This window comes from Cupriavidus sp. OTU4054 (genome assembly GCF_038440175.1).
Lineage (GTDB): Bacteria > Pseudomonadota > Gammaproteobacteria > Burkholderiales > Burkholderiaceae > Cupriavidus > Cupriavidus pauculus_D.
Genome location: NZ_JASATF010000029.1, coordinates 1 through 56,372 on the forward strand (window position 1 = coordinate 1; position 56,372 = coordinate 56,372).

The following is a 56,372-nucleotide window of genomic DNA, read 5'->3' on the forward strand; positions in this document are numbered from 1 at the left end:
CATTTTCTATTTATATTTTTGTCATGGGGGGGGGGGGGGCGCCCCCGGGGGCCGCGCCGTTCGCATGACTGGATGACCAAGACGATACCATGCGGATCAGGGCAGGTCGAACACCAGCACTTCCGCGCCATCGCCCTGCTCGATCTTTACCTCGGCCACGTCCTGCAGCTTGGCGGCGTCACCGGCCTCGAGCTTCTGGCCGTTGACCGTCACCCGGCCACGCGCCACATGCACGTATGCACGGCGGCCCGGGGCAAGCGACAGCGCGGCGGCCTCGTCACCGTCGAACAGGCCCGCATACAGCCGCGTGTCCTGATGCACGACCACCGAACCCTCGGCGCCGTCCGGGCTGGCGACCAGACGCAGGCGTCCGCGCTTTTCCGTCGTATCGAAATGGCGCTCCTCGTAGCCCGGTTCGATCCCCTGCTGGTTCGGCATGATCCAGATTTGCAGGAAATGCGTCGTGTCATGGGCGGCATGGTTGTACTCGGAATGGCGCACCCCCGTGCCCGCGCTCATGCGCTGCACATCGCCCGGACGGATCACGCTGCCGTTGCCCATGCTGTCCTTGTGGGCAAGTTCGCCTTCGAGCACATAGCTGATGATCTCCATGTCGCGGTGACCATGCGTGCCAAAGCCCATGCCCGGCGCCACGCGATCTTCGTTGATCACGCGCAGCGGCCCGAACTGGATATGGTCCGCGTCGAAGTAATCGGCGAAGGAGAAGCTATGGAACGACTTCAGCCAGCCGTGGTCTGCATAACCGCGCTCGTTCGACTTACGGATTTCAATCATTTTGATGGCCCTCCTTGTGGCCCTTCAATTTGCCTGAACGCCCGAATCATGAACCCGGGCTTGGCGTAATGCGTTGCGATGCTTTGCAGTTTAGGCCCGCCGGAGTATATTGACGGGCACCGTCTTAGAAGCACTTGTTCAGAATTTCTGAATATACCGATATGGCTCTCTCTCTCGAATCGCTTGAAGTCCTCGATGCCATCGAACGCAAGGGCAGCTTTGCCGCCGCCGCGCACGAAATGGGCAAGGTGCCGTCAGCGCTCACTTACGTGGTCCGCAAGCTCGAGGACGACCTCGACGTGTTGCTGTTCGACCGCCGGCGCCACCGCGCGGAACTCACGCCGGCCGGCCGGGCGCTGCTCGACGAGGGCCGCCACCTGCTGCACGCGGCCGACGACCTCGCCCGCCGCGTCAAGCGGCTGGCCACGGGCTGGGAAGCCACGCTGTCGATCGTCACCGACGACCTCATCAACTTTCGGGCGCTGCTGCCCGTGATCCAGGACTTCTATGCCGAGAACACCGCGACGCGGCTGCGCTTCGGCAAGGAGGTGCTGGGCGGCGCATGGGATGCGCTGGTCAGCAACCGGGCCGACCTGATCATCGGCGGCGCGTACGAGGCGCCCAGCACGCAGGGGTTCCAGATCCGCCCGCTAGGCACGATGCCGTTCGTGTTCGTGGTGGCCGCGCACCATCCGCTGGCCTCGGTCGAAGGACCGCTGACCACGATGGAAATCGCCAAGCACCGGATCGTCGCCGTGGGCGATACCTCGCGCAACCTGCCCGCGCGCACCTTCGGCGTGCTGGCCGGGCAGGACGTGCTCGTGGTGCCGAGCATGCGCGACAAGCTCGAGGCGCAGATCCGCGGCCTGGGCTGCGGCTGGCTGCCCGCGCCGATGGCGCAGCCGTTTATCGAGAGCGGCGTGCTGCAGGCGCGCGAGACGGTCGAGATTCGCGCGCCCGGCAACTTCAAGGTGGCCTGGCGCACGAGCACGCGCGGCAAGGCGCTGCAATGGTGGTCCGCGAAGCTCGAAGACCCGCGGCTTGCGCAGGCACTGATCCAGCAATCGCCGATGCCCGTGACGGAATGAACGCGCCAGCGTCTGGCGGACCCGCGGCCTATCGCGGCCGGTTCGCCCCCTCCCCGACCGGACCGCTGCATATCGGCTCGCTCGTCACCGCGCTCGCGAGCTGGCTCGATGCCCGCGCGCATGGCGGCCAGTGGCTCGTGCGCATCGAGGACATCGACTATCCGCGCTGCGTGCCCGGCGCCGACGAGGACATCCTGCGCACGCTCGAGGCGCTTGGCCTCGTCGCCGATGAACCGCCGCAATGGCAGAGCCGGCGCGAAGCGCGCTATGGCGAGGCGCTGCGCGCGCTCGACGCCGCGGGCCAGCTGTATCCGTGCGGCTGCTCGCGCAAGGAGATTGCCGACTCGCTGATCCACGTGCGCGAGCGCCATCAGACGCTCGGTTATCCGGGCACGTGCCGCAACGGCCTGCACGGCAAGCTGCCGCGCGCATGGCGCGTGCGCGTACCCGACGGCCCTGCCGCGACCGTCTGTTTCGACGATCGGTGGCAAGGCAGGCAGTGCCAGGATCTGGAGACGGAACTCGGAGATTTCGTGCTGCGGCGCGCCGACGGCCTATGGGCATATCAGCTGGCCGTGGTGGTCGATGATGCCGCGCAGGGCATCACGCATATCGTGCGCGGCGCCGATCTGCTGGACTCCACGCCGCGGCAGATCCATCTGCAGCATCTGCTCGGCGTGCCGACGCCCAGCTACCTGCATGTGCCCGTGGTGGTGAACGCGCAGGGTGAAAAGCTCAGCAAGCAGAGCGGCGCGCGCGCGATCGACCTGCGCGATCCGCTCGCGGCGCTGCGCGAAGCGGGCGCCCATCTGGGCATCGTCAACGGCGAAAACGACATCGCCCGCTGGCTGGAGCGGGCGACGGAGGACTGGAAGACAGTGGATCGGTGCGCGCGCGCGGCGCGCTGATCAGGACTTGCGCGGCACGCCGCCGAGCAGCGCCGCGACGGGACGCTTCGGGGCCTGGCGGCCACGCGTCAGCGCGGCGGCGAGTTCATCGGCCGGCGATTGCGCCGACCCGTTGTGGTTCGCGCTCGGCTCGTACGGACGCGAGAAGAACGGATCGTCGGACGGACGGAACGCGGTACGCGACGACGAACCCTGCTCGCCACGGCGGCGGCGCTCTTCGCCACCACCCGCCTCGCCCGCATCGCGCGCGCGGCGCACGTCGGCACGCTGGCGGCGGCGGTCGGCATCCTCGGTACGCGCGCGTTCGCCGGTCGGATCGAAGCCCTCGAGCTGGCCGCGCGGCACGCTGCGCTTGATCAGCTTCTCGATATCGGCCAGCAGACGGTCGTCGTTGCCCGGCACGTAGATCGAGAGCGCATCGCCGCTGGCCCCGGCACGGCCCGTACGGCCGATGCGGTGCACGTAGTCTTCCGCGCTGAACGGCAGGTCGAAGTTGATCACGCAGGGCATGGCCTGGATATCGAGGCCACGGGCCGCGACGTCGGTGGCCACGAGCGCATCGATCGTGCCGGTCTTGAAACCTTCGAGCGTCTGCATGCGCTCGGTCTGCGTCTTGTCGCCGTGGATCGCCGCGGCATTGATGCCCTCGCGTTCCAGATGGCGCGCCAGGCGCGAGCAGCCGATCTTGCTGTTCACGAACACGATGCACTGCTTCGACTGGCCCTGCGCCGCGCGCTGCTTGAGCAGATGCACGACCGCGGCCTGCTTGTGGCCGTCCTCGACCTGATAGACCATCTGGCGCACGTTCTCGTTGGTCGAGTTGCTGCGCGCCACTTCGATCGTCACCGGCTGCTTGAGGTAGCTCGCGGCCAGTCGCTTGATCTCGGGCGAGAACGTCGCCGAGAACAGCAGCGTCTGGCGCTGCGCGGGCAGCAGGTTGATGATGCGCTGGAGATCCGGCAGGAAGCCCATGTCGAGCATGCGGTCCGCTTCGTCGAGAACGAGCATCTGCACCTGCGACAGGTTCACCGATTTCTGCTGCACGTGGTCGAGCAGACGGCCCGGCGTGGCAACGAGGATTTCCACGCCACGGCGCAGCGCATCGGTCTGCGGATTCATATCGACGCCGCCGAACACGACCGTGCTGCGCAGGTCCGTGTGCTTGGCGTAGCGGGCGACGTTGTCGTAGACCTGATCGGCCAGCTCGCGCGTGGGCGTCAGCATCAGCGCGCGGACCGGATGGCGCGCGGGCGAGGCGCTCGCGTTGGACATCGGCAGCAGGCGCTGGATGATCGGCAGCGCGAAGCCCGCGGTCTTGCCCGTGCCGGTCTGCGCGGCACCCATGACATCCTTGCCCAGCAGCACGACCGGAATGGCCTGCGCCTGGATCGGCGTCGGCTTCGAGTAGCCTTGTTCGGTGAGGGCGCGCACGATGCGCGCATCCAGTCCGAAGCTGTCGAACGTCTGCTCTGGCGTTTGCACCGGCGTCGGCTCTGGCTGGGTCTGGTCGGGAAGGGTCGTAGTGGTCATGGGTCTCGGTGTCTCGCGGGCGTCGGGCCCGGCGCAAATCGGACACGCGTCTGATACGGCGGCGAAGCGTTACAGGCAATCGCCTAGAAAATCAAAGACTTGGATTCTAACACCATGACTTGCCCGGGTGATGCCGGAACCCGCAAAATGCCCGGTTCCGGTGTCGTCCGGCAGTCACAGCGGCGGGGTTTCCGTGAACGCATCGAAGCGTTCGAGCGCCCCGGCAAACGCCGCCAGGGCCGGATGCGCGCCGCCATCGACGCGGCCGGGCAGCATGGCCTGCGTGAACGTCCACACCACGGCCACGGTCACGTCGGCCTGGTTCAGGTCCGCCTGCGTGGCCGGAATCCGCCGCCGCGCGACCTCGGCCTCGAGCATCGAGAACGCGCTCGACATCTGGCCATCCACGCGGTCGATCCACGGCCGGTGCTGCTTCTCCTCGGGGCGTAGATTGTGTTCGTAGACGTCCTGCACCACCTTCTCGCAGGCCGCCAGCGCGAGGCCGAGCACGCGCAGGTCCTGCCGGCGCGCGGCCAGGTCCGCGGGCATCAGGCTGCGGCCGCTCAGCGCCTCGGCGTAGTCGATGATGAACGTGGAATCCATGAGCAGGACGCCGTCGTCGCACACGAGCGTGGGCGCCTTGACCACCGGATTGATCGCGCGGAACTGCTCGAACGTCCGGAACACCGACACCGATTCGTGCGTGAACGGAACGTCCAGCAGCTTCAGCGAGATGGCCGCGCGGCGGACATAGGGGGAGTCGAGCATGCCGATCAGTCTCATGGGTCTGGCCTCGTGCCGTGCGAGTGGGAAAGTTCTGATCGTATCGAGATTTCGGATGCGTCACAAATTTGATCGTTTCGATCACTAAATTGATCGGACTAGTCATTCATGCGGGATTGGCCTACACTTCGCCCTGCAAACGGTCAGAAGTTGATCGTTTCGATCAAACTCACCAAACATGCCGCACCCCACGCGGCAGGAGACGAAGAATGCAGATTTCCATCAAGCGCGCCATCGAGCGCGTCCCGGGCGGCATGATGATCGTGCCGCTGTTGCTCGGTTCGCTGGTCGCGACGTTCGCGCCCGAGGGTCCCAAGTTCTTCGGCTCGTTCACGGGCGCCCTGTTCACCGGCGCGCTGCCGATTCTCGCGGTCTTCTACGTCTGCATGGGCGCGAGCATCAACGTCAAGGCAACCCCGTACATCATCAAGAAGGGCGGCGTGCTGTTCGGCGTCAAGATCGGTACCGCCATGGTGCTCGGCGTGGTCATGGGCCACTTCCTCGGCGAATCGCCGATCAGCTCGGGCATGTTCGCGGGCCTGTCCACGCTGGCCGTGGTCGCCGCGATGAACGACACCAACGGCGGCCTCTACATGGCGCTGATGGGCCAGTACGGCAAGCCCGAGGATGTGGGCGCCTACACGATCATGTCGCTCGAGTCGGGCCCGTTCCTGACCATGGTCACGCTCGGCGTGGCCGGCCTGTCGGCATTCCCGTGGCCCACGCTGGTCGGCAGCATCCTGCCGCTGATGCTCGGCATGCTGCTTGGGAACCTCGACCGCGAAATGCGCGACTTCCTGAGCAAGGCCGTGCCCGTGATGATTCCGTTCTTCGCGCTCGCGCTCGGCGCCGGCCTGGACCTGCACAAGGTGTGGCAGGCCGGTATGCTGGGCCTCGGCCTGGGCGTGGCCGTGGTCGTGATCACGGGCTTCACGCTGTACTTTGCCGACCGCCTGACCGGTGGCACCGGCGTGGCCGGCGTGGCCGCCGCCAGTACGGCTGGCAATGCCGCCGCGGTACCGACACTGATCGCGGCCGCCAATCCGGTCTATGAAGAAGCCGCCAAGAGCGCGACGATTCTCGTGGCCGCGTGCGTGGTGGTCACGGCCGTGCTGACGCCGCTGGTCACCGCCTGGGTCGCGCGCCGCGTGGCCAACCGGCAGGAAGGCGCCGTGGCGCGGACCGCCGCATGACCACGCACCGCCGCACGCCGGCTGCATGGCTGGTGATCGCCGACGACCTGTCCGGCGCCGCCGACTGCGCGATCGGCTTTGCCGCCGCGGGTGCGCGCACGATGGTCACGCTCGACGCGACCGCGGCTGACGATGCGCTGGCCGGCATCGCGGACGCGGACGTGATCGCGGCCGACGTGGACAGCCGCCGCATGGCGCCCGCGCTGGCCGCCGCATCCAACGTCGCGGCATGGCGCCGGCTGGGCGGTACGCCCGCGGACCGGCCGCGCCGCCTGTACAAGAAGATCGACTCGACGCTGCGCGGGAACTGGGCGGCCGAGACCGCCGCCCTGCTGCCCCATGCGGGCGTGGCGATCGTCGCCCCGGCCTTCCCCGCCACCGGCCGCACCACGCGCGGCGGCTGCGTGTTCGTCAACGGCGAACCGCTCGGCGAATCCGATATCTGGCGCCTCGAGGGCCTGAGCGGCCGCGCCGACATGGCCGCGCTGCTGGCCGTCCACGACGTGCGCACGGCCGTCGTCGACCTCGACGTCGTGCATCAGGGCGCGCAGGCGGTCCAGGCCACGATTGCCGCGTTCGTCGCGAAAGGGGTGCAGGCCGTGGTCTGCGACGCCGAGAGCGAAGCCGATATCGGCGTCATTGCCGCGGCCACCGGGTCGCTGAAAAACCCTGTGTTCTGGGTCGGCTCCGGCGGCCTGGCGCGCGCGCTGGCCACGGCGGTGCCGACCGGCGAGGACGACCGGTCCGCCGGCGATGTCACCGAACATCGCAAGGGTCCCGTGCTCGCGCTGGTGGGCAGCATGTCCGGCGTGTCGGGCCGGCAGGCCGCGCTGCTGCGCACGCGGACCGGCATGGATCATCTGGAGATTGCACCGCAGGTGCTGCGCGAAGGTCCCGCGCATGCCTCGTGGCCGTCCATTCAGGAAGATATCGGCCAACGCCTGCGTGGCGGCCACGATCTGCTGATCGGTATCGGCCGCGACGAAGCATTCGACACGTCGGAAGGCCCGAAGCTCAGCCATGCGCTGGCCACGCTCGTGCTGCCGTCGTTCGATTGCGTGGGCGGACTGATCGCGACCGGCGGCGAGACCGCGCGCGCGATGCTGGCCGCGGCGGGCATCGCCACGCTGAGGCTGCGGCACGAAGTGGAAGCGGGCGTGCCGCTGTCGCGCACGCTCGAACGGCCGGCGCGCCATGTGGCCACGAAGGCCGGCGCGTTCGGCACCGACTCGGCACTCTGGCTCGCATGGCGCGCCATGCAGGCAGAATGAATTTTGGATCGTCCCCGCGGAACCCCCGGGGGCGTCAACAAGCAGGATGAAACGACAATGAGCGACTACCTCCCCATCATCGGCATCACCATGGGCGATGCCACCGGCGTCGGTCCCGAGATCATCGTCAAGAGCCTCGCGCACGATACGGTCTACGCACAGTGCCGTCCGCTCGTGATCGGTGACGCGCCGCGCCTGCGCCAGGCCGCGGCAATCGTGAACAGCAAGCTGCAGGTGCGCGCGATCGCCACACCCGCCGAAGCGCGCTTCGAGGCCGGCACGATCGATTGTATCGACCTGGGCCTGATTCCCGAGGACCTGCCGTTCGGCAAGCTGTCCGCGCTGGCCGGCGATGCCGCGTTCCGCTATATCGAACGCGCGGTGGAACTCACGCGCGCCGAACAGATCGACGCCATCTGCACCGCGCCGCTGAACAAGGAGGCGCTGCACGCGGGCGGCCACAAGTTCCCGGGCCACACCGAGATGCTTGCGCACCTGACCGGCACGCCGGAAGTGTCGATGATGCTCGTGGCGCCGCAGCTGCGCGTGATCCACGTGACCACGCACATCGGCCTGCTCGATGCGATCCGCAAGATCGAACCGGCACTGGTGCAGCGCGTGATCGAGCGCGGCTACGAGACGCTGCGCCGCGCGGGCATCGCCGCGCCGCGCATCGGCGTGTGCGGCATCAACCCGCACGCGGGTGAAAACGGCCTGTTTGGCCATGGCGAAGAAGAAGAGAAGATCATCCCGGCCGTCAACGTCGTGCGCGAGCGCGGCTGGAACGTCGAAGGCCCGCTGCCCGCGGACACGCTGTTCTACCGCGCGGGCCGCGGCGACTTCGACCTCGTGGTGGCCATGTACCACGACCAGGGCCACGGTCCGGTCAAGGTGCTGGGCCTCGAGGCCGGCGTCAATATCACCGTGGGCCTCCCCGTGATCCGCACGTCGGTCGACCACGGCACCGCGTTCGATATCGCCGGCAAGGGCATCGCCGACGAACGCAGCCTGCTGGAAGCGCTGCGCCAGGGCGCGGAACTCGCCACGCGTCGCTGACCGTCGCGCCCCTCTTCGCGTCCCCCTTCGCGCCCCCTCGCCCCGCTCTCGCGGAGCGCGGGCGCAAAGACTTGATAAGATCGCGGTCGTTCACGAACTTCCGCTCTGCTCCATGAAAGCCGCCGACCGCCAACGTGCCATCCTCGAACGCGTGCTCTCCGGCGTTGACGCCAACGTGGAGCGGCTCGTCGCCGAGCTCGGCGTGTCGGAAGCCACGGTGCGCCGCGACCTCACCGCGCTCGCGCGCGAGGGCCGCATCGTGCGGACCTATGGCGGCGCCGCGGCGCTCACGCCCGTGGGCTCCCACGAACCCGAAGCCCCGCTCGAGGAACGCAAGGCCCTGCAGCGCGACCAGAAGGATGCCATCGCGCGCATGGCCGCGAGCTTCGTGCGCGATGGCGACGCGGTGCTGCTCGACAGCGGCACCACGGCCGCCGCGCTCGCGCGCCTGCTGGCCGCGCGCGAAGACCTCCACGTCTACACCACGAACCTCCTTGCCGTGACCGCGCTCGCGGGCCTGCCGAAGATCCGCGTCACGCTGATCGGCGGCGATGTGCGCCCGTCGAGCATGGGTACGTTCGGCCCGCTCGCGCAGCTGGCGCTCTCGCGCATCAGCGTCGACAAGGCGTTTCTGGGCGCCGACGGCGTGGTGGCCGGCGTGGGCCTGTGCGAGGCCACGGCCGAGCAGGCCTACCTCAAGGAATGCATCATCCGGCAGGCCGCCGATATCTTCGTGCTCGTCGACTCGACCAAGCTCGGCCGCGCGCGCCAGCAGCACTGGACGCCACTCGAACGCGCATGGACACTCGTGACCGACCGCGATGCCTCCGCCGCGCAGCTCGAGCCGTTCCGCGCGCTCAAGCAGGTGCAGGTCACGGTCGCCGCATAAGGTCACCAAATAAGCATTCCCGTTTTTGTTCGTTCGCCCCGCGCGACACGCGCGGTACGTTGGCAGTCTTGCCAACCATGAGAGCGAAACGTGAGTACAGCGCGCGAATCCCGACGACAATTCCTGCGGCATGGCGCCGCTTCGGTGGCCCTGCTTTACGGGGGCGGCGCATTCGCGCAGGGCCGCGTGGTCCTGAAGGCCGGTGACCAGAAAGGCGGCTTCCGCGCGTTGCTCGAAGCCGCCAACGCGCTCGAGGGCGTCCCCTACGATATCCAGTGGACCGAGTTCCCCGCCGCCGCGCCGCTCGCGGAAGCGCTGAACGCGGGCGCGGTCGATAGCGGCCCCATCGGCGACGCGCCCGCGATCTTCGCGCTCGCCGCCGGCACGCGCATCAAGCTGATCGGCGCCAACCGCTCCGATCCCTACGGCACGGCGGTGCTCGTACGTCCCGATTCCCCGCTGAAGCAGGCGGCCGACCTCAAGGGCAAGACCATCGGCACCAACCGGGGATCGATCGGCCACTACGTCGCGCTGAAGGCGCTCGAGTCGGCGGGGCTCGGCCCCAATGACGCGAACATCCGCTTTCTGCCGCCCGCCGACACCAAGCTCGCGCTGACCAATGGATCGGTCGATGCATGGGCGACATGGGAGCCCTACACCGCCATGGCGGAGACCAGCGGCCACGCGCGCGTGCTCGTGAGCGGACGCGGACTGTCATCGGGACTGAGTTTCCTGGCGGCCACGGAGAGCGCGCTCGCGACCAAGCGCGCCGCGCTGCAGGACTTTCTGCAGCGCGTGGTGCGCGCGCAGCGCTGGTCGTATCAGCATGTGCCCGAGTACTCGGCATCGCTGGCGCGCATCATCGGCATTGCACCGGATGCGGCGCGGCTGCAGTTCGAACGGCGCAACACGCAATGGCGTCCGATCGATGCCGAACTCGTCGCCACGCAGCAGGCCACGGCCGACTTCTATCTGAAGACCGGCCTGCTCAAGCAGCGCCTGGACGTGCGCCAGACCTTCGACACCACGTTCACGCTGCCTGCCTGAGTGGCAATAGGGGGGCGACGCGCTACACCACGCGGAACGCGTGGGTGCCGTCGCGATCGAGCTGCGCGATCAGCCCGAATTCCCAGTCGAGATAGGCCTGCATCGCCGCGGTGGCGTTGTCGGTGCCCTCGTACGGACGGCGATAGCGGTCCGTGCGCGGCACGGCAAGACGCGTTTCACCCTGCTCCAGCGGCAGCCCGGCGGCAATCCAGGCGCCGGTACCGCCTTCGAGCACGTGCACCGACGCCTCGCTGCCCCGTGCCGCGAGCAACGCGCGCAGGTCCACGGCCGCGAACCGGGCGAGCTGGCTCGTGCCGCAGGTCAGCACATAGCGGCGCGCGGGTGGAATCGCTTCCAGTGCCTCCGCGAGCTGCGCGCGGATCGCGAACCAGGCGCCGGGAATATGCTGGCGCACGTAGTTCGCGCTCGCGGTCACGTCGAGCACGGCCGTGTCTCCCGCATCGATCCACGTGGCCAGCGTTGCCGGGCTGACGGTCCCGGTGGGCGCGGCCTCGGGCGCCGGCACCCTGACCGCGCCGCGTTCGCTGCGCGCGCGCTCGTCGGCGGGCGCCACGACGGTGACGTGCCAGCCCATCTGCGCGAGCCACGATGCCGTCATGTCCGCACGGACACCATCGTCGTCGGCCAGCACGATACGCGCGCCACGCACCGGCGCGCTATGGTCGGTCTCCTGCACGAGCTGGCCGCCCGGCGCATTGACGAAGCCCGGCAGATGGCCATCGGCGAATTCCTCGGGCGTGCGCACATCGAAGCGATACACGGTGCGCCCCGGTGCCTCGAGCGTGTGCAGGGCATCGTGCGGCAGGCGCTGCACGCCCGCGCGCGCCGCGATCTCGCGCGCGCCGGCCTGGGCCTCCGCGCGGCGCGCGGCATCGACGACCGCGGGTGCGCGGCGGCTCGCGCCATGGTCGAGCGACTGCCCGGCCAGCGTCCAGCCGATGGTGCCGTTGCGCAATGCCGCCACCGGATTGGGCACGCCCGCGTTGATCAGCGACTGCGTGCCGATGATGCTGCGCGTGCGGCCCGCGCAATTGACGATGATGCGCGTATCGGGATTCGGCGCGAGTTCGCGCGCGCGCAGCACGAGTTCCGCGCCGGGCACGCTCGTCGCCGTGGGAATGCTCATGGTCTGGTATTCGTCGAAGCGGCGCGCATCGACGATCACGACATCGGCCTTCGCATCGATCAGGGCCTGCACCTCGGGCGCGCTCAGCGACGGGGTATGGCGCTTCGACTCGACCAGCTCGCCGAACGACTTGCTCGGCACGTTGACGTCGCGGAACGTTTCGCCGCCGCCCGCGATCCATGCATCGAGTCCGCCCTCCAGTACCGACACGTCGGTGTATCCGAGCGCGCGCAGCACGGCCACCGCGCGCGGGGCCAGATCTTCGTTGCCATGCACGCCATAGACCACGATGCGCGTATCGCGGCGCGGAATCCGGGACCATGCCTGCAGTTCGAGCTTGGACAGCGGAAAGTTCGACGCCCACAGTGGATGCGACTGCGCGTACGGATCTTCCTCGCGCACGTCGAGCAGTGCGATCTCGGTGCCGTCGAGCAGGGCCTGACGAACGGCGGCGGGCGACGTGGTGGCAGGTGCGGCGGTGGCAGCTGAATGGGTAACGGCGGTCATGACGCGAGCGGATCCTTCGAACGGTCCCACGGGTTAGGCAGGAAGGGATTGGAATAACCGGAGATAAACGATTTCGTCTCGCCCGCCTCCGTGTAGACATGACGGCGTACCGCGCCGATATTGGCGCCGTACACATGGATGCTGATGGAGACGCGGTCCGAAAACGCGTTGTGCACGCGATGGATATCGCCCACGCGGGGCGACACCGCCTCCACGTGGCCGGGCTCGAGGCGCACGGCTTCGCCATGCGGCTGCGGCCGGCCCTCGGCATCGAGCGCATAGGGCTGCGAATACTCGGCCCCGCGCAGCATGCCGATCAGGCCCCATACGGTGTGATCGTGAATGGGTGTGCGCTGCCCCGGCCCCCAGACGAAGCTGACGATCGAGAACCGCTCCGCGGAGTCGCAGTGCAGCAGCATCTGCTGGTAGTACTCGGGATGCGGCTGCGCGAACGCCTCGGGCAGCCAGTCGTCGCGCGCGACGAGCGTGGCCAGCAGCTGGCCGCCCTGCTCGAGGATGCGCGGTTCGTCGGGATGCTCGTCGAGCAGGCGCGTCAGGTCGGTGATGAATTCGCGCAGCGGCGCGAGCGAGCGCGTCACGTGGATTGCGGGGTCGGACATGTCGTCTCCGGTTGTTGTCGTTGTGGTCGTCGTACCCACGACAGTATCCGAAAACGGGCCGGTCCGGCGTGTCTGCGAGCGCGGCATCTCCTACGCCTCCAGCGCCGCGCGGCCGGCGGCCACGAGGATCGAATCGTTCTGCGGCGTATGGACGCGGCTGCAGAGCACATCGCGGTAGTGCCGCTCGAGCGGATTGTGGCGGCTGAGCCCATGGTTGCCCGACAGCTGCAGCGCCAGTTCGAGTGCGCGGATCGCGTTGCCGGTCACCGTGAACTTGAGCAGGCCGCTGTCCTGCGCCGAACCGGGCGTATTGCGAGCCGCACCGCGATCGGCGTCCTCGGCCGCCGCATCGAGCAGCACCGCATTGGTGCGCAGCAGCGCGGCGATCTCCCCCACCTGTTCCTGCACGCGCGGCAGCGTCGCCAGCGGGGCGCCGAGGCTGCCCGGCGCGCGGTCGCGCAGGAAGCCGCGCAACCAGTCGAAGCCCGCGCGCGCGACCGCGTCATAGAGACTGCCCAGTAGCACGATCATCCACGCCTGCTGGTCTGCGTTGGCATCGATATCGGCCTGGCTCGCGCCCGCCGGTGCCCACGCGGCCGGCGCGCGCACATCGACCGCATGCGAGGCCGGAATCCAGATGTCGTCGAGCACGGTCTCGTGGCTGCCCGAGGCGCGCAGCCCCAGATGGTTCCAGCTTTCGATGATGCTGACACCCGCGGTTCCCGCCGCGGGGCCCGGCACGAGAAAGATGCCGACGCGCGGCTCCGGCTCGTCCGTGCGTGCCCAGACCGAGAGCCAGCGCAGCGCGGGAATACCCGTCGTGTAGAGCTTGTGCCCGCTCACGCGCCAGCCGCCTTCGACGCGCCGCGCGATGGTGGCCGGGAGGCCGCCGCGCGCGGGCGAACCGAGTTCCGGCTCCACGCGCAGCGCGTTGATCAGCGCACCCTCTTTCACCGCCGTGGCAAAGACCGTGCGGCGCACCGCATCGGGCCAGTGCGCGTCCCGGCGCCCGATGGCCCGGTGTTGCAGATACGTCATCGTCAGCACGAGCGCGGTGGCCGCATCGCCGCGAGCCACCGCCGCGATGATGCGCCGGGCTTCGGCAAGCGTGGCCCCGCCACCGCCCTGGTCGCGCGGGACTACCTGCGCAATCAGGCCCTCGGCGTGCAGCAGCGCGAAGTTGTCGTGCGGAAAGCGGCCGCTGGCATCGTGATCGGCCGATGTCGCCGCGAGGCGCGCGGTCAGCGCCGCGAGCGCTTCGTCCGCGATGGGAGCGCGCGCGAATGTGTCCGGGAACGCATCGGCGCGAAGGAGAACGGAAGACATGCAATGAGGCCCCGGGCGCGGGGCGGCTGGCGTGAAGCGTCAGAGCGTACCGCGCGCGCCGCGCCACGCTAACGACGGAGTTCGCATATGCATGCGCGTCTTTCGTACATAAGCACGCACATTTTTATTCCTTCTGTTGCGTCGCGGCATGGCGTAATTTTTTTGTCAGTCCGCATTCCCCTCAGGAGACCCAGATGACCGTGGCAACCGGCGCTCGTAGTGGCGTGAACTTTATCGGCATGATCCAGAGCCAGAAGCAGTCGGAGATCCATCCGCCCAATCCCGATGGTCCCGTCGTCGATCGCGACTATGTGCGTGCGTTCGCGCAGGCGCACGAGCAGGCCGGCTTCGACCGCGTGCTCGTGCCGCACCATTCCACGGGTCCTTCCGCCACGCTGACCATTTCGTACGCGGCCACGCAGACCGAGCGCGTGCACTTCATGCTGGCCCATCGTCCGGGCTTTACGTCGCCCACGCTGGCCGCACGGCAGATCGCAACGCTCGACCAGTTCAGCGGCGGCCGCCTCGGTGTCCACTTCATCTCGGGCGGCTCCGACGACGAGCAGCAGCGCGATGGCGACTATCTCGACCACGACGAGCGCTATGCGCGCACGGACGAATACCTCGGCATCCTGCGCCGCATCTGGACCGAGAACAAGCCGTTCGATCATGACGGCAAGTACTACCGCTTCCGCAACGGCTTCTCCGAGGTCAAGCCCGCGCAGAAGCCCCATGTGCCGATCTTCTTCGGCGGCGCGTCCGAAGCGGCGATCCCCGTGGCGGGCAAGCATGCCGACGTCTATGCGCTGTGGGGCGAGTCGCTCGACCAGGTGCGCGAGCTGACCACGCGCGTGCGCGCGGAGGCCGCGAAGCACGGCCGCGACGTGCAGTTCTCGATCTCGTTCCGCCCTGTGCTTGCCGAGACCGAAGCGAAGGCATGGGCACGCGCGGAGCATATTCTGGAACGCACGCGCGCGCTGCGCGTGCAGGCCGGCTATAGCCGTGGCGGCCCGCAGCAGAGCGAAGGCGCGCGCCGGTTGCTCGCGGCGGCCGAGCTCGGCGACCGCGTCGATCAGTGCCTGTGGACCGCGATCGCGCGCGAGACCGGCGGGCGCTCCAATTCGACCGGGCTCGTGGGTACGCCCGAACAGGTCGCGCAGGCACTGCTCGCGTACTACGACCTCGGTGTCACCACGTTCCTGATTCGCGGTTTCGATCCGCTCGAAGACGTCGTCGACTATGGCCGCGAACTGATTCCGCGCGTGCGCGAGCTCGTGGCGCAGCGCGAGGCCGAACACGCACAGAAGGCAGCCTGATCATGAGCGCCGTCCTTCCTCTCCAGCGCAGTGCCGAGCCGCTATCGGCCCGCTTCAACGCCACGCCGAAGCAGAAGTTCTTCTTCGATCCGGTGCCGCCGCGCCCGACCGTCGAGGCCGAGCGCCGCCATCGGCAGGAGCGGCTCGCGGGCGCGTTCCGCCTGTTTGCGCGCCATGGATTCGACCTCGGCCTGGCCGGCCATATCACCGCGCGCGATCCCGAGCTGACCGACCACTTCTGGGTGAATCCGCTCGGTCTGCATTTCTCGCGCATTCGCGTATCGGACCTGCTGCTCGTCAATGCGCGCGGCGAAACGGTCATCGGCGACCGCCCCCTCAACAAGGCGGCGTTCGCGATCCATGCCGCGATCCACGAAGCGCATCCGCACGTGGTGGCCGCCGCCCATACGCATTCGACCTACGGCAAGGCCTGGTCCACGCTCGGTCGCAAGCTCGATCCGCTGACGCAGGATTCCTGCTCGTTCTTCGAGGACCACGCGCTCTACGACGAATTCCACGGCATGGTTGTCGACGACACCGAGGGCAACCGCATCGCGCGCGCGCTCGACAAGGGCAATGGCCAGACCTACAAGGGTGCGATCCTCAAGAACCACGGGATTCTCACCGCGGGGCCCACGGTCGAGGCCGCCGCATGGTGGTACATCGCGCTCGAGAACGCCGCGCATACGCAGTTGCTGGCCGAAGCCGCCGGCAAGCCGCAGCCGATCGACGAAGCGACCGCGCGCCATACGCACGGACAGGTCGGCGGCAACGAGGGGTCGTTGCACGCGTTCGAAAGCCTCTACGCGGGGCTGGTGGCCGCGGAGCCGGATCTGCTCGACTGAGCCGATATCGACCATTCAAAACGGGGAGTGAAATCATGAGCCAGAGCCATGCTACCAATGGCCGCCGACGCGTGCTGCGCGCGGCCGCCGCCACCGCCATTGCCGCGCCCGCGCTGATCCTCGGCCGCCAGGCGTGGTCCGCGCCGCGCAAGCTGACGTTCGCGTGGAACCAGAACTCGTTCTGCCTGACGCCGATTGTCGCGGCGCAGGAGCGCGGCTTCTTCGAGAAGAACGGCCTGCAGGTGGACCTCATCAACTACAGCGGATCCACGGACCAGCTGCTGGAATCCATCGCCACGGGCAAGGCCGACGCGGCGGTCGGCATGATCCACCGCTGGCTCAAGCCGCTCGAAGCGGGCTTCGACGTCAAGATCATCGGCAGCTCGCACGGCGGCTGCGTGCGACTGGTCGGCGCGAAGGCGGCCGGCGTGACGAACCTGCAGGCCCTCAAGGGCAAGACCGTCGGCGTGAGCGACCTCGCCGCGCCAGGCAAGCACTTCTTCACGATCCTGCTCGCCAAGAATGGGATCGATCCCGATCGCGACATCACGTGGCGCCAGTATCCGGCCGATCTGCTCGGCGTGGCCGTCGACAAGGGCGAGATCCAGGCGATCGCCGATGGCGACCCGAACCTGTACCTGCTCGAGAAGCGCACCAACGGCGCGTATGTCGAACTGGCGACCAACCTCACCGGCGAATACCAGCGCAAGGTGTGCTGCGTGATCGGCGCGCGCGGCGAACTCGTGCGCAACGACCGCCCGGCCGCCGCGGCCCTCGCGCGCTCGATCGTGCAGGCCACCGACTTCGTGAACGAGAACCCGAACGAGGCCGCCAAGATCTTCGCGAAGTACTCGCCGAAGATCGATCCGAACGATCTGCGCAAGCTGTACTCGACGCTGACCTATACGCATCACCCCACGGGCACCGACCTACAGGAAGAGATCGCATTCTTCGCGCAGGACTTCCAGCGCATTGGCGTGCTGAAGAAGACCACCGATACCAAACGCCTGGCGCAGCATGTCTACGCCAACGTCCTTGGATAACGCCGAAGGAGTCGCACGATGACGACAAGCCAACCGGCGGTGCCGACGCCGCTCGCGCAGCCGCTGCCCCGCGCGCGAGGCGGCATACGCGTCTGGAAGACGGGCCTGCTCGCGGCACTCGCGTGGGGCGCCTTCGGGCTGCTGACGTGGCAATGGCCGAATCATGTGGTCGGCTTCAGCGACTGGGCCTATACGAACGAGCTCGGCATCGCCGCGCTGGCCGTTGCCGCGTTGATCGCACTGATCGCGCTCTTCGCGCCGTTGCGCGGCGGGGCGGGCAGCCACGCCGGCGCGCGCAGCGCACCGCAACGCGCTGTTGCCGCGCTGCACCTCGCGGGCCCGTGGCTCGTTGCGGTTCCGGTGGTGCTGGCCGCATGGGAGATCCTGACCGCCAAGACCGCCACGCTGCCCACGCCGTTCTTCGCGCCGCCGCAGGCGCTCATCGAGGTCTATATCGACGACTGGAAGCGGCTCGGCGACAGCGTGGTCAATACGCTGCGGCTGCTGGCACTGGGCGTGGCCTGGGGCGGTGTGGCCGGCTTCCTGATCGGCGTGTCCATCGGCTGGTCGCGCCGCATCGGCTACTGGGTGCACCCCGTGCTGCGCGTGCTCGGTCCGCTGCCGTCCACCGCGCTGCTGCCACTCACGTTCTACTTCTTTCCGTCGAGCTATTCGGCCGCCGTGTTCCTGATTGCCCTGGCGACCGCGTTTCCGGTGGCGGTGCTGACGTGGTCCGGTGTCGCGAGCGTCAACAAGAGCTACTACGACGTGGCGCGCACGCTCGGCGCTTCGGGGTGGTTCCTCGTGCTGCGCGTGGCCATTCCGGCCGCGCTGCCGCAGGTCTTCGTCGGCCTGTTCATGGGACTCGGCGCCTCGTTCTCGGTGCTCGTCACCGCGGAGATGATGGGTGTGAAGTCCGGCCTCGGCTGGTATCTGACGTGGGCGCAGGGCTGGGCCTCGTACGTCAACATGTATGCGGCGCTGATCGTGATGGCGCTGCTGTTCTCGGGTGTGATCACATTGCTGTTCGTCGTGCGCGACCGCGCGCTGTCGTGGCAGAAAGGCACGGTCAAATGGTAGCCATCGCGGAACGCGCGGAGAACGCTGGTGCGCATATCGACATCCGTCACGTCAGCCACGCGTTCGGCGACGGCGCGGCGCGCCTGCCCGTGCTGGAGGGCGTGAATTTGTCGGTCGCCCCCGGCGAATTCGTCGCGCTGCTCGGCCCGAGCGGCTGCGGCAAGTCGACGCTGCTGCGGCTCGTCGCGGGACTCGAGACGCCGGCCGACGGCGAGATCCTGCAGGACGGCACGCCGATCACCGCGCCCGATCCGTCACGCATCGTCGTGTTCCAGGATCCGACGCTCTACCCATGGCGCCGCGTGTGGGACAACGTCGCGCTCGGCCTGCAGGCGCGCGGCATCGTCAAGCAGCAGCGGCATCGCGTCGATGCGGCGCTCAAGCGCGTGGGGCTCGAGGCGTTCGATCGGGCCTTTCCGCATCAGCTGTCGGGCGGCATGGCGCAGCGCGTGGCACTGGCCCGTGCGCTCGTCAACGATCCGCGCCTGCTCGTGCTAGACGAACCGCTGGGCAAGCTGGACTCGCTGACGCGCCTGGCGATGCAGAGCGAGCTCGTCGAACTGTGGCAGCGCTCGGGCTTCTCCGCGCTGCTCGTCACCCATGACGTCGAGGAGGCGCTGTTCCTCGCGCAGCGCGTCATCGTGTTCAGCCAGCGCCCCGCGCGGATCACGGCCGAGCTGCACGTCGATCTGCCTTACCCGCGCCATCGCGGCGACCCGCGGCTGACCGAACTGCGCCACGAGGCACTGCGTCATCTGGGACTCGATGCCAGCTGGTAATACGTTGCACAAGCCGCGGCATTCGCGGGCCCTGCATCCAGCACGGCCGGTACGCGCGGCGCAGCCCGGGTACCGGCCGTCATCGTCCGGCGGGACGCGATGACCGCGCCGCCGCAATACTGGCTCAACGCCCTGCTGACGGGCATCGAACACGCGCAACTGTGGCTGCTGCGCGTGTGGCATGCGCTCGGCCTGACGGGTGACAGCCACGGCCAGCCCGCATGGCCATGGGCGCACCGCATCGTCGGCGAGACACTGCTGATCGACCTCGGGCTTGCACGGCAACTGCTGTGGTGCGCGGCCGCGATCGTCATCGCCCTGCTGGCGTTGCTGCTGGCCATTGCGTGGAAGCGCCGCCGCCTGCCCGTGCTCGCCGTGGGCGCGCTGGCACTGGCGCTGGCGCCGTGGCCCGCCGCGTCGCTGGTGCTCGGCCCCGCCGTCCCCACGAGCTTCCATGCCAGTCCCACGCATTTCTCGCTGGACGCCATCGCCCGTGGCGAGCGGCTCTACACCGCGCACTGCGTCGCGTGCCATGGCGCGGACGGCCGCGGAGAAGGGCCGCTCGCCGCCACGCTGTCGCGCTGGCCGCCGACGATCGTGAGTCCGCTGCTGGGCCGCCGTCTCGACGGCGAGATGTTCTGGCATGTGCTCGACGGCATGCGCGATGCGCGCGGCGCCATCACCATGCCGGCCTTCGCGGGCGAACTCGGCGACGACGATGCATGGGCCGTGCTCGACTATATGCGCGTGCTGTCGGCACGCACGGGGGCTGCGGTGTTCGGCAGCTGGCCCGTGCCGTTGCGGCTGCCTGGCCTCGATGTGCAATGCGGTGGCGATCCGCCGCAACCTCTCGCGGCATGGCGCGGCACGCAGCGCGTGCGCGTGGTGCTGACCGATGGCCGCCCGGAATCGCTGCCGCTGGAAGATCCGCGCTTCCAGACCCTCGTCGTCACACGCGACGCGCGGCCATTGCGCGATGTGCAGCAGTTTCGCGCGGCCTGTACCGCGGTGTCGCCGGCGGCATGGCAGGTATTCGCGCAGATCGCCGGCCTCGACGATGCGGCCCTCGCGCGCGCCAGTGGCACGACGTTGCTCGCCGATCGCCAGGGATGGCTGCGCGCGCGTGGCGCGCCCGGCGGCGATGCCGAGCTGCTATGCAAGGTCGGCGATGTACCCGCTAATGCCAGACAGGATCTGACAGCACTGGTCCTCGCGATGGACGCCGAGCCCGTGCGATTCGTCAAAGGCGGCTTCGTGCACTGAGCCAACCGCACGCCAACACAAACGAGATAAGCAAGCGCCAAATTCTTCGTTCGCGCGCGCGCGGCGTACACCTACCATCGATGGCTGCCTTCGACTCCTCTCACCCATCATGGATCGCCGCGATTTTCTAGCCAGTACCGCCCTGCTCTCCCTTGGTCTGCCGTTCTCGGCCGAAGCGTTCGCGCAAGCCGCGACATCCAGCGTCAAGCCCGTTCGCGGCGGCACGCTCAACGTCGCGGTATCGCCCGAGCCCACGCTACTCACGTCGGCGTTCATCACGACGATGAACATCGGCCAGGTCTCGAGCAAGGTACTCGAAGGCCTCGTTGCGTACGACCTGAACCTGCAGCCGGTGCCCGCACTGGCCACGTCGTGGGAGACCTCGGCCGATGGCCTCACCACCACGTTCCATCTGCGCAAGGGCGTCAAATGGCACGACGGCAAGGATTTCACCGCCGCGGACGTTCGCTACACGCTGCTGGAAGTCTGGAAGACGCTGCATCCGTTCGGCCGCGCGGCCTTTGCCAACGTGACCGCCGTGGACACGCCCGATCCGCATACGGTCATCATCCGGCTGTCGTCGCCGGCGCCCTACCTGATCAACTACATCAACACGTATGGTGCGCAGGTCCTGCCGAAGCATCTGTACGAAGGCAAGGACGTGCTCAGCAATCCGGTCAACAATGCGCCGGTCGGCACGGGCCCGTTCGTGTTCAGGGAGTGGGTCAAGGGCAGCCATGTGAGGCTCGAGCGCAATCCGAACTACTGGCAGAAGGACCAGCCTTACCTCGACGGCGTCGTGTTCAAGTTCATCCCCGATGCGGCCGCGCGCACGGTGGCACTCGAAGCGGGCGAGCTCGACGTCGCGCTCGGCTCGAGCATTCCGCTGTCGAATCTCACACGCTTTCAGGACAAGCAGCGCTACCGCATCAATCTCGACGATGGCCGCTACCTCGCCACAATCTTCCTCACGCAGTTCAACGTGCGCAAGCCTTACTTCGCGGACAAGCGCGTACGGCAGGCGTTCGCCCACGCGATCGACCGCAACGCGCTGCTCAAGGTGGTGTTCCTCGGCTATGGCAAGCCCGCGACCGGGCCGGTGCCGTCGTCGGTGGTCAACTACTACTCGCCCGAGACCAGACAATATGCGTTAGACGTGAACAAGGCCAAGGCGCTGCTCGACGAAGCCGGGCTCAAGCCCGGCGCCGATGGCAAGCGCCTGCGCATCACGCTCGACTACGACGGCGGTGGCGGCGTCACCGCGAGCCGCCCCGCCGAGTTCATCAAGCAATCGCTGGCGCGCGTGGGGGTCGACGTCGAGTTGCGCGCCGGCGATACGGCGACCTATCTGCGCCGCGTGTTCACCGATCAGGATTACGACCTGATGATCTCGAGCCTCCATCGCCTGCCCGATCCCACGCTCGGCGTGCAGCGGCTGTTCTGGACCCGGAACATCATCAAGGGCGCGCCGTGGACCAATGGGTCCGGCTATTCGAACCCCGAGCTCGATCGCGTGATGGAAGCCGCGGGCCGCGAAGCGGACGTCGCCAAGCGCAAGGCGCTGATCAAGACATGGCAGCAAATCGTCCAGGACGACGTGCCGGTGCTCGATCTCGTCGAGCAGACGTGGGTTACGGTGTCGAGCGCGCGTTTCCACAAGACCACGCCGCAGGGCGATGGCCTGTTCGCGTCGTACGCGGACGCCTGGCTCGCGCCGAAGGCCTGACGCCATGCGACCGCGCGTGCTCGTCTTCCTGCGCCGGCGGTTGCTGCAGGTGGTGCCGGTCGTCATCGGCATCGCGCTGCTCAACTTCCTCATCCTGCAGCTTGCGCCTGGCGATGTCGTGGACGTGCTCGCGGGCGAGGCCGGCGCGGCAACGCCCGAGACCATGGCGCAACTGCGCGCGAGCTTCGGCCTGGACCAGCCGGTCTGGCTACAGCTCGTGCACTACCTCGGCAACGTGGCGACGCTCGATCTCGGCTTCTCTTACCGGCAGAACCTGCCCGTATTCGACCTGATCCTGCAGCGGCTGCCCGCCACGCTGCTGCTGATGGCGCTGGCGATGACGCTGGCCCTCGCGCTCGGTATCGCCTTCGGCGTGATCAGCGCGGTATGGGTCCATCGCTGGCCCGACCGCCTGATCTCGATGACCGCGCTCGTCGCCTATGCGATGCCGACGTTCTGGCTCGGCCTGATGGCCATCGTGCTGTTCTCCGCGCGGCTCGGCTGGCTGCCGTCTGGCGGCATGGCCGATGTCGGCGCGAACCATCGCGGCGTCGCCTACGTGCTCGATGTGGCGCGCCACGCGATCATGCCCACCTGCACGCTCGCGACGTTCTACCTCGCGGTCTACGCGCGGCTCGTGCGCACCGCCATGCTCGAGCTCGACGGCGCGGACTTCGTGCGCACGGCACGGGCCAAAGGCGCGGGCGAAGTGCGCGTGACGCTGGCTCATGCGTTGCGCAACGCGCTGCTGCCGCTCGTGACGATGGCGGGCTATCAGGTCGGTTCGCTGCTGAGCGGCGCGGTACTCGTCGAGTCGGTCTTCAGCTGGCCCGGCCTCGGCCGGCTGGCCTTCGAATCCGTGCTCGCGCGCGACTTCAACCTGTTGCTCGGCATTCTGCTGCTGAGCTCGCTGCTCGTGACCGTCGTCAATATTCTGGTGGACCTGCTTTACGCGGCGATCGACCCGCGCGTGTCGATCGCCCATGCCGGAGGCCGTGCATGAGTACCGTTGCGCATCCGTTACCCACCCGCCGCCGCGGGCTGCCGGGCCTGCGCTTCGCGCGGCGGCATCCCACGCTGTCCGTCGGCGTGCTGCTGCTCGCGGCCATCGTGCTGCTTGCCGCGTTCGGCCCGCTGATCTTTCCGGGCGACCCCTGGGAGATGGCCGGATCGCCGATGCTCTGGCCCGGCGACGATCCCGCGCATCCGCTCGGTACCGACTTCATGGGCCGCGACCTGGCCACGGGGCTTGCGTCGGGCGCGCGCGTCTCGCTGCTGATCGGGCTCGTGAGCACCGCGCTGTCCGCCACGCTCGGCATTGCCGTCGGCGCGATCGGCGGGTACTTCCGCGGGCCCGTCGATACCGCGCTGATGCGGCTGACCGAACTGTTCCAGACGGTGCCCAAGTTCGTACTGGCCGTGGTGCTCGTCGCGATCTTCAAACCCTCGGTCACGACCGTGGTGCTCGCGATCGGCGTGGTCTCGTGGCCATCCACGGCGCGGCTCGTGCGCGCGGAGTTCCTGTCGCTGCGCGAGCGCGAGTTCGTGCTGGCGGCGGAGACGATCGGCATGAGCCACGCGCGCATCATCGTCACGCAGATCCTGCCCAATGCGTTGCCGCCCGTGATCGCGATGGCCACGCTGACCGTCGCCACCGCGATCCAGACCGAGGCCTCGCTGTCGTTCCTCGGTCTTGGGGATCCGAACGTCATGAGCTGGGGCACGATCATCGGCAGCGGGCGCGAACAGGTGGCCGACGCGTGGTACATCTGCGCGCTGCCGGGGCTTGCGATCGTGCTGACCGTGCTCGCGTTCAACCTCGTTGGCGAAGGGCTCAACGACGCGCTCAATCCGCAACTTCGGCAACGTTCTTCGGCAACGTAATGGGTAAGCGAGAGGAATGACCATGCCATTGCTCGACGTGCGCGGCCTGCGCACCAACTTCGATACCGCTACTGGCACCGTCACCGCCGTGCGCGACGTCTCGCTGACCATCGAGCGCGGCGAGACGCTCGCGCTCGTCGGCGAAAGCGGCTCGGGAAAATCGGTGACGGCCTGCTCGCTGCTGCGGCTGCTGCCGCGCCGTGGCGCGCGCGTGAGCGCGGGCGAGGCGTGGTTCGACGGCATCGATCTGCTTGCGCTCGACGATGCCGGCATGCGCGCGGTCCGTGGCGACCGCATTGCCATGATCTTTCAGGAGCCGATGTCCGCGCTCAATCCGGTCATGCGCATCGGCGACCAGATCGTCGAGGCCATTCGGCTGCATCGCCGGGTGAGCCATGCCGCAGCCGAGGCGCGCGCGATCGCGCTGCTCGAGCAGGTGCGCATGCCGTCGCCGCGCGAGCGCGCGCGGGACTTTCCGCATCAGCTGTCGGGCGGCATGCGCCAGCGCGCGATGATCGCCATCGCGCTGGCGGGCGAGCCCGATCTGCTGATTGCCGATGAACCGACCACCGCGCTAGACGTGACCACGCAGGCGCAGATCCTCGCGTTGCTCAAGCGGCTGCAGCGCGAGACGGGCATGGCGCTGCTGCTGATCACGCACGATCTCGGCGTGGTCGCGGAGACGGCCGATCGGGCCGCCGTCATGTATGCGGGGCGCATCGTGGAACAGGGCCGCGTGGACGCCCTGCTCGCCCGTCCCGCGCATCCGTACACGGCGGGGCTGCTCGCCTCGCAGGCCATCGATGCGCTGGCGCCCGGCAGCCGCCTGCCCGAGATTCCGGGCACCGTGCCGCCGTTGTCGGCCATGCCGCCGGGATGCGCGTTCGCCCCGCGCTGCGCGCATGCGCGGCCGCAGTGCACGCAGGCGGCCCCGGCGCTTGTCGCGCATGGCGCGGTCCAACTGGCCTGCCACGCGCCGCTCGTCCCGAGTCGCGACGCGGCGGAGCGACCCGCGCCGCACGGGGACGCATCGGGATGGCACCCGCCCGCGCCAGCCACCGTCGGCACGCCCCACGCACACGTGGAGGTCGCCGCATGACCGCCCCCCTTCTCTCCCTACGTGGCGTTTCCCGCCACTACCGTACTCACGCCGGCACCGTACGCGCGCTGGACCGCGTCTCGCTCGACGTCCGGCGCGGCGAGACGCTCGGTCTCGTGGGCGAAAGCGGCTGCGGCAAATCGACCATCGCGCGCGTCGTCATGCGGCTGACGCCCGCCGACGAAGGCGAGGTGCTGCTCGATGGCGAAGACATCGCGCAACGAACAGGCCGCGAGCGCATCCAGATGGTGTTCCAGGACCCCGCCGCCTCGCTGAACCCGCGCGTGACCATCGGCCGCGCGCTCGAGGAACCGCTGATCGTGCACCGGCGCGGCAACGCGAACGAACGGCGCGCGCTCGTGCACGACATGCTCGACCGTGTGGGCCTGCGCACAGACATGGCCACGCGATTGCCCCACGAGCTATCGGGCGGCCAGCGCCAGCGCGTCGCCATCGCGCGCGCGCTGATGCTGTCGCCCGACCTCATCGTCTGCGACGAAGCCGTCTCCGCGCTCGACGTCTCCATTCGCGCGCAGGTGCTGAACCTGCTGCTCGACCTGCGCGCGTCGCTCGGTATCGCCTATCTGTTCATCTCGCACGATCTGTCGGTCGTGCGGCATATGTCGGACCGCATCGCGGTAATGTATCTGGGGCAGATCGTCGAGTCCGGTCCGCGCGACGCGGTATGGGAGACGCCACGGCACCCGTACACGCGCGCGCTGATGGCGGCCGCGCCCGGGGTCCGTACGGGCGCAGACCCGCAACCGCGCATCGAGACACGCCCGGTCATCGAAGGCGAACTGCCGAGCCCGCTCGCGCCGCCATCAGGGTGCCGCTTTCATCCACGCTGCCCGCTCGCGGTGCAACGCTGCCGCGAGGAGGCGTCGGTCCTGCGCGAAGTCGTCTTCCACAACGACGCGGCAACGCACCGGGTCGCCTGCCATCTCGCGGACTAGCGCATCAGAATCGATGCCGCACGCCGATGGTGACGGCGGTCTGGTTTTCGTCCGGCACCGCGGTCCCCACACCGCCGACGCCGATCGACGAGTTGCCACGGTTCCGCGCGAAGGCGACTTTCGTATAGACGTCGGTGCGCTTGGAGAACGAATAGTCGGCACCGACGATCGCCAGCCACGGATCCTGATTGCCATGGCGCTGATCGGTGTAATACACGCCGCCCAGCAGCTGGATCGCCCCGGTGATGTTGTACGTCGCGCCCAGCCAGTACAGGTTGGTGCGCAGGCCCGTCGCGGTCGGGCTGTCGGCGCCCTGATCCTGCAGCCAGCGATAGCCGCCAAACAGCTTGAGCTGCCCGAACGTATAGTTGGCCCCGGCCGCAAACCGCTTGGCATTGCGCTGACGCGTGGCCTCGGTATTGCCCTGGTACTGGTCGTAGGCCAGGCCGAGCTGCAGATTGCCGATGTTGTAGCCCAGCCCGCCGCCGACGTCGCGCGACGTCTCGGGCGAGCCCGGGACTTCGCCGTCGTTGTTGCGGCCGAAGCTGTAGTAGCCGATCGCCGTGAGTCCGCCGAACTTGCCGGTGTACTTGACCATATTGTCGGCGCGGCCGTTGAACGCGGCATCCACCGACACCAGCGAATAGCGCGCGGGGACGCCGTACGGATCGAATGCCGCGAACAGATCGTAGATCGCGGTCTGCTGCCGGCCGAGCGTGACGGCACCGAACTGGTTCTGCAGGCCGACGTATGCCATCCGGCCGAACAGCCGGTTGCCCTGCGCGGACAGGCCATTGTCGATGGTGAAGCCGCTCTCGAGCGTGAACAGCGCGCGCATGCCCCCGCCCAGATCTTCCACGCCGCGCAGGCCCCACCGATTGGACGACATATTGTCCGAGGCCACGCGCACGGCCGTGCCGCCGTTGCCGCCGGGCGAATGCGTAACCGCCTCCACGCTGCCATCGAGAATGCCGTAGAGCGTCACGCTCGATTGCGCAAGCGCGCCTTGCGCCGCGCCGAGGGCGCACAGGGCGCAGGCAGCCACCACGGGCCGGATGACGGTTTTCATTCTTGTGGTCCCCCTGAAGCAACGCCGATGCGGGCGAATGCGGGCATGCGGGGACATTGGCAGAGGCCCCCTTGCTCATTCAAGCAGACGGCATGCTAAAACGAAACCGGATTTAGTGTCCGCGCACGCTGTCGCAAAAAACAGACGCGCGCGCGGACAGCGCTGGCGCTTAAACCGCCGAGGCGCTGACGCCCTGCCCCACGCGCGCATCGAGCACGGGCGGTGCCGTGACAATCGACGTGAGCGACGGCTCCACAGGCCCGAGCTTCGCGAGGTCCGGCAGCGGACGCCGCAGCGCGGGCGACGTGGCAAACGCCTGTTCCATCGCGTGCGCGATGCCGAGCGTCTCGCGATCCTGGCGGAAACCGCCGACGATCTGCAGGCCGAACGGCATGCCGGCGTGATCGAGCCCGCAAGGCAGCGACAGCGCCGGGTGGGTGGTCAGCGTCACCACATACGTCGGCGCGAGCCAGCGGTAATAGTTCTCCTGACGCACGCCGTTGATCGTCTCCGCATACAACGACGTCCACGGGAACGGCGAGACGGGCGTGGTCGGCGACAGAATCACGTCGTAGTCGCGATAGAGCTGCTGGAAGCGCTGAAGGATGCGCGTCTGCTCGCTCTGCGCCCAGGAACTGTCCACGAGCGACATGCGCGCGCCAATCTCGTAGTTGGCCCGCGTGTTGGGACCGAGCGTCGACGGATCGCGCTCGTAGGCCTCGCGCGTGCTCGCGACGAAGCTCTCCGCGCGCAGCACGTCGAAACACCTGTGCGCGTCCCCAAGGTCCACGCTCACCTCGTCGCAGCTGCGGAACAGGTGTCGCATCGCGGCGATCTTCTCGCGGAACACGCGGCGGATGTCGTTATCGACGTCGCAGCAGCCGAAGTCCTCGGTGTAGCCCACGCGCAGGCGGCCCAGATCCATCGGCATCGGGACGAGGAACGACATCGGGTCGAGCGCGTACGTGAGCGGATCGGACGCGGACACGCCCGCCGAAGCGGCCAGTTGCAGGCACGCGTCGGCCACGGTGCGGCCCATCGGGCCGACCACCGAGATCGGCGTCCAGCCGAGCAGCTTGCGCGAGCTCGGCACCACGCCCGGCGACGGACGAAAACCGACCACGCCGCACTTGGCCGCCGGAATGCGCAGCGAACCGCCGGTATCCGAACCGGTGCACACGGGCAGCAGATCGGCAGCGAGCGCCGCGGCGGAACCGCCCGACGACCCGCCCGCATTGAGGCGCGGGTCGAACGGGTTGCCCGTGGCGCCCCAGACGTCATTGCGCGAGTTCGCGCCGGCGCCCATCTCGGGGATATTGGTCTTGCCGGCCACGATGGCACCGGCCGCGCGCAGGCGCGCGACCAGCACGTTGTCCTCGGCGGGCACGTTGTCGCGATACAGCGGCGAGCCGTACGTCGTCAGCAGGCCGGCCGTCGCCTCCAGATCCTTCACCCCGAGCGGCAGCCCGTGCAGCAGGCCCAGCGGCGCGCCCGCAAGCACCGCGCGCTCGGCGGCCCGCGCTTCTTCCCGCGCACGATCGAAGCACGTGGCCGTCACCGCGTTCAGGAACGGGTTCACGGCCTCGATGCGTGCAATGCAGGCGTCGAGCAGCTCGACCGGCGAGATCTCCTTGCTGCCGATCATCCGGCGCAGTTCGACGGCCGAGCGCGATACCAGCGTGGCGTCCGTAGTCATGGGGTTGTCTCCCTCAGTGTGTTTTCGCAATATTAATCGGCGGTGATGTTCGCACGCTGCGCGGTCGCGCGCATCAGCGGCAGCTCGCGCGCGATCAGCGCGGACACGGCGGCACCGTCCGCATACGACGGCTCGAAGCCCGCGTCGAGCAGCTGCTTGCGCGTATCGGCATCGGCCATCGTGGCCGCCAGCGCGCCCTCGAGCTTCTTCTTCACGTCGGCGGGCAGCCCGCGCGGCGCGACGAGCGCGAGCCACGTATCGGCATCCATGCCCGGGTATCCGGCCTCGGCCACCGTCGGCACGTTCGGCAGCAGCTGCGAACGCTTGGCCGTGGTCACGGCAATCGCCTTGACTTTGCCGCCGCGCACCTGCGGAATCGCGGCCGCGACCGTGTCGATCGTGAACGGAATCTGGCCACCGATCAGGTCGGTCATCGCGGGCGCGCTGCCCTTGTATGGCACGTGCAACAGCTTGATACCCGCGAGGTTGAACAACATTTCTCCCGCGAACTGCGCGGTGGTGCCGGCACCGAACGTGCCATACGAATACTTGCCCGGCGCGGCCTTCGCCGACGCGACCAGTTGCTTGAGATCGTTGACGGGCACGTCGCGATTCGCCAGCAGGATCAGGCCCGTGCGGCCCGTCAGGCCGATCGGCTCGAAGCTCTTCACCGGGTCGTACGGCAGCTTCGGATGAATGGCGGGGTTCACCGTGAACGTGGTGCCCGAGCTCAGGAACAGCGTATAGCCATCGGGCGCGGCCTTGGCCGCGAAGCCCGCGCCGACGATCGTGCCCGCGCCGGGACGGTTGTCGATGACCACGGACTGGCCGAGCTTCTCGCCGAGCTTCTTGCCGACGAGGCGGCCGATCACGTCGGTCGCGCCGCCGGGCGGGAACGGAATCACCAGCTGGATCGGCTTCGACGGATACGCCTGCGCCAGCGCGCTGCCGGCGATCAGCGCGGCGCCGCACGCGACGGCCACACGCGCGGCAAGGACGAAGCCGCCAGAAATCATGGGGGTACGAGTCATGGTGATTCTCCGCAAGGGTCTAACAGTTCAGAACGGTTCTGAGATGCCGCGGGTTGCCCGTTATTCGGGTGCCCGCGGCGGGATATCGTCATTCGCGCGCACCGCGATGGCGGCGCCGCGTTCGGCAAAGGCCGCATAGGCCTCGGGCGGCACGAACAGTCCGCCGGTGGTCCATACCAGATGCGTCGCGTTCGGCAACGCGTCGCCAAGGCCCGTTTCCCGCAGCCATTTCCGGCCCGCCGCGCTGTGCAGCAACATGTCCGGGCCGCTGAAACCGGCCGCCGCCGACGGTTCGACGTGCATGCCTTCGCTCACGCGCAGGCGATGCAGATCGAGGAACAGGGTGTCGTCGGCCACCGTGTAGCCGCCCGCAAGCATCGGCGTCATGGCCTCGGCCGCGAGTTCGGACGCGCGCGGCACCGCAAGGCCGTCGGCCTCGGTGCGGTTGTCGAGGCCGTAGTCGTATACGGACTTGCCCGGCGACAGCATCTCCACGAAGAAGCATGGCGACTGCGTGGGCTCGGCGAAGAACGCATGCACGTGGGGGCCGTAGATCTGACGCAGGCCGAACGCGATACCGGCCGGCGCGCCACCGACGCCGCAGGGCAGGTACACGAACAGCGGATGCGCGGCATCGACGACGATCCCCGCCGCGTCGAACTGGTCGCGCAGATGCAAGGCGGCGGCGCTGTAGCCGAGCATCAGCGACAGCGAACGCTCGTCATCGACGAAGTAGCAATACGGGTCCTGCTCGGCCTGGCGGCGCCCGGCGGCCACGGCCTCGGCGTAATCCCCTTCATGCTCGACCACGTTGACGCCGCGCGCACGCAGACGCGCCTTCTTCCATTCCTTGGCGTCCGCCGACATATGCACCGTGGCGCGGAAGCCCAGCGCGGCGGCCATCACGCCGATGCTCAGGCCGAGATTGCCGGTGGAACCCACGGCAACTTCATAGCGCGCGAACAGTTCGCGGGCGGGAGCCTGCCCCAGGACGGTGTAGTCGCTCTGGCGCGTCACCAGCCCGTTCTTGAGCGCGAGCGACTCGGCGAACTCGAGCACCTCGTGAATGCCACCGCGCGCCTTGATCGAACCGGCCACCGGCAGGCCATGATCGGCCTTGACCCACAGCGCGCCCTGCGCGGGCTCGATGCCGAGCGCGCGCTGCATCGCGGACACGCGGTGCAGGCCCGACTCGATGCGGCCGCCGGTTTCCCGCAGTTCCGGAAACAGCTGCGCGAGCAGCGGCGCAAAGCGCAGGAAGCGGTCCTGAGCCGCCTGGGAATCAGCTAGACTAATGGCACGCCCGTCCACGACGGTCTGGACCTCGGCGGCATCGCTGCGCGCGGGATTGGTCCACAGCAGGGGCCGCGCCGCGCGCAGATCCTCCAGCAGCGTGGGTTCTGGCGAAATTGTCTCTGTTGTCATCGTGTAATTTCCGTCAGCGGAAGCCGTGTGAAGCGGCGAAAAGCGTGTTGCGATGGATCTATTCTTGTCCCGATGGCACGGCCTCCACAAACCATTTGTACTGATCTATGTATTAGTCTGACTAATGGCTAACGTCCTGTCCGCCTCATTATTGGGCTGGCTGCGCTGTTTTGAGGCAGCCGCGCGCCACTGCAACTTCACGCAGGCCGCCGGCGAGCTCTGCGTGACGCAGGGCGCCGTCAGCCAGCAGGTGAAGCAGCTCGAACAATGGCTCGACCGGCCGCTGTTCCTGCGCACGCCGCGCGCGCTGGTGCTGACGCCCGAGGGCGAGCGGCTGCGCTTCGTGCTGCGCGAGTCGTTCCAGGCGATCGAAGGCACGCTCACGCAACTGCGCCGCCCGCGCGAACGGGGCGCGGTATCGCTCTCGTGCTCGCCGTCGTTCGCCATGGTCTGGCTGACGCCGCGGCTCGGGCATTTCTTCCGCCAGCATCCCGATGTCGGCCTGCGCGTCTACGGCGAATTCCACGCGCTGGACCCCTCGCGCATGGCGCGCGACGGCACCGAGGCCGCCATTCGCTTCGATCCGGGCGGCTATCAGGAACTTGCCGCGACGATGTTCCTGGAAGAATGGCTGCTGCCCGTGGCCAGCCCGGCCTACGTCGCCGCGCATCCCGAACTGCGCAGCCCGTCGGGCCTGCGCGCCGGCATGCTGCTGCACGACGTCAGTCCGTGGGACGGCGCCGGCGAGTTCGACGAGTGGCAATGCTGGCTGCGCCATGCGGGCCTCGAACTCGACGATGCGGCCGGGCATGGGCAGCGCTTCAACCTGTCGCAGCTGGCCGTCAACGCCGCGCTGGCCGGACAAGGCGTGGCGATGGGACGCTCGGCGCTCGTGCTGGAAGAGATCGCGGCGGGCCGGCTTGTCGATCTGTTCGGCATTCACGCGCGCAGCAATGCGTCCTATCACTTCGTGAGCACGCACGCGCAGGCGAGCCAGGTGGCCGAGGTGCAGGCGTGGCTCGTGCGCGAAGGCATGGAGTTCCACGCCAACCGGCAGCGCGTGCTGAAAGTCGGCTAGCACCGGCCAATATGGTGCGCGCGCGGTGCGGCACGCACCGGAGTCGGGCGCGGCGCATCGGGCCAGCGGCGCGCGCCCGCCCCGCCCTGACCTCCATTCCCTGGTCTCTATTCCCTTACTTATCAACGACTTCGCGTCGCCCGAGGGCGCTCGCGCCTGGCTTGGCACGCCCCTTGCGAATCTTGGATTCAAGAATGGATATTTTCCTCTCCCAACCTTCGCCTGCCCAATAAGGAAGCCTCGATGCCCAAGTCGCCCCTCTCCGCCACCCCCGCTTCCGCCACGCCTGCATCGGCCACGCGCCGCCGCGTGCTGAAAGCCACCGGCGCCGCCGTGGCCACGCTCGCCGCCCCGGCCTTCGTGCGCGCCCAAGGGTCGTCCAAGCTGCGTATCGGCTTCTGGCCCGTGGCATCGGGGCTGCCGTTCTTCGCGGCGATCGAGAAGGGGTACTTCAAGGAAGCGGGCCTCGACGTGGAACCGCTGAAGTTCGCCAGCGCGCAGCAGGTCATCGAGGCGATCCTGTCCGGCCGCTGCGACGGCAGCGCCAGCGGCACCGCGTCGGCGGCGCTGGCTCTCGGCGAGATCGCACAGCCGGGCCTGCTCAAGATCTTCTGCACCAATCCGACCAACGCGAAGTACGTGCTCGAAGAAATCGTCGTCGCCAAGGACAGCCCGATCAAGACCGTGGCCGACCTCAAGGGCAAGCGCGTGGCCTGCGGCCCCGGCGTGCAGAACGTCACGCTCGCCAAGACCATTCTGGAGCGCGCGGGCGCCGGCAAGATGACCGTGACCGAACTGCCGATCGGCCAGCACGTGGCCGCGCTCGCGTCGGGCCAGATCGACGGCGTCTACACGCTCGAACCCACGGGCACCGTGGGCCGCCTCAAGGGCCTCACGCGCACGATCGAAGCGGGCGTGGTCGCGCGCTATATCCTCGGCGACCCGATGGCCCCGTGGCATGGCGGCTCCGCGAGCCTCACGTCGGAACTCATCGGCAAGAACAAGGATGTCGCCACGCGCTATATGACCGCGTATCGCCGCGGTGTCGCGCTCGTCAAGCAGTCGCCGCAGGAAGCGCGTCCGTACCTCAAGGGCTACACCGCGATCGAGGGCGACCTGACCGCGGAGGTGCCGATGTCCGATTACGTGTTCTACGACGAATTCAAGGCCAGCGACGCGGCCTACTTCCAGAAGTTCTACGACCTGTTCTCCGAGAAGGGCATCTTCTCGCGCAAGGTCGACGTCAACGCGATGCTCTACAAGGGGTAACGATCATGGGCGAGCTATCACGCACCGAATCGCCGGGCGCGGCCACGGCCGCCGCGGCAACCGCCCCGGGATGGGCACCGCCCGCGTCGCAGGATGCCGCGCCGCGGCGTCCGTTCTCGGAACGGCTGCTGCCGTTCGTGGGACCGATCGCGCTGTTCATCGTCTGGGACGTGGTGGTGCGGCTCGGCTGGATCAAGGCGATCCTGCTGCCGAGCCCCATCGACACGATCGCTGCGCTCGCGAGCGGGCTGGCCGGCGGCGCGCTGCTGACCGACTTTCTTGTCACGGTCTCGCGCACGCTGCAGGCGTTCGCCATCGCGGCGGTCATCGGCATGCCGCTCGGCGTGCTGCTCGGCAGCAACGAGCGCGCGTACCGCAGCGTCGAGTTCCTGATCGACTTCTTCCGTTCGACGCCCTCCTCCGCGCTGATTCCGCTGTTTCTGCTGATCTTCGGCGTGACCGATATCAACAAGATCGCCATCGCCGCGTTCGGCGCCGTGCTGATCGTCGTGTTCAACAGCGCGTACGGCGTGATCAACGCCCGCAAGCAGCGCGTGATGGCCGCGCGCGTGATGGGCGCCTCGCGCTGGCGCATCTTCCGCGACGTGCTTATCTGGGAAAGCCTGCAGCCGAGCTTCGTGGGCCTGCGCTCCGCGGTGTCGATGGCGCTCGTGATCGTGATCGTCGCCGAGATGTTCATCGGCTCCGAGAACGGCCTCGGCCACGCGATCATCGACGCGCAGCAGGTGCTCAACGTCAAGACCATGTACGCGGCCATCCTCGCCGCCGGTGCACTGGGCTATGTCCTCAACATCGTGTTCATGCTGATCGAACGACGCATCGTCCACTGGAGCGGAAGGTAAATCATGAGTGCCGTCATCACGCCCGCCCGTCACGCCGACGTCCCGCCACCCGTGTTCCGTCCGGGCCCTCCGGGCACGCACATCACCATTCGCGGCCTGACCAAATACTTTGCCGGCTGGCCGCTCTACGAGAACTTCGATCTCGACATTCCCAAGGGCAAGATCGTCTCGGTGTTCGGCCCCAACGGCTGCGGCAAGAGCACGCTGATCAATATGATCGCGGGCCTGATCCCGATCGATCGCGGCGAGATCCTGTTCGACGGCAAGTCGCTCAAGGACACGCGTATCGGCTACGTGTTCCAGAACTATCGCGAGGCGATGTTCCCGTGGATGCGCACGATCGACAATATCGCCTACCCGCTGCTGCTCGAAGGCCGCAGCAAGGCCGAGGTCGATCGCCGCGTGGCGGAGCTCGTCGCATCGTTCGACGTCAAGTTCGATCTGCACCGCTACCCGTATGAACTCTCGGGCGGCCAGCAGCAGACCGCGTCGATCATGCGCGCGCTCGCGCCGCGTCCCGAGGTGCTCTTCCTCGACGAACCGTTCTCGGCGCTCGACTTCGAGATGACGCTGTTTATCCGCGAGAAGCTGCAGGAAGTGTTCATGCAGACCGGTACCACGATGCTGCTGGTCTCGCACGACCTCGAAGAGGCCGTGTACCTCGCCGACCAGATCCTGCTGCTGACCAAGCGTCCGACCCGCGTCGCCGAGATTCTCGACTACACCGACGCGCGGCCGCGCACGGTGGAAACGTTGTCGCAGGCAAGCTTCGTCGCGGCCAAGCGGCAGAGCCTCGAGATCTTCCAGCGCGAGGTCAGACGTTGAAGACAATCGGCGTACACTGATGCGACATTCACCGAGTCAATCATGACCGACGCCACCCTGACCGACGATCGCGTGCTGCCGGACGATGTACGCACCTCGCGCGCGGACAGCGTCTATGCCCTGCTCAAGCGCGATATCGCGGACTTCCGCCTGATTCCGGGCGACCGCTTCACCGAGGCGGAGGTCTGCGAGCGCCTGCACGTGTCCCGCACACCCGTGCGGCAGGCGCTGTTCCGACTCAAGCAGGAGGGTTTCGTCGACGTGAGCTTCCGCGCGGGCTGGCGCGTGCTGCCCTTCGACTTCAGCAAGCTCGACGAGCTCTACGAACTGCGCATGCTGCTGGAAACGGAAGCTGTGCGCCGCGTGTGCACCATGGATCGCGAGACCATGGACACCGCGCTCGCCGAACTCGCCGCGATCTGGCTCGTCGCGCCCGAGCATCGCCTGTCGGACCTCGCCCATGTCGGGGAACTCGACGAGGCGTTCCACTGCGCGTTACTCGACGTGGCCGGCAACACGGAAATGGCGCGCGTGCATCGCGAAGTCACCGAACGCATCCGCATCGTGCGGCGCCTGGACTTTACGCGCCAGGCGCGCGTCGATGCCACCTACGACGAGCACGGCGCCATCCTCCGCGCGATCCTCGCGCACCGTGCCGACGAAGCCACGCGTCTGCTGCGCACGCATATCGGCACGAGCCAGGCCGAAGTGCGCAAGATCACGCTGCACGAGGTCTACCTGGCCAAGAGCCGCGCACATGGTGGCGCGGACTAGGGTGGCGCGGATTAGGGTGGCGCGGATTAGGGTGGCGCCGACTAACTGACCTTCAGCGCGCGGCCGATATAAAGAATCGGTCCCGTCGGCCGGCCGATCGGCGAGCCCGTCGCGGGCTCGAGCGTGATTTCGAACAACTGGTTCGGTTGTAGCGCCGGAAGCTTGTCCAACGGAATTTCCACGCGCTGCCCCGGCTGCACGAGACCCAGCGATACCGGTCCCGTCCAGTCATCGCCCTTGGTCCAGAACTGCAGCGCGCGATCGGGCGGCGCGGCTTGCGCGCCGAGCGGAATCAGCGTGATCTTCTGCGAGGTACTCGCCTGGATCAGCCAGCCCGGCGTCTTGTCGCGCGGTTCCGCAAGCACCACCACATAGCGTGGCGCCGGTGGCGGCTGCAGGATCTGCCGGCCGAGCAGCACCGCCAGCACGACCGCGCAGGCGGACGCCCCGAGCGCGAAGCCGCGCCACACGGGCAGTGCCTCCCACCAGCGCGGCCGCCCCCGGTCGGCACGCACTGGCGGTGGCACTCGGTAGCCGACACGCTCGGCAATCGTTTCCTCGATACGCGGCCACGTCGCGGCATCCGGCTGCACCGGCTCCACGAGCGCCGTCATCGGATGCAGCCTTGCTTCCCATACCTGCACGCGCGCGGCCAGCTGCGCATCGGTGGCCATGCGGCGCACCACGCCCTGCCGGCTGGCATCGGACAGCGTGCCCAGCACGTACTCGCCCGCGAGACGATCGATCTCGTCGTCGTGGCCGTCGTGGCCGCCGTCGGGCGCATTGTGGTTCGAATCTGGCGGGCCGGCGCTCATTGCATGCACTCCCTTAATGCCTGCAGCCCGCGGCGAATCCATGCCTTGACGCTGCCAAGCGGCGCACCGAGGCGCGCGGCGATTTCACTATGGGAGCACCCGTCCAGATACGCGTACATCAGGCTGTTGCGCCGCGGCTCGTCGAGGTGTTCGAGGCAATCGTTCAGGCGGCCCATCAGCACGCGCGTCTCCCCGGCGTCCGCGCGGCCGACCGAGGCCGCGTAAGACGCCTCCGCATCGATCGCTTCCGCGGCCTCGTCGTCGGGCGTCACCACCCTCAGGCGGCCCCGCACGACGTTGAGCGCTTCATGCCGGACGATGCTGAACAGCCAGCCGCGCGCGGCACCGCGCGCATCGTCATAGCTTTCCGCGGCCGTCCAGATCTTCACGAACGCGTCGTGCAGGACATCCTCCGCCGTCTGGCGGTCGCGCACGATGCGTAGCGCGACGCCGAGCAGATATGGCGACGCATGATCGTAGAGACGGCGCAATGCCTCCGCATCGCGCGCGGCGCAGCCCGCGATCGCGCCCGCATAGTCGAAGACGTCTCGGACGAACACATCCTGCATGGCCGACATGGAATCGTTCAAGACAGCGCCTCCCGCGCAACGCGAACGTCCCGGGGCGGATGCCCCGGACCGGATCTGCCAACGATCATATCGCGCCAACAGGCGTTTGACGCTGCCCTCCCGTCACGATGCGGAGGCTTTCCAGAACAGATAGTCCGCCTGATACTCTACCGTTTGCCTGGCCCCCGCGTTGCTACCGGAGCACGGCGTCCCCGGCGCCGCGCCGCCCTTGGTCGCCACGCGCTGGATATACGTGACACCGGACATGCTCCCACTCCCCTGCGCGGGGTTGGCCTTGACTAGCTGATGCGGAATATTGCCGGCGCCGGCGGGAGAGACGGCGACCTGCGTGGCGGTGACTTTCGACCCATCGAGGGATTCCCAGGTGGCCGGTGGGCCATAGTATTTGCCGACAGTCTTGCCGCTGCGATCCATCAGCGTCGCCGTCGGTCCGACGAACGTCCATTCATGGGCGTCCGTGGTGTTCGCTTTCAGCTTGCACTCGTAGAGCAATTGCCCCGCGCCGACCGTCTGCATGACCATGGCGTGGCCGGCCGGCACGCGGATCGGTTCCGCCACGGCATTGGGTTGTGCGGCGGTACTGGTCATCATGGGCTTGTTCGACGAACACGCGGTCAATGCCGCGGAGCCCAGGATGGTAAGCAACAGCATTCGTTTCATGACGACGCTCCCTCGAGGTGATGTTGGCTGTCGCAACCATGGGGTTGCACTAGCTCTACACACGAGCGGGCCATTTGGATGCAGCGTGCGAAAAATAAAACCGTTTCGCTTTCGCGGGGCTGCACCGAAGCGGGGGACACAAAGTTACGCCCACGCGAAGGGTACAGTGGCGCGGCGCGGGAATATCAGGGTTTTCCCGCAGTCGCAGGACTATCATTGCTCACACGCGGCCTATGCAATGCGCCGCCGGAAGCCATCGCCCCCTGCTCCATCGCCCCCCCTCCTCGCCATGTATCAAGACACCATCCAGCAGCTTGCCGAGACCGGCGCCCACAAGGCGTCGAAGGCCCGGCTGGCACCGTTCGCCTATCTCGTCGGCGCCATGATGGCCGGCGCCTATATCGGCTTCGGCGACATCCTGATGTTCTCCGTTTCCTCGCACGTCGATCCGGCCTATGCCCGGCTGATCGCGGGCGCCGTCTTCGCGTCGGCGCTGACCATCGTCATCTTCGCGGGCGCGGAGCTGTTCACGTCCACGGCCATGGTGATGCCGCTGGCTAACCTGCGCGGCACGACCGATATCCGCGGCACCATCACGGTCTGGTCCATGAGCTGGACCGGCAACCTCATCGGCGCCGCGCTCCTCGCGGCAATCGTGCACGCGGCCGGCGGCGGCGTGATGCTGACCGACGGCGCCGACGCGTTCTTCAAGGTGGCCCACGCCAAGATGAGCGGAGCACCGCTGGAACTGTTCGCCAAGGGCGTGCTCTGCAACTGGCTGGTCTGCCTCGCGGTATGGATGGTGGCCAGAACCCAGAGCGACAGCACGAAGCTCGCGATGATCTTCTGGCCCATCTTCGCATTCGTGGCCGGCGGGTTCGAACACAGCGTCGCCAACATGTTCGTCTTCTCGCTGGCCCTGCTCGGCCCGCACCCGGACACCATCACGCTGGCCGGCGCCATCCACAACCTGGTCTTCGTCACGCTGGGCAACCTCGTCGGCGGCAGCGTGTTCATGGCGCTGGGATATTGGGTCCAGCAGAGCGAAGGCGAACCGCACGCCAAACCCGCGGGCAAGACGGTCGTCCGATAACCAACGCTGCGCACGGACGAAAAAAAAGGGACTACGATTTCTCGTAGTCCCTTTTTCGTACTGCGGTAAGTTGGTGGGCCTCCCGTGAGTCGAACACGGCACCAACGGATTATGAGTCCGCTGCTCTAACCAGGCATGAGCTAGAGGCCCTTGGAAGGGCTTAGTTGCCTTCCAGGAAGCTCTTCAGCTTGTCGGAGCGGCTCGGGTGGCGCAGCTTGCGCAGGGCCTTGGCCTCGATCTGGCGGATCCGTTCACGCGTGACGTCGAACTGCTTGCCGACTTCTTCCAGCGTGTGGTCCGTGCTCATTTCGATACCGAAGCGCATGCGCAGCACCTTGGCTTCGCGCGGCGTCAGCGAGTCCAGCACGTCCTTCACGACATCGCGCATGGAACCATGGAGCGCGGCCTCGGCCGGGGCCAGCGTGTTCGTGTCCTCGATGAAGTCGCCCAGATGCGAGTCGTCGTCGTCACCGATCGGCGTTTCCATGGAGATCGGTTCCTTCGCGATCTTCATGATCTTGCGGATCTTGTCTTCCGGCATCTCCATCTTCTCGGCCAGCGTTGCCGGATCCGGCTCGTTGCCGGTTTCCTGCAGGATCTGACGCGAGATGCGGTTCATCTTGTTGATCGTCTCGATCATGTGCACCGGAATACGGATGGTGCGCGCCTGATCGGCGATCGAACGCGTGATGGCCTGGCGAATCCACCACGTGGCGTACGTGGAGAACTTGTAGCCGCGACGGTATTCGAACTTGTCCACGGCCTTCATCAGGCCGATGTTGCCTTCCTGAATCAGGTCGAGGAACTGCAGACCGCGGTTCGTGTACTTCTTGGCGATCGAGATCACAAGGCGCAGGTTGGCCTCGGTCATCTCGCGCTTGGCTTCACGCGCGCGCTTCTCGCCTTCCGACATCTTGCGGTTGACGTCCTTCAGTTCCTTCAGCGGCAGCACCACGCGGGCCTGCAGGTCGATCAGCTTCTGCTGCAGTTCGTGCACGGCCGGCACGTTGCGCTCGACGATCTGGCTGTAGCCCTTGTTGTCGGCCACGATGGTCTGGATCCAGTCCAGGTTCGTCTCGTTGCCCGGGAAACGCTGCACGAATTCCGAACGCGGCATGCCGCACTTGTCGACCACGATGTTCAGGATCGCGCGTTCCAGCTTGCGCACCTCGTCCACCTGGCCACGCAGCGTGTCGCACAGACGCTCGACGTTACGCGCGGTAAAGCGGATGCCCATCAGTTCGGCCTGAATGGCTTCCTGCGCCTTCACGTAAGGCTTGGACTTGTAGCCTTCCTTCTCGAACGCGCGGCGCATCTTGTCGAACTGGTCGGCAATCGCGTGGAACTTCTCGAGCGCGGCAACCTTGAGCTCTTCGAGCTGGCGCGCGGAGGCACCGCCGCCAGCACCGCTGTCGTCGTCCTCGTCCTCGTCGCCGTCGCTTTCCTCGTCGGCCTCGATGTCCTCGTCCTCGGCGGCCGAAGCGGCGTTCGCGGCCGACTCCTGGACTTCCTCGGCATTCGGGTCGATCAGGCCGTCGACGAACTCGTCGATCTTGATCTCGTCGTTGCGCACGCGGTCCGCGTAGGCGAGGATTTCCGAGATCGTGACCGGGCACGCGGAAATGGCCATGACCATGTCCTTGAGGCCCGCTTCGATCCGCTTGGCAATCTCGATTTCACCTTCGCGCGTCAGCAGTTCCACGGTACCCATCTCGCGCATATACATGCGGACGGGGTCGGTGGTACGGCCGAACTCGGAGTCCACCGTCGAGAGGGCGGCTTCCGCTTCCTCTTCGGCTTCTTCCTCGCTCGTGGCGGACGGTGCGTTGTCGTTGAGCAGCAGCGTCTCGGCATCCGGCGCCTGTTCGTAGACGGCGATACCGATGTCGTTCAGCGTGGCGACCAGCGTGTCGATCGTTTCCGAATCGACCATGTCGTCCGGCAGGTGATCGTTGATTTCCGCGTAGGTCAGGTAGCCGCGCGACTTGCCCAGCTTGATCAGCGCCTTGAGCTTCTGGCGACGGAGTTCGAGTTCTTCCTCGGTACCCTGCTGGGTCGAGGCGAACTCCTTCAGCAGCGCCTTTTCCTTGGCCTTGCGGTCCTTGGCTTTCTGCTTTTCCGTCTTGGGCGCAGCGGTGGTCGTCACCGCGGGCGTATCGTTTTCAAACTCTTCAGTCACGTCTTCAGTAGTGCTGTCGTCTTGCTGCGCTTCGGCGGCCTTCGGTTTCCGGCCACGCTTCTTCGGCTCCGGCTTGACGGCCGGCGCGGAAGGATGCTCCGATGCAGCGGGTGCGGGTGTCACGGCACGAGCCTTGGGCGCCGCGGCGGCCTCGCCACTACGGGCGGTGCCTGTCCGCGTGCTGGCGCTGGCCGCACGCTTGCTCTCGACTTCGGTATTCTGCTGTTTCGCCACGGTGATACTCTTGCCTTTCACTGATGCAGCGGCGCTTTTGCCGCTAGTATTGGCGCTGTTGCTCTCGCGTGCCGAAGTCGAGGGCTTGTTACTTTCGGATATGCGATTCCTGGCGGCGGTGGTCTCGTCGGGTGCGGAAGCACCACGGGCGGACTTTGATGGCGCAGACCGGGCCTGTGTCGTCCTGACTGTCGCGGTCGAAGTCTTCGCCGCCGTTGCTTTCACGGACGCCTTGCCGCTCCCGGTTGGGGGAGCTTTGGTGGACTCTTCGCCGGATGGGCTATGAGTCACATCGGTTGCTTTGGCCTTTGCCATTGGCACGCTCACTTTCGCCAGAACTGGAGAGAGATTTCGCAATCCAAACCGGGCATTGTAGCACGTCGCTACCCCCCGGCTTCCTGTCAGGTATGGTTTTCACCTGAAAAATCAAGGCTTAAGCATGACAAACCGGGACCCGGGGCTTGTCGCTTGGCCATCGCGGGCCGCTCTTGCCATACCGCTACTACCGCCTTCGCCGCCTCAGTCGTCGCTTAGTCGTCGGCTTGCGGGCCCCTGTATCCAATCTGCCGTCGCTGCTGAACCTCGGTCACGAGCCAGCGCAGGCGTGTCTTGTCCGCCTCGTCGGCCGTGCCGGCGATGACGGCCGCCTGCAGCGCGTCGAGTTCGCGTTTCAGCGGCTCTGCCAATAACTTGTGGACGGCGCCATCGAATTCCAGTGTCGCCGGCTCCTCTTCGATGTCCTCCCGCAACACGGCCGCCCGCGCCGCGGCATAGACCTCGGCATACGGCGACTGCGCCAGCTGCTCGCTGAACGCCGCGAAATTCGCGGGCCCCTCGATACCCTCGCAGGCCGCGACCAGGTGCGCGAGCACTTCCGACTCGGGCCGCTCGCTATCCAGCAGCAGCGCCCGCGCATCGCCGTCGAGCCGCGCCGCGAGGGACGGATACGTCATCAGCAACTGCACCACGCGCTGCTCCAGCGCCGTGGGGGCCTGCCGGCGGGCTCGCGGGCGCGGCGCCGCATAGCGGCCGACGCGCGACGCATCGCTGCCGAGCCCGCAGATCGCCTCGATTTCCGCGGGAGTCGTACCCGTGGCATCGGCAAGTTCACGGACAATCTGTAGCCGGAGCCCACCCGCGGGCATTGCCTGCAGCATCGGCTTGGCCTCGAACTGCGCCCGTGCGCGGCCTTCGGCCTGACGCAGGTCCTGCTCTTCCGTGGCCACCTGCAACAGGAAGCGCGAGAGCGGCATCGCGTCGCGCACCTGCGCGGCAAAGGCATCGGTGCCCTGCTCGCGCACATAGCTATCGGGGTCGTGCTCGGCCGGCAGAAAGAGAAACCGGATGGTCTTGTTGTCCGCCACATGCGGCAGGCAAGCCTCGAGCGCACGCCGCGCGGCACGCCGGCCCGCGGCGTCGCCGTCGAACGAGAACACCACGGCGTCGGTCTGGCGCAAAAGCTTCTGCACATGCACGGGCGTGCACGCGGTACCCAGCGTCGCCACGGCGTTGGCAAACCCAAGTTGCGCGAGCGCCACCACGTCCATATAGCCTTCGACCACGAGAACGTAGCCGGTTTCCCGAATCGCGTGCCGCGCCTCGAACAGGCCGTAGAGCTCGGTGCCCTTGCTGAAGAGCGGCGTTTCGGGGGAATTGAGGTACTTTGGCTCGCCCTGGCCGATGACGCGGCCGCCGAACCCGATGACCGCGCCCTTCGTATTGCGGATCGGGAACATGATGCGGTCGCGGAACCGGTCATATCGGCGCGGCTTGCCGTCGGCATCGCGCTTGTCGCTGCTCTCGATCAGCAGGCCCGCCTCGATGAGGGGCCCGGCGATCGCATCGTCGCGGAAACTGCCGAAGACGGCCTCCAGCCCCTGCCAGTCGTCCGGTGCGTAGCCCAGGCCGAAGTGCGCGGCAATCTCGCCGGTCAGCCCACGCCCCTTGAGGTACTGCACGGCCGTCTGCGCGCCGCGCAACTGGCGGCGATAGAACTCGGTGGCGCGCGTCATGGCGTCGGAGAGCGCGAGGGAGCGCGCCTGCTGCTCCGCGCGCTGGGCGGGCGGCAGGCGATCGCGCTCCTCGGGCACGCTGAGCCCGACGGACTGGGCCAACTCGCGCACCGCGTCGGGATAGGACTGGCCCGAATACTCCATCAGGAAGCCGATGGCCGAGCCATGCGCGCCGCAACCGAAGCAGTGATAGAACTGCTTGGTCGGGGAGACCGTAAAGGACGGCGACTTCTCGTTATGGAACGGGCAGAGGCCCATGAAGTTGGCGCCGCCCTTTTTCAGCTGCACATACTTGCCCACCACATCGACAATGTCGACACGGTTGAGCAGGTCCTGAATAAAGGATTGCGGAATCACCCGACTGACCGTCCTGATGGCTTGACCGGCCGGAAAGTCCGGCGGCCATATTATTGGAATGGATGGCTAAAAACACTTCGACCGGGCAGCGCCCGGTCACCGTGTTTCATTGATGCAATGGATTGTAGTGCACAGACAACGGGCCGCCCGACAAAGTCAGCATCTGCCGGCAACTTCCGCGAAGCCACCGGCTAAATCGATAAGCATGCTGACTATTACACTCTGAAGCAATCGCGCGCCGAAGCCATCCGCCCGCGCCCTGGCACCCGCCCGGGACCCACCTTACTTGGGGGCGAGCGCGGCTTTTACGAGGCCCGACACGGCGGTCATGTCCGCGCGGCCAGCCAGGCGGCCCTTGAGCACGCCCATGACCTTGCCCATGTCTTGCGGACCGGCGGCGCCGGTCTCGGTGACGGCCTTCTGCACTTCCGCGGCGACCTCGGCATCGGACAGGGCGGCCGGCATATAGGCCTGCAGCACCACGACCTCGGCCTTCTCCTTGTCCGCCAGATCCTGGCGGTTTGCGGCCTCGAACTGCGTGATCGAATCCTTGCGCTGCTTGATCAGCTTTTCCACGACGGCCGTCACGGCCGTGTCGTCGAGCTCGATGCGCTCGTCGACCTCGCGCTGCTTGATCGCGGCCAGCAGCAGGCGGATCGTCCCGAGACGGTCCGTTTCGCGGGCGCGCATGGCAGCCTTCATATCATCATTGATCTGTGCTTTGAGAGACATGGCAGAATTCCGGAAAAATGCAAAAACCCGCCGGAGCCTGGCTCCAGGCGGGTCCTCATGAGCGGGTCCTCGATGCTGACGCGAAACCGGCGATCAGTACAGCTTTTTCGGCAGCATCTGGCTGCGAATGCGCTTGTAGTGGCGCTTTTCCGCGGCCGCCTTCTTGCGCTTGCGCTCGGCTGTGGGCTTCTCGTAAAACTCTCGCGCGCGCAGTTCGGTGATCAGGCCCGTCTTCTCGATGGTCCGCTTGAAGCGGCGCATCGCGACTTCGAACGGTTCGTTTTCCTTGAGGCGAATGGTAGTCATTTGGCCAAAAAAGAAGGACCGGCGAGGTTCCGACGAGTGCTGCTAGCGGCTGGGCCGGCGGTTTTACGAAGCGCCGATTGTAGCGCAAGGCCTGTGACGGCGCACGCGCATGGCGGCACGCGGCTATTGGCGTGCCAGCGACGCAACAGTCGCCTCGGACGCCGCCTCCCCGGCCGCCACGGCCGAGGCCCACGCCCACTGGAAGTTGTATCCACCGAGCCAGCCCGTCACGTCCACGACCTCGCCGATAAAGTAGAGGCCGGGCACTTCGCGCGCCATCATGGTCGTGGACGACAGCCCACGCGTGTCCACCCCGCCGATGGTCACCTCGGCTTTCCGGTAACCCTCGGTGCCCGATGGCACCAGTTGCCAGCGATTGAGCGCGGCACCGAGCTGCCGCAGCGCCTTGTCGGGGAGATCCGCCACGGACTGCGCGCCCGGCAGGCCCGCGGCCGCGCACCAGGCGTCGGCCAGCCGCGAGGGAAGCCGCTCCGCCAGCAGGTTCGCCAGATGCTTGCGGCTGCCACGCTTGTGGCCGATCAGCCATTCCGCGGCATCCTCGCCGTCGAACAGGTCGATATCGATCGGGGTGCCGGGCCGCCAGAAACTGGAGATCTGCAGCACGGCCGGGCCCGAGAGCCCCCGGTGCGTCCACAGCAGGTCCTCCTTGAACGCGCCGGCGGTCTTGCCGCTGCCCGTCGCGATATCGACCTCCATCGACACGCCCGCCAGCGGCACGAATGGCTGCCACGCCTGGCCATCGAACGTCAGCGGCACGAGCGCCGGGCGGGTTTCCACGATCTTGAGGCCGAATTGCCGGGCGATGCGGTAGCCGAGGTCCGTGGCGCCGATCTTCGGGATCGAGAGTCCGCCCGTGGCGACCACGAGCGCGCCCGCGCGCACCGTGCCCTGCGTGGTGACCAGCAGATAATCGTCGCCTTCGCGCCGGACCTCCTCGATGCCGCAGCCGGTGCGCCACTGCACGCCGCCCGCGTCGCACTCGGCGCGCAGCATGCCGATTACGTCTTCGGCGCTTTCGTTGCAGAACAGCTGGCCGCGGTGCTTCTCGTGCCAGCCGATGTCGTAGCGGCGCATCAGCGCAAGGAAGTCCTGCGGCGTGTAGCGGGCCAGCGCGGAGCGGCTGAAATGCGGGTTGGACGACAGGTAGTTGGCGGGACCCGCCTGCAGGTTCGTGAAGTTGCAGCGGCCGCCGCCGGAGATGCGGATCTTCTCGGCGATGCGCGTTGCATGGTCGATCAGCACCACGCGCGCGCCCCGCTGCCCGGCCACGGCGGCACACATCATGCCGGCCGCGCCCGCGCCAAGCACCGCCACGTCGAACCGGTCGTTCCTGCCTGAAGTCATCGTTACCCCATCCAAAGAAGCGCAGATTGTAGCGTCCGGCATGCCCGGCGCCGCTGTGCTACCCTGCTGCCCTTCCGATTTATCCGTTTTTCCGGCGCCATTCATCCCATGCTCGTGCTCGGCATCGAATCCTCGTGTGACGAAACCGGCCTCGCCCTCTACGACACCGAGGCAGGTCTGCTCTCTCACGCCTTGCACTCGCAGATCGCGATGCATCGCGACTATGGCGGCGTCGTGCCCGAACTGGCCTCGCGCGACCATATCCGCCGCGTGCTGCCGCTGCTGCGACAGACGCTCGACGATGCGGGGCGCACGCGCGCCGATATCGATGCCATCGCCTTCACGCAGGGGCCCGGGCTCGCCGGCGCGCTGCTGGTCGGCGCCTCGGTCGCCAATGCGCTGGGCTTTGCGCTCGGTGTGCCGATGGTCGGCGTGCACCATTTGGAAGGCCATCTGCTGTCGCCGCTGCTGACCGATGCGCCGCCGCCGTTCCCGTTCGTCGCGCTGCTGGTCTCCGGCGGCCATACGCAACTGATGGAGGTCAAGGGCGTCGGCGATTACACGCTGCTTGGAGAGACGCTCGACGATGCGGCCGGCGAAGCGTTCGACAAGACGGCCAAGCTGCTTGGCCTCGGATACCCGGGCGGCCCGGAAGTGTCGCGGCTGGCCGAGTTCGGTACGCCCGGCGCGTTCGAACTGCCCCGGCCGATGCTGCATTCGGGCAATCTCGATTTCTCGTTCGCGGGGCTCAAGACGGCAGTCCTGACGCAGACGCGCAAGCTCGGCAACGCCTGCGAGCAGGACCGCGCGAACCTGGCGCGCGCGTTCGTCGATGCGATCGTCGATGTGCTCGCGGCCAAGTCGATGGCCGCGCTCAAGCAGACCGGACACAAGCGGCTGGTGGTTGCAGGCGGTGTCGGCGCGAACCGCCAGCTGCGCGAACGGCTCAATCAGATGGCGAAGGCGCGGCGTGCGCAGGTCTACTACCCCGACCTCGCGTTCTGCACCGACAACGGCGCGATGATCGCGTTTGCCGGCGCGATGCGGCTATCGGCCGCACCCCAGCTCGCGCGTCACGACTACGATTACGGCGTGACGCCGCGCTGGGATCTGGCCGATATCAGGCTGCCGGCCTGATCCAGGCCCGCTCGCTCAGGCCACGCGCTTGTCGCGCTCGATCAGCGCGTAGGCGCTGTGGTTGTGGATCGATTCGAAGTTCTCGGCCTCGAGCGTGTATGCGGCAATGCGGTCGTCCGCGTTCAGGCGCATGGCGATGTCGCGCACGAGGTCTTCCACGAACTTCGGGTTCTCGTAGGCGCGCTCGGTCACGAACTTCTCGTCCGGGCGCTTGAGCAGGCCCCACAGTTCGCACGACGCTTCTTCCTCGGCCATCCGCACCAGCGCTTCCACCGGCAGTTCCTGCGCGAGCTCCACCTTCATCGTGATGTGCGAGCGCTGGTTGTGCGCGCCGTACTGCGAAATCTTCTTCGAGCACGGGCACAGGCTCGTCACGGGCACCAGCGCGGTCAGGAACACGCGCGTCTGGCCGTCGCGCGCCTCGGCGGTCAGCGTGACCTCGTAGTCCATCAGCGACTGCACGCCCGACACGGGCGCGGTCTTCGAGATGAAGTACGGGAAACGCACCGAGATACGGCCCGCGTCGGCCTCGAGCCGCGTCAACATGCTGTCCATCATCGCGCGAAACCCCCCAAGGTCCAGCGGCGCCTGCTCTTCCTCGAGCAGTGCCACAAAGCGCGACATATGCGTCCCCTTCTGGTCCGCCGGCAGGCGCACGTCGAGGTCGAACGTGCCGACCGTGGCCACCACGCCGTTCGGCGTCTTCACCGACAGCGGATAACGGACGCCGCGCACCCCTACGCGCTCGATCGGAATCTGGCGGGTATCCAGGCTCGATTGCACGTCGGGCATGACGAAGGCGGGATTGATGTCATTCATCTGGGTTTCCTTTACGGTCGCGGCGGTTTTCGCAGTCCATCGACGCCGCGCAACGAGTGTGAAACCACGGACCGCGGTCGGGTCCGTAGCTGCGAACACAAAAGTGAAGTCGGGATTCTACGAGAGATCGCAAAACCCTGCCCCGGGAAAGACAAAGCCCGCACGATGTGTGCGGGCTCGCCGGGTATTGCGGGAGGGTCGCGAAACGCGTCGCGTCAGGCGACGCGGGTCGCCACCTTGATCGCCGACGACTGCCCGATCGCAAAGCGCTCGCGCACCGACCGCTCGATGCCGGCGGCATCGAGGCCGCATTGCGACAGCAGGAACGCGGGGTCGCCGTGGTCGATGAACTTGTCGGGCAGGCCCAGCACCAGCACCGGAATCTCGATGCCGGCTTCCGCCAGCGCCTCGAGCACCGCGCCACCGGCGCCGCCCATCGTCGCACCCTCTTCCACGGTGACCAGGTAATCGTGGTTCGCGGCCAGCGACTTCACCAGTTCCACGTCCAGCGGCTTGACGAAGCGCATGTCGGCCACGGTCGCGTCCAGCGCCTCGGCCGCACCGAGCGCGGGATGCACCATCGAGCCGAAGCCCAGGAACGCCACGCGCTGACCCGCGCGCGCATTGCCTTCGCGGCGGACGATGCCCTTGCCCACCGGCAGCGTCGCGAGATCGGCCGAAATGGCCGCGCCCACGCCCGCGCCGCGCGGATAGCGCACCGCGGTCGGCACGTCCTGCGCGAACGCGGTGCTCAGCAGCTGGCGGCACTCGTTCTCGTCGGACGGCGTCATCACCATCATGTTCGGCACGCAGCGCAGGAACGGAATATCGTAGGCCCCCGCGTGCGTCGCGCCGTCGGCGCCGACCAGACCGGCGCGGTCCAGCGCGAACACCACGGGCAGGTTCTGCAGCGCCACGTCGTGGATCAGCTGGTCATAGCCGCGCTGCAGGAACGTCGAGTAGATCGCGACCACGGGCTTCAGGCCCTCGCAGGCCAGGCCGCCCGCGAACGTCACCGCGTGCTGCTCGGCAATGCCGACGTCGTAGTAACGGTCCGGGAAGCGCTTCTCGAACTCGACCATGCCCGACCCCTCGCGCATGGCGGGCGTCACGCCGATCAGGCGCTTGTCGGCGGCCGCCATGTCGCACAGCCAGTCGCCGAACACCTGCGTGTACGTCTTGCGCGACGGCTTGCCCGACGGGCGGATGCCCTCGGCCGGGTTGAACTTGCCCGGGCCGTGGTACAGGATCGGATCGGCCTCGGCGAGCTTGTAGCCCTGGCCCTTCTTGGTCACCACGTGCAGGAACTGCGGGCCATGGCCCTCGAGCGCGCGCTGACGGATGTTCTGCATGGTCGGCACCAGCGATTCGAGGTCGTGACCGTCGATCGGGCCGATGTAGTCGAAGCCGAATTCCTCGAACAGCGTGGCCGGCACGACCATGCCCTTGGCATGTTCCTCCAGGCGCTTGGCGAACTCGAGCACGGGCGGCGCCACCGACAGCACCTTCTCGATGCCCTTCTTGGTGGCCGCGTAGAACTGGCCGCTCATCAGGCGCGCGAGGTGGCGGTTCAGCGCGCCCACCGGCGGCGAGATCGACATGTCGTTGTCGTTGAGCACGACCACCAGCGGCACGTCCTTGTACACGCCCGCGTTGTTCATGGCCTCGAAGGCCATGCCGGCGGTCATCGCACCGTCGCCGATCACGGCGATCGCCACGCGATCCTCGCCCTTCGTGCGGGCGCCCATGGCCATGCCGAGCGCGGCGGAGATCGAGGTGGACGAGTGAGCGGTGCCGAACGTGTCGTACTCGCTCTCGGAGCGGCGCGGGAAGCCCGAGATGCCGCCCCACTGGCGCAGCGAATGCATGCGGTCGCGGCGGCCCGTCAGGATCTTGTGCGGATAGCTCTGGTGGCCCACGTCCCATACCACGCGGTCCGACGGCGTCTGGAACACGTAGTGCAGCGCGATGGTGAGTTCCACCGTGCCGAGGTTTGACGACAGGTGACCGCCAGTCTGGGAGACCGATTCGAGCACGTAGGCACGGAGTTCTTCGGCCAGCGTGTCCAGCTGGCGTCGATCCAGCTTGCGCAGGTCTGCAGGGTCGTCAATCTTGTTGAGCAGTGCGTAGGTCATGATGTCCGTTCGGCCGCCGGATTCTTCGCGTCCGGCTTGTTGTTCTTCAGTAATAGCGACTCAGTTCTGGCGCAGCACGATCAGGTCGGCCAGTTCGGCCAGCCGCCCGGCACGTGCGCCAAAGCCTTCCAGCGCCTCGTGGGCGGTGGTGCGCAGCTGCTCCGCCAGCTCGCGCGCGGCGTCGAGTCCCATCAGCGACACATAGGTCGGTTTGTCGTTCGCGGCATCCTTGCCAGCGGTCTTGCCCAATGTGGCGGTATCCGCGGTGACGTCGAGGATATCGTCGACCACCTGGAACGCCAATCCTGTCGCGGCCGCATAGCGGTCCAATGCGGCCAGACCGGCCGTATCGATGTTTCCGCACAACGCTCCCATGCGCACGCTTGCGCGCAGCAGCGCCCCGGTCTTCATCCGATGCATGCCTTCCAGCGCCTCGCGAGACATCGCCAGGCCCACGTTCTGCAGGTCGATCGCCTGGCCGCCGGCCATGCCGACCGAGCCCGACGCGATCGCCAGCTCGGCCACCAGCGTCATGCGCGCTTCCGCCGCCAGCATCTGCGCCCGCGTGAGTACCAGGAACGCCTGCGTCTGCAGCGCGTCGCCCACCAGCAGCGCGGTCGCTTCGTCGTAGGCCTTGTGGACCGTCGGACGGCCGCGGCGCAGGTCGTCGTCGTCCATGCACGGCATATCGTCATGGACCAGCGAGTACGCGTGGATCAGCTCCACCGAGCAGGCCGCGGCATCGCAAGCCTCGGGCGTGGCACCGGATACTTCGCCCGCGGCGTGGACCAGCAGGGGGCGCACACGCTTGCCGCCGCCGAGGACAGCATAGCGCATGGCTTCATGCAAGGTGTGTGGAATTGTGTCCGTGGTGGGAAGCGCCGCGTCGAGGGCAGCCTCGGTCCGGGCGCCCTGCGCCCGCATCCAGCTTGCAAAATCGGTCATTCGAAGTCTGCCCCGTTGCCATTGTTGTCGCCGCGCGTGTCGGCGGCGAGCGGCTTGAGCGCCTCGCCTTCCAGGACACGCACCTGCGCATCGACGCGCTCCAGCTGTTGCTGGCAGTACCGCACGAGCTCGGCGCCCCGGCGATACGCCGTGAGGGACGCTTCGAGCGGCAGTTCACCGGATTCCATGCTCGCGACCAGCGTCTCGAGTTCGGCCATGGCGGCTTCGTACGAGGCAGGGGCGTCGGGCTGGACCGGAGCGGTCGTCGTTCTTGGCATGAGAGGCCTTGATCAGGGGAAGCGGGGATTCTACGCCAAACCGGCCGATTTCCGCTTGATCGCGCAACCGCGTGTGACGAGTACAGCAGATGCGTTCATGGAAGTGACTTGTGCGCTCGGGTCGTCTTTTGGCGAATGCGCCCCCTAGGGCACTAAATGACGACCCGGGTCGACATTTTCGCTAAAAAGTTAGAAAAATCAGTCCCTTAATTTTTTGGCCTTGGGTACAATCCCGGGTTCGTCGGCCCACCCCGGCGGCATGCGGAACCGCGAAGGAACCCCTTGCGCCGAGTGGCGTCTGACCCCTGTTTCCCAAATCGATTTTCATATTTCGATGGTTGGGTTGTTCACTGCTTTCGCCTGTTATAGGGAGTGGGGATAATGTCCAATCTCAGCACCGCGCTCAAGCTGGCGCCGGCTGATTCGCAGTTGCCCGTGGATGTCTATTTCGACGAAGCGCTGCATCAACAAGAACTGGATCTGCTGTTCAGGAAGGGCCCAGGGTACGTCGGCCACACGCTGATGGTCCCGGAGGTCGGCGACTTCCATACGCTGCGCGCCGAGGACGAAGGCCGCATGCTCGTGCGCAACGCGGGTGGCGTGGAACTGCTGTCCAACGTGTGCCGGCATCGCCAGGCCATCATGCTCAACGGCCGCGGCAATACGAAGAACATCGTCTGCCCGCTCCACCGCTGGACGTACGACCTCAAGGGCGAGCTCCTGGGCGCCCCGCACTTCGCGGAACAGCCCTGCGTGCACCTGAACCGCTCGCCGCTCCAGAACTGGAACGGGCTGCTGTTCGAGGGCGAACGCGACGTCCGCGCCGATCTCGCGCGCATGGGCGTGGCCGAGGACCTGAACTTCGACGGTTACATGCTCGACCACGTCGAGGTCCACGAGTGCGACTACAACTGGAAGACGTTCATCGAGGTCTACCTCGAGGACTACCACGTCGTGCCGTTCCACCCGGGCCTTGGCAGCTTCGTCTCGTGCGACGACCTCAAATGGGAGTTCGGCGAGTGGCATAGCGTGCAGACCGTCGGCCTGCACGCCGGGCTCAAGCGCCCGGGCAGCGCGACGTACCAGAAGTGGCACGACGCGGTGTTGCAGTTCAACAACGGCAAGCTGCCCAAGCACGGCGCGATCTGGCTCACGTACTACCCGAACATCATGGTCGAGTGGTACCCCAACGTGCTGGTCGTCTCGTCGCTGCATCCGCTGGGTCCGCGCAAGACGCGCAATGTCGTGGAGTTCTACTACCCCGAGGAAATCGCGCTGTTCGAGCGCGAGTTCGTCGAGGCGGAACGCGCCGCGTACATGGAGACCTGCATCGAGGACGACGAGATCGCCGAACGCATGGACGCGGGCCGCGCGGCGCTGATGAAGCGCGGCGTGAGCGAAGTGGGTCCGTACCAGTCGCCGATGGAAGACGGCATGCAGCATTTCCACGAGTGGTACCGGCGCGCGATGCAATACACCGGCTGAAGCCCCGGGGCATGCGCTGTTACAATCACGCGCTGCCCCGCCTTCACCCGCCTCTCATCGTCATGCAATCGCTCTGGATGTTGTTCGCCGCCTTCGCGTTCTCGTTAATGGGGGTGGGCGTCAAGCTGGCATCCGAGTTCTACACGACGGGCGAAATCGTCTTCTACCGCAGCCTGATCGGCGTGCTGATCATGTGGGGGCTGCTCTCCTACCAGCGTATTCCGGTCCGCACGCCGCAGATGGCGATGCACATCAAGCGCAGCGTCTTCGGCGTGACCGCGCTGCTGCTCTGGTTCACCTCCATCACGTACCTGCCGCTCGCCACCGCGATGACGCTGAACTACATGTCGCCCGTGTGGATCGCGCTGATCCTGGGCGCCGGCGCGGCGCTCGCGGGCACGGGGGGCGGCGCGGACCGCAAGCTGATCGGCGCGATCCTGCTGTCGTTCGCGGGCGTCCTGTGCCTGCTGCAGCCGTCGGTCGGCAAGGACCAGCTCACGGGCGGGCTGATCGGCCTGATCTCGGGCGTGTTCACGGCGCTCGCCTACGTCGAGGTACGCCAGCTCGGCCAGCTCGGCGAGCCCGAGGGCCGCATCGTGTTCTATTTCTCGGCGGTGGGCCTCGTGGTGGGCCTCGTATGGATGCTGATCGCCGGCACCAGCCACCATACGTGGCACGGCGCGGGACTGCTGGCGGCGATCGGTATCCTCGCCACGCTGGGCCAGACCTCGATGACGCGCGCGTACAAGCGCGGCAACACGCTGCTCACCGCCAACCTGCAGTACGCGGGCATCGTGTTCTCGAGCCTGTGGGGCATGCTGATCTGGTCCGATCGCCTGAACTGGATATCGTGGCTCGGCATGGCGCTGATCATCGCAAGCGGCATCGCCACCACGCTGATGCGCGCGGGCGAAAGCACGGATGCCCAGCCGACGCCCGCAACGCCAGTCAAGTCGCCCGAAGCGGAAGTCCATCCGGAGGTGTAGCGGGTGTAGGATCACGGGACGCACTTCCCGACAGGTCCATCCATGCCGACACCGCTGATTTCCGCTACCGAACTCGAATCTCTGCGCGCCAGGGGCACGCACGACATCGTCGTCATCGACTGCTCGTTCGACCTCGCCAATCCCACCGCGGGCCGCGAGGCGTATCACCAGGGCCACCTGCCCGGCGCGTATTACCTGCACCTCGACAACGAACTGTCCGGCCCGAAGACCGGCGTCAACGGCCGGCATCCGCTGCCCGACGCCGAACTGCTGACGGCGCGCCTGCGCGCGCTCGGCGTCAACGACGACACGCTGGTCGTGGCGTACGACGCGCAGGGGGCGATGTACGCCGCGCGGCTCTGGTGGCTGCTGCGATGGATCGGCCACGAAGCGAGTGCCGTGCTCGACGGCGGCAAGGCCGCGTGGATCGCCGCGGGCTTGCCGCTGGAGCCGGGGAATACGCCCGACCCCGCCCCGGAGGCGGCCGGCAATCTGTCGCTGCGCTCGACGCTCGTGCCCACGGTCGATGCCGCCACGCTCGTGGAAAACCTCACCGCGCCGACGCGCCTCGTCGTCGATGCGCGCGCACCGGACCGCTTCCGCGGCGAGAACGAAACGATCGACCCGGTAGGCGGCCATATCCCGGGCGCCATCAATCGGTTCTTCAAAGACAATCTGCGGCCCGACGGCCATTTCAAATCGGCCGATACGCTGCGCAAGGAATTCGGCCAGCTGTTCGCCGGCACGCCACCGGCCGAGACCGTGATGCAGTGCGGCTCGGGGGTGACCGCGTGCCACAACCTGCTGGCGCTGGAGGTGGCCGGGCTGACCGGTGCCGCGCTGTACCCGGGATCGTGGAGCGAATGGAGCGCCGATCCGAAGCGGCCCGTGGCGACCGGCCCGGCGGACTGAAGCCGGGCGGCCAGGGGAAGGCTGGGGGGGCGGCCGTCAGTGTGCCGCCGCGCCCTGTTGCTGGCGATGGTGCGCGTGGCTTTCGTGCACGCCGTTGGTGATGAACACGATGGCCGCGATGCCCGCGGCAACCAGCACGACCTGGATCGCCGATTCCCGCCAGCGCGGACGGCGCTGCATCTGCGGCATCAGGTCGCTCACGGCGATATAGACGAAGCTGCTCGACGCGATGACGAGCACGTAGGGAATCCACGCCTGCAGCTGGTCGAGCAGGAAATAGCCGACGATGCCGCCGATCACGGCCGCGAGGCTCGACAGCAGGTTGAACGCGAACGCGCGCGCCTTCGAGAACCCCGCATTGAGCAGCACGATGAAGTCGCCGACTTCCTGCGGAATCTCGTGCGCGGCGATGGCCAGCGCCGTCACGATGCCGATATGCGGGTCGGCGAGGAACGCCGCGGCGATCACGATGCCGTCGGCAAAATTGTGGAACGTGTCGCCGACGAGGATCGTCATGCCGCTGCGGCCGGCTTCTTCGCGGTCGTGCCCATGGTGATGGTGGTGGCCATCGCCCTCATGATGATGCGAATGGCGCAGCAGCGAGAGCTTCTCCAGCAGGAAGAAGCCCAGCAGCCCGGCCAGCAGCGTGCCGAACAGCGCGCGCGTGTCCGCGCCCGACTCGAACGCTTCCGGCAGCGAATGCAGCAGCGCGGTCGCCAGCAGCACGCCCACGGAGAAGCTCACCATGCGCTCGACCACGCGCGAGGCTACCGTCAGGGACAGCAGCGCCGCTCCGAGAATACTGCCCACGCCCGAAATCAGCGCGGCAAGCAGGATATACAACAGCGTGGAATGGATGATGGACTCCCCGGGGCCGTGCTGCCCGATTTAACGCAACACGGTTGCAAAAACGCGAAGACCGCATTGTACGACGGTCTGCGCGAATTGCAATCCTCCGTTCGTCGAACGGTCACGCAACCTTGTGTTCCTTGAACCAGGCCAGGCAACGCTGCCAGCCATCCTTCGCCGCGGCCTCGACATAGCTCGCGCGATAGTCGGCGTGAAACGCGTGGCCCGCTTCGGGATAGACCACGAACGTCGATGCCTTGGCGTTCGGGTTGGACGACGCGGCGAGCGCCGCCTTCATCTTC

At 67.4% G+C, this 56,372-nt stretch carries 52 protein-coding genes and 1 tRNA gene (1 of these 53 running past the window's edge); 28 read left to right on the forward strand and 25 right to left on the reverse strand.

What is annotated here, in order from left to right; all coding sequences use genetic code 11:
* Window positions 1-96: 96 nt before the first annotated feature.
* Window positions 97-795: a pirin family protein gene (locus AAHB16_RS26645; RefSeq protein WP_150372443.1), complete on the reverse strand. Its 699-nt coding sequence runs from the start codon at window positions 793-795 to the stop codon at window positions 97-99.
* A gap of 161 nt (window positions 796-956) precedes the next feature.
* On the opposite strand from AAHB16_RS26645, the gene AAHB16_RS26650 reads away from it, so the two are divergent.
* Window positions 957-1,883: a LysR family transcriptional regulator gene (locus tag AAHB16_RS26650; RefSeq protein ID WP_150372444.1), complete on the forward strand. Its 927-nt coding sequence runs from the start codon at window positions 957-959 to the stop codon at window positions 1,881-1,883.
* Window positions 1,880-2,791, forward strand: a complete 912-nt coding sequence (gluQRS, locus tag AAHB16_RS26655; RefSeq protein WP_150372445.1) for a tRNA glutamyl-Q(34) synthetase GluQRS — start codon at window positions 1,880-1,882, stop codon at window positions 2,789-2,791. Before AAHB16_RS26650 ends, gluQRS begins: the two co-directional genes overlap by 4 nt.
* Here the strand turns inward: gluQRS and AAHB16_RS26660 are convergent, their stop codons facing one another.
* Both AAHB16_RS26660 and AAHB16_RS26665 read right to left on the reverse strand, forming a co-directional pair.
* Entirely contained in the window at window positions 2,792-4,321 is a 1,530-nt protein-coding gene (locus tag AAHB16_RS26660; RefSeq protein WP_191002129.1) for a DEAD/DEAH box helicase, read from the reverse strand.
* A gap of 174 nt (window positions 4,322-4,495) precedes the next feature.
* Window positions 4,496-5,104, reverse strand: a complete 609-nt coding sequence (locus tag AAHB16_RS26665) for a glutathione S-transferase (protein ID WP_150372446.1) — start codon at window positions 5,102-5,104, stop codon at window positions 4,496-4,498.
* A gap of 209 nt (window positions 5,105-5,313) precedes the next feature.
* On the opposite strand from AAHB16_RS26665, the gene AAHB16_RS26670 reads away from it, so the two are divergent.
* From AAHB16_RS26670 to AAHB16_RS26690, 5 genes are all read left to right on the forward strand, one after another.
* Window positions 5,314-6,297, forward strand: coding sequence for a 2-keto-3-deoxygluconate permease (locus tag AAHB16_RS26670; RefSeq protein WP_150372447.1), 984 nt, complete (start codon window positions 5,314-5,316; stop codon window positions 6,295-6,297).
* Entirely contained in the window at window positions 6,294-7,568 is a 1,275-nt protein-coding gene (locus AAHB16_RS26675) for a four-carbon acid sugar kinase family protein (RefSeq protein ID WP_342052438.1), read from the forward strand. The genes AAHB16_RS26670 and AAHB16_RS26675 overlap by 4 nt, the downstream gene beginning before the upstream one ends.
* A gap of 57 nt (window positions 7,569-7,625) precedes the next feature.
* Entirely contained in the window at window positions 7,626-8,624 is a 999-nt protein-coding gene (pdxA, locus tag AAHB16_RS26680; RefSeq protein WP_150372449.1) for a 4-hydroxythreonine-4-phosphate dehydrogenase PdxA, read from the forward strand.
* A gap of 112 nt (window positions 8,625-8,736) precedes the next feature.
* On the forward strand, window positions 8,737-9,513 hold the full coding sequence (locus tag AAHB16_RS26685; protein WP_150372450.1) for a DeoR/GlpR family DNA-binding transcription regulator: 777 nt from the start codon (window positions 8,737-8,739) through the stop codon (window positions 9,511-9,513).
* Between the two features lie 90 nt (window positions 9,514-9,603).
* Window positions 9,604-10,560, forward strand: a complete 957-nt coding sequence (locus AAHB16_RS26690) for an ABC transporter substrate-binding protein (protein ID WP_342052439.1) — start codon at window positions 9,604-9,606, stop codon at window positions 10,558-10,560.
* Window positions 10,561-10,582: 22 nt separating this feature from the next.
* Here AAHB16_RS26690 and AAHB16_RS26695 read toward each other — a convergent pair whose 3' ends face one another.
* The 3 genes from AAHB16_RS26695 to AAHB16_RS26705 all read right to left on the reverse strand — a co-directional run bounded on the left by AAHB16_RS26695 (window position 10,583) and on the right by AAHB16_RS26705 (window position 14,160).
* On the reverse strand, window positions 10,583-12,214 hold the full coding sequence (locus AAHB16_RS26695; protein ID WP_342052440.1) for a rhodanese-related sulfurtransferase: 1,632 nt from the start codon (window positions 12,212-12,214) through the stop codon (window positions 10,583-10,585).
* A complete protein-coding gene (locus AAHB16_RS26700) occupies window positions 12,211-12,834 on the reverse strand; it encodes a cysteine dioxygenase family protein (RefSeq protein ID WP_150372453.1) in 624 nt (207 codons plus the stop codon). Before AAHB16_RS26700 ends, AAHB16_RS26695 begins: the two co-directional genes overlap by 4 nt.
* A 90-nt stretch (window positions 12,835-12,924) precedes the next feature.
* Window positions 12,925-14,160: an acyl-CoA dehydrogenase family protein gene (locus tag AAHB16_RS26705; protein WP_150372454.1), complete on the reverse strand. Its 1,236-nt coding sequence runs from the start codon at window positions 14,158-14,160 to the stop codon at window positions 12,925-12,927.
* 194 nt (window positions 14,161-14,354) lie between these two features.
* Between AAHB16_RS26705 and AAHB16_RS26710 the strand changes: the two genes are divergently transcribed.
* The 11 genes from AAHB16_RS26710 (at window position 14,355) to AAHB16_RS26760 (ending at window position 26,151) form a co-directional block, all read left to right on the forward strand.
* Window positions 14,355-15,476, forward strand: a complete 1,122-nt coding sequence (locus AAHB16_RS26710) for an LLM class flavin-dependent oxidoreductase (protein ID WP_150372455.1) — start codon at window positions 14,355-14,357, stop codon at window positions 15,474-15,476.
* Window positions 15,477-15,478: 2 nt separating this feature from the next.
* The gene (locus AAHB16_RS26715; RefSeq protein WP_342052441.1) at window positions 15,479-16,321 is read left to right on the forward strand and encodes a class II aldolase/adducin family protein; all 843 of its coding nucleotides are present in this window, start codon (window positions 15,479-15,481) and stop codon (window positions 16,319-16,321) included.
* A gap of 35 nt (window positions 16,322-16,356) precedes the next feature.
* On the forward strand, window positions 16,357-17,364 hold the full coding sequence (locus AAHB16_RS26720) for an ABC transporter substrate-binding protein (protein WP_150372457.1): 1,008 nt from the start codon (window positions 16,357-16,359) through the stop codon (window positions 17,362-17,364).
* A gap of 18 nt (window positions 17,365-17,382) precedes the next feature.
* On the forward strand, window positions 17,383-18,444 hold the full coding sequence (locus AAHB16_RS26725; protein ID WP_342052442.1) for an ABC transporter permease: 1,062 nt from the start codon (window positions 17,383-17,385) through the stop codon (window positions 18,442-18,444).
* Window positions 18,438-19,223 (forward strand): ABC transporter ATP-binding protein, encoded by a 786-nt coding sequence (locus AAHB16_RS26730; protein WP_150372459.1) that lies wholly within the window; start codon window positions 18,438-18,440, stop codon window positions 19,221-19,223. Before AAHB16_RS26725 ends, AAHB16_RS26730 begins: the two co-directional genes overlap by 7 nt.
* A 99-nt stretch (window positions 19,224-19,322) precedes the next feature.
* Window positions 19,323-20,486 (forward strand): c-type cytochrome, encoded by a 1,164-nt coding sequence (locus AAHB16_RS26735; RefSeq protein ID WP_342052443.1) that lies wholly within the window; start codon window positions 19,323-19,325, stop codon window positions 20,484-20,486.
* 109 nt (window positions 20,487-20,595) lie between these two features.
* Window positions 20,596-22,212: an ABC transporter substrate-binding protein gene (locus tag AAHB16_RS26740; protein WP_342052444.1), complete on the forward strand. Its 1,617-nt coding sequence runs from the start codon at window positions 20,596-20,598 to the stop codon at window positions 22,210-22,212.
* A gap of 4 nt (window positions 22,213-22,216) precedes the next feature.
* Window positions 22,217-23,215, forward strand: coding sequence for an ABC transporter permease (locus AAHB16_RS26745; RefSeq protein ID WP_342052445.1), 999 nt, complete (start codon window positions 22,217-22,219; stop codon window positions 23,213-23,215).
* A complete protein-coding gene (locus AAHB16_RS26750; protein WP_342052446.1) occupies window positions 23,212-24,096 on the forward strand; it encodes an ABC transporter permease in 885 nt (294 codons plus the stop codon). The genes AAHB16_RS26745 and AAHB16_RS26750 overlap by 4 nt, the downstream gene beginning before the upstream one ends.
* A gap of 16 nt (window positions 24,097-24,112) precedes the next feature.
* Window positions 24,113-25,195 carry an ABC transporter ATP-binding protein gene (locus AAHB16_RS26755; protein ID WP_446718140.1) on the forward strand — a complete coding sequence of 361 codons (1,083 nt, stop codon included), beginning with the start codon at window positions 24,113-24,115 and terminating at the stop codon, window positions 25,193-25,195.
* The gene (locus AAHB16_RS26760; protein ID WP_342052448.1) at window positions 25,192-26,151 is read left to right on the forward strand and encodes an ABC transporter ATP-binding protein; all 960 of its coding nucleotides are present in this window, start codon (window positions 25,192-25,194) and stop codon (window positions 26,149-26,151) included. Before AAHB16_RS26755 ends, AAHB16_RS26760 begins: the two co-directional genes overlap by 4 nt.
* 4 nt (window positions 26,152-26,155) lie before the next feature.
* Here AAHB16_RS26760 and AAHB16_RS26765 read toward each other — a convergent pair whose 3' ends face one another.
* The 4 genes from AAHB16_RS26765 to AAHB16_RS26780 form a co-directional block, all read right to left on the reverse strand.
* Complete coding sequence (locus tag AAHB16_RS26765) at window positions 26,156-27,220, reverse strand: porin (protein WP_150372466.1); 1,065 nt, start codon at window positions 27,218-27,220, stop codon at window positions 26,156-26,158.
* A 169-nt stretch (window positions 27,221-27,389) separates the two neighbouring features.
* Complete coding sequence (locus tag AAHB16_RS26770; protein ID WP_150372467.1) at window positions 27,390-28,916, reverse strand: amidase; 1,527 nt, start codon at window positions 28,914-28,916, stop codon at window positions 27,390-27,392.
* A gap of 32 nt (window positions 28,917-28,948) precedes the next feature.
* Window positions 28,949-29,947 (reverse strand): Bug family tripartite tricarboxylate transporter substrate binding protein, encoded by a 999-nt coding sequence (locus AAHB16_RS26775; RefSeq protein WP_342052449.1) that lies wholly within the window; start codon window positions 29,945-29,947, stop codon window positions 28,949-28,951.
* 60 nt (window positions 29,948-30,007) lie between these two features.
* Window positions 30,008-31,372, reverse strand: coding sequence for a D-serine ammonia-lyase (locus tag AAHB16_RS26780; RefSeq protein ID WP_342052450.1), 1,365 nt, complete (start codon window positions 31,370-31,372; stop codon window positions 30,008-30,010).
* Between the two features lie 124 nt (window positions 31,373-31,496).
* Here AAHB16_RS26780 and AAHB16_RS26785 point away from each other — a divergent pair, with 124 nt between their 5' ends.
* The 5 genes from AAHB16_RS26785 (at window position 31,497) to AAHB16_RS26805 (ending at window position 36,181) form a co-directional block, all read left to right on the forward strand.
* On the forward strand, window positions 31,497-32,450 hold the full coding sequence (locus tag AAHB16_RS26785) for a LysR family transcriptional regulator (RefSeq protein WP_342052451.1): 954 nt from the start codon (window positions 31,497-31,499) through the stop codon (window positions 32,448-32,450).
* A gap of 243 nt (window positions 32,451-32,693) precedes the next feature.
* Complete coding sequence (locus AAHB16_RS26790) at window positions 32,694-33,719, forward strand: ABC transporter substrate-binding protein (RefSeq protein WP_342052452.1); 1,026 nt, start codon at window positions 32,694-32,696, stop codon at window positions 33,717-33,719.
* Between the two features lie 5 nt (window positions 33,720-33,724).
* Window positions 33,725-34,582 carry an ABC transporter permease gene (locus tag AAHB16_RS26795; protein ID WP_150372471.1) on the forward strand — a complete coding sequence of 286 codons (858 nt, stop codon included), beginning with the start codon at window positions 33,725-33,727 and terminating at the stop codon, window positions 34,580-34,582.
* 3 nt (window positions 34,583-34,585) lie between these two features.
* Complete coding sequence (locus AAHB16_RS26800; RefSeq protein ID WP_150372472.1) at window positions 34,586-35,407, forward strand: ABC transporter ATP-binding protein; 822 nt, start codon at window positions 34,586-34,588, stop codon at window positions 35,405-35,407.
* A gap of 42 nt (window positions 35,408-35,449) precedes the next feature.
* Entirely contained in the window at window positions 35,450-36,181 is a 732-nt protein-coding gene (locus AAHB16_RS26805; protein ID WP_150372473.1) for a GntR family transcriptional regulator, read from the forward strand.
* Window positions 36,182-36,222: 41 nt separating this feature from the next.
* Here AAHB16_RS26805 and AAHB16_RS26810 read toward each other — a convergent pair whose 3' ends face one another.
* The 3 genes from AAHB16_RS26810 to AAHB16_RS26820 all read right to left on the reverse strand — a co-directional run bounded on the left by AAHB16_RS26810 (window position 36,223) and on the right by AAHB16_RS26820 (window position 38,246).
* On the reverse strand, window positions 36,223-36,996 hold the full coding sequence (locus tag AAHB16_RS26810) for an anti-sigma factor (RefSeq protein ID WP_342052453.1): 774 nt from the start codon (window positions 36,994-36,996) through the stop codon (window positions 36,223-36,225).
* Window positions 36,993-37,586, reverse strand: coding sequence for a sigma-70 family RNA polymerase sigma factor (locus AAHB16_RS26815; protein ID WP_342052454.1), 594 nt, complete (start codon window positions 37,584-37,586; stop codon window positions 36,993-36,995). Before AAHB16_RS26815 ends, AAHB16_RS26810 begins: the two co-directional genes overlap by 4 nt.
* Before the next feature lie 102 nt (window positions 37,587-37,688).
* Window positions 37,689-38,246, reverse strand: a complete 558-nt coding sequence (locus AAHB16_RS26820) for a DUF3455 domain-containing protein (protein ID WP_223851298.1) — start codon at window positions 38,244-38,246, stop codon at window positions 37,689-37,691.
* Between the two features lie 289 nt (window positions 38,247-38,535).
* Here AAHB16_RS26820 and AAHB16_RS26825 point away from each other — a divergent pair, with 289 nt between their 5' ends.
* A complete protein-coding gene (locus AAHB16_RS26825) occupies window positions 38,536-39,339 on the forward strand; it encodes a formate/nitrite transporter family protein (RefSeq protein ID WP_150372475.1) in 804 nt (267 codons plus the stop codon).
* A 71-nt stretch (window positions 39,340-39,410) separates the two neighbouring features.
* On the opposite strand, the gene AAHB16_RS26830 is transcribed toward AAHB16_RS26825, so the two are convergent.
* The 6 genes from AAHB16_RS26830 to AAHB16_RS26855 all read right to left on the reverse strand — a co-directional run bounded on the left by AAHB16_RS26830 (window position 39,411) and on the right by AAHB16_RS26855 (window position 46,524).
* Window positions 39,411-39,489 (reverse strand) — tRNA-Ile (locus tag AAHB16_RS26830).
* A gap of 10 nt (window positions 39,490-39,499) precedes the next feature.
* On the reverse strand, window positions 39,500-42,067 hold the full coding sequence (rpoD, locus tag AAHB16_RS26835; protein ID WP_411859789.1) for an RNA polymerase sigma factor RpoD: 2,568 nt from the start codon (window positions 42,065-42,067) through the stop codon (window positions 39,500-39,502).
* Between the two features lie 215 nt (window positions 42,068-42,282).
* Window positions 42,283-44,121 carry a DNA primase gene (dnaG, locus tag AAHB16_RS26840; protein WP_342052455.1) on the reverse strand — a complete coding sequence of 613 codons (1,839 nt, stop codon included), beginning with the start codon at window positions 44,119-44,121 and terminating at the stop codon, window positions 42,283-42,285.
* Window positions 44,122-44,403: 282 nt separating this feature from the next.
* Window positions 44,404-44,853 (reverse strand): GatB/YqeY domain-containing protein, encoded by a 450-nt coding sequence (locus tag AAHB16_RS26845; protein WP_150372478.1) that lies wholly within the window; start codon window positions 44,851-44,853, stop codon window positions 44,404-44,406.
* Between the two features lie 93 nt (window positions 44,854-44,946).
* A complete protein-coding gene (gene rpsU, locus AAHB16_RS26850; RefSeq protein ID WP_109581792.1) occupies window positions 44,947-45,159 on the reverse strand; it encodes a 30S ribosomal protein S21 in 213 nt (70 codons plus the stop codon).
* A gap of 123 nt (window positions 45,160-45,282) precedes the next feature.
* Window positions 45,283-46,524 (reverse strand): NAD(P)/FAD-dependent oxidoreductase, encoded by a 1,242-nt coding sequence (locus tag AAHB16_RS26855; protein ID WP_150372479.1) that lies wholly within the window; start codon window positions 46,522-46,524, stop codon window positions 45,283-45,285.
* A 108-nt stretch (window positions 46,525-46,632) separates the two neighbouring features.
* Between AAHB16_RS26855 and tsaD the strand changes: the two genes are divergently transcribed.
* Window positions 46,633-47,661 carry a tRNA (adenosine(37)-N6)-threonylcarbamoyltransferase complex transferase subunit TsaD gene (gene tsaD / locus AAHB16_RS26860; RefSeq protein ID WP_150372480.1) on the forward strand — a complete coding sequence of 343 codons (1,029 nt, stop codon included), beginning with the start codon at window positions 46,633-46,635 and terminating at the stop codon, window positions 47,659-47,661.
* A gap of 15 nt (window positions 47,662-47,676) precedes the next feature.
* Here tsaD and folE2 read toward each other — a convergent pair whose 3' ends face one another.
* From folE2 to AAHB16_RS26880, 4 genes are all read right to left on the reverse strand, one after another.
* Window positions 47,677-48,480, reverse strand: a complete 804-nt coding sequence (gene folE2, locus AAHB16_RS26865) for a GTP cyclohydrolase FolE2 (RefSeq protein ID WP_150372481.1) — start codon at window positions 48,478-48,480, stop codon at window positions 47,677-47,679.
* A gap of 215 nt (window positions 48,481-48,695) precedes the next feature.
* Window positions 48,696-50,615, reverse strand: a complete 1,920-nt coding sequence (gene dxs, locus AAHB16_RS26870; protein ID WP_342052456.1) for a 1-deoxy-D-xylulose-5-phosphate synthase — start codon at window positions 50,613-50,615, stop codon at window positions 48,696-48,698.
* 60 nt (window positions 50,616-50,675) lie between these two features.
* Window positions 50,676-51,560 carry a polyprenyl synthetase family protein gene (locus AAHB16_RS26875; protein WP_150372483.1) on the reverse strand — a complete coding sequence of 295 codons (885 nt, stop codon included), beginning with the start codon at window positions 51,558-51,560 and terminating at the stop codon, window positions 50,676-50,678.
* Window positions 51,557-51,838 (reverse strand): exodeoxyribonuclease VII small subunit, encoded by a 282-nt coding sequence (locus tag AAHB16_RS26880; RefSeq protein ID WP_150372484.1) that lies wholly within the window; start codon window positions 51,836-51,838, stop codon window positions 51,557-51,559. Before AAHB16_RS26880 ends, AAHB16_RS26875 begins: the two co-directional genes overlap by 4 nt.
* A 381-nt stretch (window positions 51,839-52,219) precedes the next feature.
* Between AAHB16_RS26880 and AAHB16_RS26885 the strand changes: the two genes are divergently transcribed.
* From AAHB16_RS26885 to AAHB16_RS26895, 3 genes are all read left to right on the forward strand, one after another.
* The gene (locus AAHB16_RS26885) at window positions 52,220-53,323 is read left to right on the forward strand and encodes an aromatic ring-hydroxylating oxygenase subunit alpha (RefSeq protein ID WP_150372485.1); all 1,104 of its coding nucleotides are present in this window, start codon (window positions 52,220-52,222) and stop codon (window positions 53,321-53,323) included.
* A 62-nt stretch (window positions 53,324-53,385) separates the two neighbouring features.
* Window positions 53,386-54,309, forward strand: coding sequence for a DMT family transporter (locus AAHB16_RS26890; protein WP_150372486.1), 924 nt, complete (start codon window positions 53,386-53,388; stop codon window positions 54,307-54,309).
* A gap of 42 nt (window positions 54,310-54,351) precedes the next feature.
* Window positions 54,352-55,221 (forward strand): sulfurtransferase, encoded by an 870-nt coding sequence (locus tag AAHB16_RS26895; RefSeq protein ID WP_150372487.1) that lies wholly within the window; start codon window positions 54,352-54,354, stop codon window positions 55,219-55,221.
* A 36-nt stretch (window positions 55,222-55,257) separates the two neighbouring features.
* On the opposite strand, the gene AAHB16_RS26900 is transcribed toward AAHB16_RS26895, so the two are convergent.
* Both AAHB16_RS26900 and AAHB16_RS26905 read right to left on the reverse strand, forming a co-directional pair.
* Window positions 55,258-56,064, reverse strand: coding sequence for a ZIP family metal transporter (locus tag AAHB16_RS26900; RefSeq protein ID WP_342052457.1), 807 nt, complete (start codon window positions 56,062-56,064; stop codon window positions 55,258-55,260).
* A gap of 127 nt (window positions 56,065-56,191) precedes the next feature.
* Window positions 56,192-56,372, reverse strand: partial view of a dienelactone hydrolase family protein gene (locus AAHB16_RS26905; protein WP_150372489.1) — the 3' end only. 695 nt of this gene lie beyond the right edge of the window; the window shows 181 of its 876 coding nt (coding positions 696-876); its start codon lies off the right edge, out of view — the gene reads right to left on this strand; its stop codon occupies window positions 56,192-56,194.

Coding starts and splice junctions, on each gene's coding strand:
- rpsU (WP_109581792.1), bottom strand. CDS start 45,159: ATGACTACCATTCGCCTCAAGGAAAACGAACCGTTCGAAGTCGCGATG.
- AAHB16_RS26710 (WP_150372455.1), top strand. CDS start 14,355: ATGACCGTGGCAACCGGCGCTCGTAGTGGCGTGAACTTTATCGGCATG.
- AAHB16_RS26800 (WP_150372472.1), top strand. CDS start 34,586: ATGAGTGCCGTCATCACGCCCGCCCGTCACGCCGACGTCCCGCCACCC.
- AAHB16_RS26785 (WP_342052451.1), top strand. CDS start 31,497: ATGGCTAACGTCCTGTCCGCCTCATTATTGGGCTGGCTGCGCTGTTTT.
- AAHB16_RS26765 (WP_150372466.1), bottom strand. CDS start 27,220: ATGAAAACCGTCATCCGGCCCGTGGTGGCTGCCTGCGCCCTGTGCGCC.
- AAHB16_RS26660 (WP_191002129.1), bottom strand. CDS start 4,321: ATGACCACTACGACCCTTCCCGACCAGACCCAGCCAGAGCCGACGCCG.
- AAHB16_RS26695 (WP_342052440.1), bottom strand. CDS start 12,214: ATGACCGCCGTTACCCATTCAGCTGCCACCGCCGCACCTGCCACCACG.
- AAHB16_RS26650 (WP_150372444.1), top strand. CDS start 957: ATGGCTCTCTCTCTCGAATCGCTTGAAGTCCTCGATGCCATCGAACGC.
- AAHB16_RS26875 (WP_150372483.1), bottom strand. CDS start 51,560: ATGACCGATTTTGCAAGCTGGATGCGGGCGCAGGGCGCCCGGACCGAG.
- AAHB16_RS26780 (WP_342052450.1), bottom strand. CDS start 31,372: ATGACAACAGAGACAATTTCGCCAGAACCCACGCTGCTGGAGGATCTG.
- AAHB16_RS26805 (WP_150372473.1), top strand. CDS start 35,450: ATGACCGACGCCACCCTGACCGACGATCGCGTGCTGCCGGACGATGTA.
- AAHB16_RS26885 (WP_150372485.1), top strand. CDS start 52,220: ATGTCCAATCTCAGCACCGCGCTCAAGCTGGCGCCGGCTGATTCGCAG.
- AAHB16_RS26675 (WP_342052438.1), top strand. CDS start 6,294: ATGACCACGCACCGCCGCACGCCGGCTGCATGGCTGGTGATCGCCGAC.
- AAHB16_RS26665 (WP_150372446.1), bottom strand. CDS start 5,104: ATGAGACTGATCGGCATGCTCGACTCCCCCTATGTCCGCCGCGCGGCC.
- pdxA (WP_150372449.1), top strand. CDS start 7,626: ATGAGCGACTACCTCCCCATCATCGGCATCACCATGGGCGATGCCACC.
- AAHB16_RS26685 (WP_150372450.1), top strand. CDS start 8,737: ATGAAAGCCGCCGACCGCCAACGTGCCATCCTCGAACGCGTGCTCTCC.
- AAHB16_RS26735 (WP_342052443.1), top strand. CDS start 19,323: ATGACCGCGCCGCCGCAATACTGGCTCAACGCCCTGCTGACGGGCATC.
- AAHB16_RS26720 (WP_150372457.1), top strand. CDS start 16,357: ATGAGCCAGAGCCATGCTACCAATGGCCGCCGACGCGTGCTGCGCGCG.
- dxs (WP_342052456.1), bottom strand. CDS start 50,615: ATGACCTACGCACTGCTCAACAAGATTGACGACCCTGCAGACCTGCGC.
- AAHB16_RS26715 (WP_342052441.1), top strand. CDS start 15,479: ATGAGCGCCGTCCTTCCTCTCCAGCGCAGTGCCGAGCCGCTATCGGCC.
- gluQRS (WP_150372445.1), top strand. CDS start 1,880: ATGAACGCGCCAGCGTCTGGCGGACCCGCGGCCTATCGCGGCCGGTTC.
- rpoD (WP_411859789.1), bottom strand. CDS start 42,067: ATGGCAAAGGCCAAAGCAACCGATGTGACTCATAGCCCATCCGGCGAA.
- AAHB16_RS26700 (WP_150372453.1), bottom strand. CDS start 12,834: ATGTCCGACCCCGCAATCCACGTGACGCGCTCGCTCGCGCCGCTGCGC.
- AAHB16_RS26745 (WP_342052445.1), top strand. CDS start 22,217: ATGCGACCGCGCGTGCTCGTCTTCCTGCGCCGGCGGTTGCTGCAGGTG.
- AAHB16_RS26740 (WP_342052444.1), top strand. CDS start 20,596: ATGGATCGCCGCGATTTTCTAGCCAGTACCGCCCTGCTCTCCCTTGGT.
- AAHB16_RS26755 (WP_446718140.1), top strand. CDS start 24,113: ATGACCATGCCATTGCTCGACGTGCGCGGCCTGCGCACCAACTTCGAT.
- AAHB16_RS26825 (WP_150372475.1), top strand. CDS start 38,536: ATGTATCAAGACACCATCCAGCAGCTTGCCGAGACCGGCGCCCACAAG.
- AAHB16_RS26775 (WP_342052449.1), bottom strand. CDS start 29,947: ATGACTCGTACCCCCATGATTTCTGGCGGCTTCGTCCTTGCCGCGCGT.
- AAHB16_RS26845 (WP_150372478.1), bottom strand. CDS start 44,853: ATGTCTCTCAAAGCACAGATCAATGATGATATGAAGGCTGCCATGCGC.
- AAHB16_RS26855 (WP_150372479.1), bottom strand. CDS start 46,524: ATGACTTCAGGCAGGAACGACCGGTTCGACGTGGCGGTGCTTGGCGCG.
- AAHB16_RS26760 (WP_342052448.1), top strand. CDS start 25,192: ATGACCGCCCCCCTTCTCTCCCTACGTGGCGTTTCCCGCCACTACCGT.
- AAHB16_RS26670 (WP_150372447.1), top strand. CDS start 5,314: ATGCAGATTTCCATCAAGCGCGCCATCGAGCGCGTCCCGGGCGGCATG.
- AAHB16_RS26770 (WP_150372467.1), bottom strand. CDS start 28,916: ATGACTACGGACGCCACGCTGGTATCGCGCTCGGCCGTCGAACTGCGC.
- AAHB16_RS26790 (WP_342052452.1), top strand. CDS start 32,694: ATGCCCAAGTCGCCCCTCTCCGCCACCCCCGCTTCCGCCACGCCTGCA.
- AAHB16_RS26795 (WP_150372471.1), top strand. CDS start 33,725: ATGGGCGAGCTATCACGCACCGAATCGCCGGGCGCGGCCACGGCCGCC.
- AAHB16_RS26645 (WP_150372443.1), bottom strand. CDS start 795: ATGATTGAAATCCGTAAGTCGAACGAGCGCGGTTATGCAGACCACGGC.
- AAHB16_RS26750 (WP_342052446.1), top strand. CDS start 23,212: ATGAGTACCGTTGCGCATCCGTTACCCACCCGCCGCCGCGGGCTGCCG.
- tsaD (WP_150372480.1), top strand. CDS start 46,633: ATGCTCGTGCTCGGCATCGAATCCTCGTGTGACGAAACCGGCCTCGCC.
- AAHB16_RS26730 (WP_150372459.1), top strand. CDS start 18,438: ATGGTAGCCATCGCGGAACGCGCGGAGAACGCTGGTGCGCATATCGAC.
- AAHB16_RS26725 (WP_342052442.1), top strand. CDS start 17,383: ATGACGACAAGCCAACCGGCGGTGCCGACGCCGCTCGCGCAGCCGCTG.
- folE2 (WP_150372481.1), bottom strand. CDS start 48,480: ATGAATGACATCAATCCCGCCTTCGTCATGCCCGACGTGCAATCGAGC.
- AAHB16_RS26810 (WP_342052453.1), bottom strand. CDS start 36,996: ATGAGCGCCGGCCCGCCAGATTCGAACCACAATGCGCCCGACGGCGGC.
- AAHB16_RS26880 (WP_150372484.1), bottom strand. CDS start 51,838: ATGCCAAGAACGACGACCGCTCCGGTCCAGCCCGACGCCCCTGCCTCG.
- AAHB16_RS26895 (WP_150372487.1), top strand. CDS start 54,352: ATGCCGACACCGCTGATTTCCGCTACCGAACTCGAATCTCTGCGCGCC.
- AAHB16_RS26705 (WP_150372454.1), bottom strand. CDS start 14,160: ATGTCTTCCGTTCTCCTTCGCGCCGATGCGTTCCCGGACACATTCGCG.
- AAHB16_RS26820 (WP_223851298.1), bottom strand. CDS start 38,246: ATGAAACGAATGCTGTTGCTTACCATCCTGGGCTCCGCGGCATTGACC.
- AAHB16_RS26890 (WP_150372486.1), top strand. CDS start 53,386: ATGCAATCGCTCTGGATGTTGTTCGCCGCCTTCGCGTTCTCGTTAATG.